The organism is Vibrio sp. SCSIO 43155, assembly GCF_023716605.1.
Lineage (GTDB): Bacteria > Pseudomonadota > Gammaproteobacteria > Enterobacterales > Vibrionaceae > Vibrio > Vibrio harveyi.
Map to the genome: position 1 here is coordinate 1,900,461 of NZ_CP071852.1, position 57,671 is coordinate 1,958,131.

General features: G+C 44.2%; 50 protein-coding genes, 1 pseudogene and 1 riboswitch (2 of these 52 cut by a window edge). Of the genes and pseudogenes, 19 read left to right on the forward strand and 32 right to left on the reverse strand.

Annotated features, from left to right (window positions below):
* Window positions 1-680 carry the 5' portion of a protein-methionine-sulfoxide reductase catalytic subunit MsrP gene (msrP, locus tag J4N44_RS08515; RefSeq protein ID WP_252044201.1) on the reverse strand. 325 nt of this gene lie to the left of the window's left edge, so only the first 680 of its 1,005 coding nucleotides appear in the window; its start codon is at window positions 678-680; its stop codon lies beyond the left edge, outside the window.
* A gap of 272 nt (window positions 681-952) precedes the next feature.
* Here msrP and J4N44_RS08520 point away from each other — a divergent pair, with 272 nt between their 5' ends.
* From J4N44_RS08520 to J4N44_RS08530, 3 genes are all read left to right on the forward strand, one after another.
* Window positions 953-2,326, forward strand: coding sequence for an MATE family efflux transporter (locus J4N44_RS08520; protein ID WP_252045091.1), 1,374 nt, complete (start codon window positions 953-955; stop codon window positions 2,324-2,326).
* A 77-nt stretch (window positions 2,327-2,403) separates the two neighbouring features.
* Entirely contained in the window at window positions 2,404-2,970 is a 567-nt protein-coding gene (locus tag J4N44_RS08525; protein WP_047516794.1) for a Crp/Fnr family transcriptional regulator, read from the forward strand.
* A 98-nt stretch (window positions 2,971-3,068) separates the two neighbouring features.
* On the forward strand, window positions 3,069-3,590 hold the full coding sequence (locus J4N44_RS08530; protein WP_017818086.1) for a YgjV family protein: 522 nt from the start codon (window positions 3,069-3,071) through the stop codon (window positions 3,588-3,590).
* 80 nt (window positions 3,591-3,670) lie between these two features.
* Here the strand turns inward: J4N44_RS08530 and J4N44_RS08535 are convergent, their stop codons facing one another.
* A complete protein-coding gene (locus tag J4N44_RS08535; protein WP_252044203.1) occupies window positions 3,671-4,222 on the reverse strand; it encodes a carboxymuconolactone decarboxylase family protein in 552 nt (183 codons plus the stop codon).
* A 40-nt stretch (window positions 4,223-4,262) separates the two neighbouring features.
* Window positions 4,263-4,505 carry a hypothetical protein gene (locus J4N44_RS08540; RefSeq protein ID WP_017818084.1) on the reverse strand — a complete coding sequence of 81 codons (243 nt, stop codon included), beginning with the start codon at window positions 4,503-4,505 and terminating at the stop codon, window positions 4,263-4,265.
* A 148-nt stretch (window positions 4,506-4,653) separates the two neighbouring features.
* Between J4N44_RS08540 and J4N44_RS08545 the strand changes: the two genes are divergently transcribed.
* Window positions 4,654-5,574 (forward strand): LysR family transcriptional regulator, encoded by a 921-nt coding sequence (locus J4N44_RS08545; protein ID WP_049535959.1) that lies wholly within the window; start codon window positions 4,654-4,656, stop codon window positions 5,572-5,574.
* A gap of 89 nt (window positions 5,575-5,663) precedes the next feature.
* Here the strand turns inward: J4N44_RS08545 and J4N44_RS08550 are convergent, their stop codons facing one another.
* Together J4N44_RS08550 and J4N44_RS08555 are read right to left on the reverse strand one after the other, a co-directional pair.
* Entirely contained in the window at window positions 5,664-6,179 is a 516-nt protein-coding gene (locus tag J4N44_RS08550; protein WP_017818082.1) for a membrane protein, read from the reverse strand.
* A 127-nt stretch (window positions 6,180-6,306) separates the two neighbouring features.
* On the reverse strand, window positions 6,307-7,665 hold the full coding sequence (locus tag J4N44_RS08555) for an aminotransferase-like domain-containing protein (protein ID WP_252044205.1): 1,359 nt from the start codon (window positions 7,663-7,665) through the stop codon (window positions 6,307-6,309).
* 161 nt (window positions 7,666-7,826) lie between these two features.
* Between J4N44_RS08555 and J4N44_RS08560 the strand changes: the two genes are divergently transcribed.
* Entirely contained in the window at window positions 7,827-8,435 is a 609-nt protein-coding gene (locus J4N44_RS08560) for a LysE family translocator (protein WP_009697473.1), read from the forward strand.
* 133 nt (window positions 8,436-8,568) lie between these two features.
* Here the strand turns inward: J4N44_RS08560 and J4N44_RS08565 are convergent, their stop codons facing one another.
* Window positions 8,569-9,735 (reverse strand): hypothetical protein, encoded by a 1,167-nt coding sequence (locus tag J4N44_RS08565; protein ID WP_009697472.1) that lies wholly within the window; start codon window positions 9,733-9,735, stop codon window positions 8,569-8,571.
* A 264-nt stretch (window positions 9,736-9,999) separates the two neighbouring features.
* A pseudogene (locus J4N44_RS28190) lies at window positions 10,000-10,897 on the reverse strand (SDR family oxidoreductase).
* A gap of 193 nt (window positions 10,898-11,090) precedes the next feature.
* Between J4N44_RS28190 and J4N44_RS08580 the strand changes: the two are divergent.
* Window positions 11,091-11,975: a LysR family transcriptional regulator gene (locus J4N44_RS08580; RefSeq protein WP_252044211.1), complete on the forward strand. Its 885-nt coding sequence runs from the start codon at window positions 11,091-11,093 to the stop codon at window positions 11,973-11,975.
* 103 nt (window positions 11,976-12,078) lie between these two features.
* Here the strand turns inward: J4N44_RS08580 and J4N44_RS08585 are convergent, their stop codons facing one another.
* Window positions 12,079-13,671: a S8 family peptidase gene (locus tag J4N44_RS08585; RefSeq protein ID WP_252044213.1), complete on the reverse strand. Its 1,593-nt coding sequence runs from the start codon at window positions 13,669-13,671 to the stop codon at window positions 12,079-12,081.
* Between the two features lie 633 nt (window positions 13,672-14,304).
* On the opposite strand from J4N44_RS08585, the gene J4N44_RS08590 reads away from it, so the two are divergent.
* Window positions 14,305-15,291, forward strand: a complete 987-nt coding sequence (locus J4N44_RS08590; RefSeq protein WP_017818076.1) for a cytochrome-c peroxidase — start codon at window positions 14,305-14,307, stop codon at window positions 15,289-15,291.
* Between the two features lie 653 nt (window positions 15,292-15,944).
* Here the strand turns inward: J4N44_RS08590 and J4N44_RS08595 are convergent.
* From J4N44_RS08595 to J4N44_RS08625, 7 genes are all read right to left on the reverse strand, one after another.
* Complete coding sequence (locus J4N44_RS08595; RefSeq protein WP_252044216.1) at window positions 15,945-17,369, reverse strand: aspartate kinase; 1,425 nt, start codon at window positions 17,367-17,369, stop codon at window positions 15,945-15,947.
* A gap of 80 nt (window positions 17,370-17,449) precedes the next feature.
* Window positions 17,450-17,836 (reverse strand): ectoine synthase, encoded by a 387-nt coding sequence (locus J4N44_RS08600; RefSeq protein ID WP_050937773.1) that lies wholly within the window; start codon window positions 17,834-17,836, stop codon window positions 17,450-17,452.
* Window positions 17,837-17,850: 14 nt separating this feature from the next.
* Window positions 17,851-19,116 carry a diaminobutyrate--2-oxoglutarate transaminase gene (gene ectB / locus J4N44_RS08605; protein WP_252044218.1) on the reverse strand — a complete coding sequence of 422 codons (1,266 nt, stop codon included), beginning with the start codon at window positions 19,114-19,116 and terminating at the stop codon, window positions 17,851-17,853.
* 33 nt (window positions 19,117-19,149) lie between these two features.
* The gene (gene ectA / locus J4N44_RS08610; protein WP_047516831.1) at window positions 19,150-19,683 is read right to left on the reverse strand and encodes a diaminobutyrate acetyltransferase; all 534 of its coding nucleotides are present in this window, start codon (window positions 19,681-19,683) and stop codon (window positions 19,150-19,152) included.
* A 344-nt stretch (window positions 19,684-20,027) separates the two neighbouring features.
* Window positions 20,028-21,692 carry a BCCT family transporter gene (locus J4N44_RS08615; protein ID WP_005446060.1) on the reverse strand — a complete coding sequence of 555 codons (1,665 nt, stop codon included), beginning with the start codon at window positions 21,690-21,692 and terminating at the stop codon, window positions 20,028-20,030.
* Window positions 21,693-21,917: 225 nt separating this feature from the next.
* On the reverse strand, window positions 21,918-22,667 hold the full coding sequence (locus J4N44_RS08620; RefSeq protein ID WP_009697463.1) for a 3'-5' exonuclease: 750 nt from the start codon (window positions 22,665-22,667) through the stop codon (window positions 21,918-21,920).
* Window positions 22,664-24,544: a DUF294 nucleotidyltransferase-like domain-containing protein gene (locus tag J4N44_RS08625; RefSeq protein WP_252044220.1), complete on the reverse strand. Its 1,881-nt coding sequence runs from the start codon at window positions 24,542-24,544 to the stop codon at window positions 22,664-22,666. The genes J4N44_RS08620 and J4N44_RS08625 overlap by 4 nt, the downstream gene beginning before the upstream one ends.
* Window positions 24,545-24,916: 372 nt before the next feature.
* On the opposite strand from J4N44_RS08625, the gene J4N44_RS08630 reads away from it, so the two are divergent.
* The gene (locus J4N44_RS08630) at window positions 24,917-26,320 is read left to right on the forward strand and encodes an MATE family efflux transporter (RefSeq protein WP_252044222.1); all 1,404 of its coding nucleotides are present in this window, start codon (window positions 24,917-24,919) and stop codon (window positions 26,318-26,320) included.
* A 41-nt stretch (window positions 26,321-26,361) separates the two neighbouring features.
* On the opposite strand, the gene J4N44_RS08635 is transcribed toward J4N44_RS08630, so the two are convergent.
* Together J4N44_RS08635 and J4N44_RS08640 are read right to left on the reverse strand one after the other, a co-directional pair.
* Window positions 26,362-28,266, reverse strand: coding sequence for a DUF3857 domain-containing protein (locus J4N44_RS08635; RefSeq protein WP_252044224.1), 1,905 nt, complete (start codon window positions 28,264-28,266; stop codon window positions 26,362-26,364).
* A complete protein-coding gene (locus J4N44_RS08640; RefSeq protein ID WP_230689835.1) occupies window positions 28,263-29,357 on the reverse strand; it encodes a hypothetical protein in 1,095 nt (364 codons plus the stop codon). The genes J4N44_RS08635 and J4N44_RS08640 overlap by 4 nt, the downstream gene beginning before the upstream one ends.
* Window positions 29,358-29,774: 417 nt before the next feature.
* Between J4N44_RS08640 and J4N44_RS08645 the strand changes: the two genes are divergently transcribed.
* On the forward strand, window positions 29,775-31,712 hold the full coding sequence (locus J4N44_RS08645; protein ID WP_005446071.1) for an LTA synthase family protein: 1,938 nt from the start codon (window positions 29,775-29,777) through the stop codon (window positions 31,710-31,712).
* Window positions 31,713-31,811: 99 nt separating this feature from the next.
* On the opposite strand, the gene J4N44_RS08650 is transcribed toward J4N44_RS08645, so the two are convergent.
* Window positions 31,812-33,479, reverse strand: coding sequence for an SgrR family transcriptional regulator (locus tag J4N44_RS08650; protein WP_079325505.1), 1,668 nt, complete (start codon window positions 33,477-33,479; stop codon window positions 31,812-31,814).
* A gap of 63 nt (window positions 33,480-33,542) precedes the next feature.
* Here J4N44_RS08650 and J4N44_RS08655 point away from each other — a divergent pair, with 63 nt between their 5' ends.
* Window positions 33,543-33,683 carry a hypothetical protein gene (locus J4N44_RS08655; RefSeq protein WP_155243578.1) on the forward strand — a complete coding sequence of 47 codons (141 nt, stop codon included), beginning with the start codon at window positions 33,543-33,545 and terminating at the stop codon, window positions 33,681-33,683.
* Window positions 33,684-33,734: 51 nt separating this feature from the next.
* On the opposite strand, the gene J4N44_RS08660 is transcribed toward J4N44_RS08655, so the two are convergent.
* Window positions 33,735-34,919 carry an MFS transporter gene (locus J4N44_RS08660; RefSeq protein WP_252044227.1) on the reverse strand — a complete coding sequence of 395 codons (1,185 nt, stop codon included), beginning with the start codon at window positions 34,917-34,919 and terminating at the stop codon, window positions 33,735-33,737.
* A gap of 101 nt (window positions 34,920-35,020) precedes the next feature.
* On the opposite strand from J4N44_RS08660, the gene J4N44_RS08665 reads away from it, so the two are divergent.
* Window positions 35,021-35,797, forward strand: a complete 777-nt coding sequence (locus tag J4N44_RS08665; RefSeq protein ID WP_252044229.1) for an AraC family transcriptional regulator — start codon at window positions 35,021-35,023, stop codon at window positions 35,795-35,797.
* Between the two features lie 246 nt (window positions 35,798-36,043).
* Complete coding sequence (locus J4N44_RS08670; RefSeq protein ID WP_005446079.1) at window positions 36,044-36,427, forward strand: hypothetical protein; 384 nt, start codon at window positions 36,044-36,046, stop codon at window positions 36,425-36,427.
* Window positions 36,428-36,540: 113 nt separating this feature from the next.
* On the opposite strand, the gene J4N44_RS08675 is transcribed toward J4N44_RS08670, so the two are convergent.
* On the reverse strand, window positions 36,541-37,275 hold the full coding sequence (locus J4N44_RS08675) for a hypothetical protein (protein ID WP_009702107.1): 735 nt from the start codon (window positions 37,273-37,275) through the stop codon (window positions 36,541-36,543).
* A gap of 31 nt (window positions 37,276-37,306) precedes the next feature.
* On the reverse strand, window positions 37,307-37,465 hold the full coding sequence (locus J4N44_RS08680) for a hypothetical protein (protein ID WP_005446082.1): 159 nt from the start codon (window positions 37,463-37,465) through the stop codon (window positions 37,307-37,309).
* A 529-nt stretch (window positions 37,466-37,994) separates the two neighbouring features.
* Window positions 37,995-38,096: riboswitch (glycine riboswitch) on the forward strand.
* 121 nt (window positions 38,097-38,217) lie between these two features.
* Here J4N44_RS08680 and J4N44_RS08685 point away from each other — a divergent pair.
* A complete protein-coding gene (locus J4N44_RS08685; RefSeq protein ID WP_005446084.1) occupies window positions 38,218-39,594 on the forward strand; it encodes an alanine/glycine:cation symporter family protein in 1,377 nt (458 codons plus the stop codon).
* A 263-nt stretch (window positions 39,595-39,857) separates the two neighbouring features.
* Here J4N44_RS08685 and exaC read toward each other — a convergent pair whose 3' ends face one another.
* Window positions 39,858-41,378 (reverse strand): acetaldehyde dehydrogenase ExaC, encoded by a 1,521-nt coding sequence (exaC, locus tag J4N44_RS08690; RefSeq protein WP_005446086.1) that lies wholly within the window; start codon window positions 41,376-41,378, stop codon window positions 39,858-39,860.
* Window positions 41,379-41,625: 247 nt separating this feature from the next.
* Between exaC and J4N44_RS08695 the strand changes: the two genes are divergently transcribed.
* Entirely contained in the window at window positions 41,626-43,389 is a 1,764-nt protein-coding gene (locus J4N44_RS08695) for a sigma-54-dependent Fis family transcriptional regulator (RefSeq protein WP_047516855.1), read from the forward strand.
* A 63-nt stretch (window positions 43,390-43,452) separates the two neighbouring features.
* On the opposite strand, the gene J4N44_RS08700 is transcribed toward J4N44_RS08695, so the two are convergent.
* Window positions 43,453-43,590 carry a hypothetical protein gene (locus tag J4N44_RS08700; RefSeq protein ID WP_005446090.1) on the reverse strand — a complete coding sequence of 46 codons (138 nt, stop codon included), beginning with the start codon at window positions 43,588-43,590 and terminating at the stop codon, window positions 43,453-43,455.
* A gap of 342 nt (window positions 43,591-43,932) precedes the next feature.
* Between J4N44_RS08700 and J4N44_RS08705 the strand changes: the two genes are divergently transcribed.
* Complete coding sequence (locus tag J4N44_RS08705; RefSeq protein ID WP_199450052.1) at window positions 43,933-44,844, forward strand: LysR family transcriptional regulator; 912 nt, start codon at window positions 43,933-43,935, stop codon at window positions 44,842-44,844.
* Window positions 44,845-44,975: 131 nt separating this feature from the next.
* Here J4N44_RS08705 and J4N44_RS08710 read toward each other — a convergent pair whose 3' ends face one another.
* Entirely contained in the window at window positions 44,976-46,496 is a 1,521-nt protein-coding gene (locus J4N44_RS08710; protein WP_252044231.1) for a DUF1254 domain-containing protein, read from the reverse strand.
* A 272-nt stretch (window positions 46,497-46,768) separates the two neighbouring features.
* On the opposite strand from J4N44_RS08710, the gene J4N44_RS08715 reads away from it, so the two are divergent.
* A complete protein-coding gene (locus J4N44_RS08715) occupies window positions 46,769-46,975 on the forward strand; it encodes a hypothetical protein (protein ID WP_005446094.1) in 207 nt (68 codons plus the stop codon).
* Between the two features lie 276 nt (window positions 46,976-47,251).
* Here the strand turns inward: J4N44_RS08715 and J4N44_RS08720 are convergent, their stop codons facing one another.
* From J4N44_RS08720 to citC, 8 genes are all read right to left on the reverse strand, one after another.
* Complete coding sequence (locus tag J4N44_RS08720) at window positions 47,252-48,745, reverse strand: lytic polysaccharide monooxygenase (protein WP_009702734.1); 1,494 nt, start codon at window positions 48,743-48,745, stop codon at window positions 47,252-47,254.
* A 497-nt stretch (window positions 48,746-49,242) separates the two neighbouring features.
* Complete coding sequence (locus tag J4N44_RS08725) at window positions 49,243-50,070, reverse strand: DUF5718 family protein (RefSeq protein WP_050938164.1); 828 nt, start codon at window positions 50,068-50,070, stop codon at window positions 49,243-49,245.
* Window positions 50,071-50,088: 18 nt separating this feature from the next.
* Window positions 50,089-51,048 carry a triphosphoribosyl-dephospho-CoA synthase CitG gene (gene citG, locus J4N44_RS08730; RefSeq protein ID WP_239923518.1) on the reverse strand — a complete coding sequence of 320 codons (960 nt, stop codon included), beginning with the start codon at window positions 51,046-51,048 and terminating at the stop codon, window positions 50,089-50,091.
* Window positions 51,029-51,565, reverse strand: a complete 537-nt coding sequence (gene citX / locus J4N44_RS08735; protein ID WP_009702086.1) for a citrate lyase holo-[acyl-carrier protein] synthase — start codon at window positions 51,563-51,565, stop codon at window positions 51,029-51,031. Before citX ends, citG begins: the two co-directional genes overlap by 20 nt.
* Window positions 51,562-53,070, reverse strand: a complete 1,509-nt coding sequence (gene citF, locus J4N44_RS08740; protein ID WP_503064195.1) for a citrate lyase subunit alpha — start codon at window positions 53,068-53,070, stop codon at window positions 51,562-51,564. Before citF ends, citX begins: the two co-directional genes overlap by 4 nt.
* A gap of 18 nt (window positions 53,071-53,088) precedes the next feature.
* A complete protein-coding gene (citE, locus tag J4N44_RS08745; RefSeq protein WP_005445440.1) occupies window positions 53,089-53,964 on the reverse strand; it encodes a citrate (pro-3S)-lyase subunit beta in 876 nt (291 codons plus the stop codon).
* A complete protein-coding gene (citD, locus tag J4N44_RS08750; protein WP_017818060.1) occupies window positions 53,961-54,257 on the reverse strand; it encodes a citrate lyase acyl carrier protein in 297 nt (98 codons plus the stop codon). Before citD ends, citE begins: the two co-directional genes overlap by 4 nt.
* Before the next feature lie 41 nt (window positions 54,258-54,298).
* Complete coding sequence (gene citC, locus J4N44_RS08755; protein WP_503064196.1) at window positions 54,299-55,351, reverse strand: [citrate (pro-3S)-lyase] ligase; 1,053 nt, start codon at window positions 55,349-55,351, stop codon at window positions 54,299-54,301.
* Window positions 55,352-55,621: 270 nt separating this feature from the next.
* Here citC and citS point away from each other — a divergent pair, with 270 nt between their 5' ends.
* The 3 genes from citS to oadA all read left to right on the forward strand — a co-directional run.
* Entirely contained in the window at window positions 55,622-56,965 is a 1,344-nt protein-coding gene (citS, locus tag J4N44_RS08760) for a citrate/sodium symporter CitS (RefSeq protein ID WP_017190260.1), read from the forward strand.
* A 68-nt stretch (window positions 56,966-57,033) separates the two neighbouring features.
* Window positions 57,034-57,285, forward strand: coding sequence for an OadG family protein (locus J4N44_RS08765; RefSeq protein ID WP_005445447.1), 252 nt, complete (start codon window positions 57,034-57,036; stop codon window positions 57,283-57,285).
* A gap of 11 nt (window positions 57,286-57,296) precedes the next feature.
* Window positions 57,297-57,671, forward strand: the start of a protein-coding gene (oadA, locus tag J4N44_RS08770) for a sodium-extruding oxaloacetate decarboxylase subunit alpha (protein ID WP_252044235.1). Its footprint extends 1,437 nt past the window's final position; the window shows 375 of its 1,812 coding nt (coding positions 1-375); its start codon is at window positions 57,297-57,299; its stop codon lies off the right edge, out of view.

The window sequence follows — 57,671 nt, forward strand, 5'->3', positions numbered from 1 at the left end:
TTCCCGTACAAACCCACAGAAATCAGTGCGAGCGGGTTCATTGCTTCATCAAGACGAAGCCCTTCGACGTAAGGATATTCAATACTGCTAAACGAGCCTTGAGCTGGGAACTGTTTCGGGTCGTAGAGGGTTTCAAAAGCAACGTATTTCGCGCTACTTTTTGGATCCGCCATTTTGATGATGTCTGCTAGAGGAAAACCAATCCATGGAATGTTCATTGACCATGCTTCGACACAACGTAAGCGATAGATTCGCTCTTCTAGTGTGAACTTGTTAAAGATGTCATCGTAGTCGAGCTTAATCGGGTTATTCACCAAGCCGTCGATCTCAACCGTCCACGGGTCAGACACAAATTCAGAAGAGTTTTTCGCTGGGTCAGATTTATCGGTACCAAACTCATAGAAGTTATTGTATTTCAAAACCTTGCTCTCAGGAGTAAGAGAAAGATCCGCTTGATACTGCTGTGGCTTAGTCACACTAAGGTCAATTCGATTATCTGAGACTGGCTTTTCCTTTGACGAGAAGATGTCCAAAATACCAGCTTGTGCATTCGCAGCGAGTGGCATACCGGCAACCGCAATGCCTAACTTTTTCAATATTTCACGACGCTCTTTATAGACGGACTCTGGCGTCGCTTCGTTTTCAGATAAAGCCCAGCGATGATTCTTCTTAATCCACATAATCTTCCCCGAATGTGTTCATACTTTAGTAAATAGCGAACTGGTAATACGTTGATTAAGACAGACCGTAGCAATGGCAGTTCTATTTCATAAAAAACGAAAAACCGATATGCATTTAAGTTTGCAATTACTATTCAGCCGCACGGTGGAACACGCAACGACTTCATTATTAACCAAATCTAAAAACTGATTTAGGGATTACCCCTCTTATCATTAACAATCACAACTCTATACTGGCATTGTTCCCATACTTTCCAATCATGAGCCTTATGATGCTAGCGATTTCCTCGACTTTAAAATCCGTTCTCGAAAAAACACTGCCGTTAACGGTCGGTCTCTTTGCGATCATGTCAGTACAACTTATTGACGCAGTGTTTATCGGCAAGCTTGGTGTAAACGAGCTTACGGTGCAAGGTATTACCATGCCTTTCCAAGCTGCATTTATCGGCATTCAAGTCGGCATCGGTGTCGCGGCAACATCGATCATTTCTCATGCTTTTGGTGCAAATGACACACGACGAGCTACCAATACGGCTTCACTTGCATTGCTTGTTGGAAGCGCTTTTATCGCACTTATTGGAGTTACGTTGTGGTTGATGGAACAAAGTGTGTTTTCCGCATTTATCTCTGTGGAAGACGGCGGCACCCAGTATCAGCAACTCGAAGTGTTATTTGGTCAGTTCTGGGGCTTGTGGTTGTTGAGCGCACTATCGAGTGCTGTGCTGTATTTGATGACCTGTGTTTATCGTGCGAATGGTGACACTAAAGTCACTGGCTCCGTTTTTGTCATCGCAAGCCTTATCAACCTCGTACTTGATCCAATCTTTATGTTCGTTCTTAACATGGGGATCGCAGGTGCAGCGCTAGCATCTATGCTTGGTTTTGCTATCAGCGCGGGTTACATGATGCAAAGAGCCAAAGGTCGCCATTGGTTCGCTCCTTTCTCTTGTGCTTTAGCCAGCAAAGAGGATTTCAATCTACTGATCAAAACCACGATTCCAACCATGATGAACCAAATCTTACCGTCAGTCAGCGCGTTCGTGACTGTGATGTTCATCGCTCATCTTGGAACCAATGAAATTGCGTTTTGGAGTTTGCTCAACCGAGTCGAGAGCTTCTTGCTAATCTTCACATTGGCGCTCACCATGTCGTTACCACCGATGATTGGTCGTGAGCTCGGTGCCGAACGTTTCGATTCAATCCAAGCGCTTGTTCAATCAGCTTCTCGCTTTGTGATCTTGTTCCACTTGGTCATCGCAACTTTGTTGGTGGTAAGTTTACCAATCGTTGTTCCTCTACTATCGGCGGACAACACAATGCAAGATTGGTTGAAGCTAGCCCTTTGGGTGATTCCGTTTAGCTACGGTCCTTTAGGCTTATGTATGGTTGTCACTTCAATCTTTAACGCATTGGGTAAACCCAAAACCGCCCTTTTCGTTTGCTTCGTTAGATTGCTGGTTCTGTACATCCCAGCGATTGCGATTGGTTCGTTACAGGGTGACATTTTTACTATCGTCATTGCGGCAACAATAGCGAATGTACTCGCTGGATTGTTTTCATGGTTACAGTTAACGAGCTATGTAAAGCAAAACTTATCCGCTACTCATGCCCCCATGATGAAAGTGAAAACAGCAGAACACCGATAATCAATAGTATCTTGGATATTTCGAGTGATTAAATGTGTTAGTCTTGGTGAAATAAAGCAAATATGGAACCTGTTTTTATGCTGGGTAAATTCACTAAGGTGATTGACCATTTCTCTGATATGGGTGTTCCACCTCAAACGGTTAAACCCTTGTCAACTCAGTTTAAATTGCTCTCACTAAACCCATCAGATATTTTGCTCGCACAGGGATCTCAGCAGGACTATGGCTATTTTATCCTGTCCGGAATACTTAGAGCTTGTCATTACGGTGAGAACGGTCTTGAACGATGCAAAGAGTTTTATTTTCAAGATGAGCTATGCTTCCTCTATTCAAGTTGGTTGCAGGGAATGCCTGCCCAATATCAAATTGAAGCTATTACAACAGCAGAAGTAATAAGGATCCCTTTGAATTTACTGGCATTGCCTTCGTTCTCACAAGCCAAAGTCACACTGTTACAGCAACAATTAATATTCAAGGAGCAGAAAGAAGCCCTTCTATTACTCCACACACCCGAGCAAAGGTATCGGCACTTGCTGCAGTATTGGCCACATTGGTTAGCTAAACTTAATAACATTCAGATAGCCAGCTATATCGGTATTAGCCCTGTCAGCCTATCGAGATTGAAAGCCAGAATTAAAAGCTAAATATAAAAAGTAGGAATTAACTAAAGTTAATTCCTACCTTAGGATACATACGCATAATCTCACCTCCATATTTATTCTAAATTTTGTAGGAGGGAAGCATGTCGGCATTTCTTTGGTCCCAAATATTGATAGCAATCGCCATCGTATTCGATCTGATATCATTTCAATTTAAAAAAAGGCAAAAAATTGTCTGTTGCTTATGTGCATCTGGCATCTTGATTAGCACCCACTTTGTTCTACTAGAGCAATGGACCGCCGCAAGCTTAATGCTACTCGCTAGTATCCGCTATTTCACTAGTATCTTTACTACATCGAAAAGGTGGATGTTTCTGTATTTAACCTCTGCGTTAATGATCACTGTGATGACCTTTGTTGACTTAATCAATTTGCTTAGTTTTGGCGGAACGCTATTTCAGACCACAGCTGCATTTTGTAAAAGTGATCAACGTTTACGGCAATTAATGATTGTCGGAACTTTGCTCTGGCTAATACACAACTACCTTGCAGGCTCTCCTACCGCTGTACTAATGGAGCTGTTGTTTATTAGCAGCAATCTTATCGGCTATTATCGTTATTATGGGATACGCCAAGGTCTGTTGACTCAGAACAAATCTGTATAAACATATGCCGATATTTACGACAAACAACATGAAAAAAGAGCGAACTTAGTCGTTCGCTCTATGGCATCTAGCTCATTGGATTACTCTTTAGACCAAGCAAACTTTTCAAATACTTTATCTACTGGGGTGTGAGCAACATGGTTTACGTAGTTACTAATCACTTTTTGCGATAGACCAAGGATCACTTCCAGAACCTGTTGCTGACCGTAACCTGCTGCAAAAAACGCTGCTAGTTCTGTTTCTGATACATTGCCACGCTCACGAACGACAGCAAGAGTAAAGTCTTTTAATGCTTGAAGCTTTTCAGTTGGCATTGCTTCATCATTACGCAATGCTTCAGTCAGTGTTGGGTCTACTTTCATTGAGTGCGCGATCCCGGTATGTGCAGGAACACAGTAGTGACATTCGTGCTCAACGTTGATGGTTTGCCATACCACTGTTAGCTCTTCAGCGTCGAATGATGTATTAGTGAATTGCTGATGCAGTTGCGTGTACGCCGTTAGGATTTGAGGAGACTCAGCCATTACCGCGTAAAGACCCGGAATCATACCCATTTGCTTTTGTGCACCTTCAAGGATTGCTTTGCTTTTTTCTGGTGCAGACTCAACAGTGTGTAGTTTAAATTCATTCATTTTTCTCTTTCCCATTCTCTAACTTATTAACTTTACTGACTTATTTCACTTCTGGCTCTAGCAGGACTTTGGTTACAAACAAACGAACCGCTGGCGCTACAAGGGCTAAAACTAACAGTGCAGATGGCACCATTTGTGAAACTGCGTTTAACCATGCATCGAAGAACATACCGTTTGTAGGTAACGCCTTAGCAACCATGATAGCTGGCATGCTAAGAAGCATAGTTGGTAGAACCATAGAAACCATTAATGGGTACTGGAACTTGCGCGGAAACTTTTTCATATTTGACTCTCTTGTACCTTACTTCGATTGGCTAATTGATGGGGATATATTAGCCCCGACCATCGCAATCAAAAATAGACAACATTGAACTTGAATCTTTCATATTTGAATGATTAACTCAAAGTGTCATTCCCAAGAGCGTTCAATTATGAAAGCAAAAGACATCTCCAACCTCTATCTGTTTTGCCAATCTGTCGAGTGTGGCGGCTTTGCTGCGGCGAGCCTCAAAACACACGTTTCAGCCCCAACGCTGTCAAGGGCGGTGGCAAGCCTCGAAGATAAACTGGGTGAAAAACTGGTACACCGTAATGCAAAACAGTTCCAACTCACGACTGCAGGCGACGAATACTACCAACGCTTCGCTGCCCTATTTATGCAGTTAAATGATGAATGGACGCAGCTTTCGAATAGCCAGCCAGTATTGACGGGTGAAATCCGAGTCTCTTGCCCTGAGCCATTTGCTGATAATTTCCTGCAAAAGATGGCGATTGAGTTTATGCAGCTTCACTCAGAGGTATCCGTAACCATTCAATTTAGTGCAGGCACTGAGCGTTTCTTTGATGAGCAGATTGACCTTGCGATTGTAACGACCCCACCTCATGCCAGTCATTTAATACAGCGTCGGTTATTTGAATCACCATTAATGCTCGCAGCATCACCCAGTTATATCGCAAAACATGGTCAGCCAGAACGAGCAGAAGAGTTGATTAACCATCAGCTACTCTCAGGTAATAACTTGCCGTATTGGGAGCTAAAAGAAGATGGCAAAGCGATCCGTATTCCTTATCAGCCTCGTTACTCAATCAGCAGTCTGCGGTTAAATATTGATGCGACAATAGCAGGAGCTGGGATCTGCATGATGCCAAGAGCTGCCTTTGAAAAGCATGCAGAAAGAAAAGAGTTAGTAGAAGTATTGCCAGAACTAGAATACCCAACGGGTAAAGCATTCTTGGTGTGGGCAGACAGAAAGCTGATAGCGACCAGAGTGGTTGCCTTTAGAGACATGATTTTTGAAAGGTTTGGGCAATCGGCAGAATTTCTGGCTTCGATTCACTCAGAGCGAAATTAGTAGTTGTTGTATATATGAAATGCCTATTTATAAATGAAATGCGCCAGACTAGACGAACTAATCTGGCGTTTATTTTGTAACTTTTACGATTACTTTTTACGAAAATATAGGAATGCATTTAACCAAGCTAACCCAAGAATAATCAGCGTCATTACAGGTGGCTTAGACTGAAGTGGTAGCACTTCGGCTGGCACATTTGGCAATAGGTGAACATACACCGCGACAATCATAATTGCGGTAGTTAACAGCGCTGATAACTGCATGGCTTTATCTTTAATTGGTGCTGCGAGTACCTTATTGCCAATCATCACCACAAGTAGCAGTAAACCTGCAAAAATCTCACCTAATTGACCCATCCATCGAGACAAAGTAGGAAAAGGCAGTTCACTTAACGCAATCTGTTTTGCGAACATAGTCGTAAACGGGTCAAAGAATTTTACGGTTCCCGCCATCACCATAAAGGCACCGAGAAGACCAGTTAGGATCTTTTGAACTTTTGTTCCTGCGCTGTCGGCTTTGTCATAATTACGAACCAAAAAAACACTCGTAACGAGTAGCATCGCGCCGATAAGAGATAATTCAAGAACTAATTGTGATGTGCTCATAGCAAACCTTCATTATGTGTTAGCAAGTTGATGGCGCTATTCTACGAAACACAATAAACCTCAAAAATAGACAGGTTTGATTTTTATCCGTTCAAAAATGCAAGATTAAATATTACCTCTAGGGCGTTTAAGTGAGCCGTACGATTTGCCCTCTGACGGTATCTAAAGCGGACTGCAATTGTGGGCGGCTTAGTGGACCTGCGAGTGATATCCTCACCGCTGCTGGCACTTCATACCGACCCACGGCAAACATTTCTGCTTCTCTCACTCTGACTCCATGTTTCAACAACGATTGGTTAAAGTGATACCCTGTTAATGGCTCAGGCAAAGGTAACCATACATTGTAGCCAGGGACGCCAATCTGGATTTCGGGAAATACAGCCTTCCAGATCCGATGACGCGCACTGAGTTCCATCGCGATCTCTTCGTCCACCGCCTGCATCGCTTCGCTGGTTAACCAACGACAAACCAGATCGATTATCAAAGGGCTAACATACATACAGCTGGCTCGTAGCGCTCGTTGCAGTAACTCTTTGAAAGACAATGGAAGAATGATAAAGCCCAGTCGCAATCCACCCGCGAAGTACTTAGAAAAACTGCCCACGTATAAGGTAATATCCGGAGCAATAGCGACTAAAGGACTCTTTCGATGGGATGGCGGGCAGTATAGAACGTCGTCCTCAATAATCAACACATTGTAACGACGGCATATTTCTATGATTTTTAGTCTTCGGCTATCTGTTAATTGAGCTCCGGTCGGGTTTTGTATTCCCGGCGTGAGATAAAGCAGTTTTGGGCGATGCCTCTTACAGTGCAATGCCAGATCTTCTGGATCTAATCCATGTTCATCGACTTTTACTGGCACTAGCTTTCGTTCGGATTGCTGACATGCATAGATGAACTCTGGATAACACAGCCCTTCGGCAAGAATAGTATCTTTGGGACGGCTTAATGCTTGAATAATCAGCGAGATCCCGTGTTGCCCTCCATGAATCCACATTAGACGCCGTGCGTCAATATCGATATTAAACTTGCTCATCAGCCATTGTCGAAGAGTCTCGTTATGACCCTGAATGCCATCAGCGGAGTAGTAATCCAGCACGGCTGCCTGCGCGATCTCCTCATGAGATAACTCTTTCAACGCATTCGCCAGAAATTTCGGCTGCGATAATAACAAAGGTCGGCAGCGCGCTAAATCAATGCCTTGTTCTTCCAATACCGGATGATAAAAATGGTTCAGTTCAGTTTCTCTGTTCCGAACATAAGTTCCACTTCCTACTTTTGGCTCTGTTAAGCCCCTCTGCTCAAGCTCCTGATACGCCCTTGTCACCGTTCCAACCGTCACACCCAAGCGATAAGACAAAATACGCTGAGGGGGTAATTTCGTATCTGGTTCGAGTTCACCACTCTCTATCACCTCAGCAATCGCATCAGCCAGTGCCATAAACTTAGGTCCGGAACGACCCGATATATCAGGGACTAACATTGTCTCTCTCCGAAGGGGTACAATTAATTCTTGTATTCAGGATAAATAAGGCCTGACGAAAATGAAATCAAAGAATTGTCACCATGACGCATTAAATGTAGGTCTCTCTCACTTTGCCCCTTTACTCTTGGCTCAGCTGCACTTATTTGAGAGGAAAGGAAATGACAACATTATGGGACCTAATGCCAGCGATGAGTTTATTTGCGTTTGTTACCGCCATCACGCCCGGTCCAAATAACTTATTGCTCGCCAACTCAGGGGCACAATTTGGTGTCCGGAAATCATGGCGACACCTAATTGGTATCCGTATTGGTGTTATCGGGTTAATTCTGCTTTGCGCGTGTGGTGCTGGCGTTGCTCTCCAGACTCATCCAAGTTGGTATCTCACCATAAAATACATCGGTCTGGCTTACATGTTCTGGTTGATAATAAAGCTGTTGTGTACCAACTCTTTCGCGGGTAAAGCCACCAAAAGCAAACCAATCAACGTAACTCAGGCTACGTTGTTTCAACTAGGTAATATGAAGGCTTGGATGGCATCACTTGCTTTGGTCACAAGTTATAGCCTCCCCTCTAGCTATTGGTTATCTGTCGCATTGATTACTTTCGTGTTTACGACATTCGGACTGTTTGCCAATATGACTTGGGTCTGGGTTGGTCAAAAAATCCGTGTTTATCTCAATACCACATTAAAGCAGCGTATGTTCAATATCAGCCTAGCAGCGATAACATTCATATCATTGTTACCAGTGTTGGAGCACTCAATCTGAGTACTAACGGTTAAGTAATACTGGCTGGTGAATCAAAAAAGATAAAACGCCCACACTGCTGAACAAGTGTGGGCGTTTTTGATTTTAGCGCCGTACCGAGTAACTGGATGAGCTCAATACTCTTCTGCGCGCTCTACAAAACTGGGACGTGGTGCGCTTCCACTTTTGTTTTATGAATATGGCTCATCTTATGGGTATTAACGAAATCTGTTCCATCCGCAAATTTCTTTTTCACGCTATTTGTCAGTATTGTAATGGTGTTACCAAAAACGGCGTCAGTGTGGCGGGCATATTCACACATCGTTGTCTTAACGCCACGTTCAGCAAATTCCTTCTCCATCTTACGAGAATAAGTAACGAATTCAGCCGGCGTGATTTGCTCGTCTAATTTCGCATTATCTACAACCTTGCTTATCACCTCATTTGGCGTTAGTGATTTATCGAGATTGTCTAAGATCTCCACTGCTTTTTTAGGATGCACAGTTGGCGCTCTTTCACAGGTGTACAATCCATAGAGGAACTCGACAACCATTTCGATCGCTTCTTTGTCGTGTCCACCCATCAGATAGCTTCCGTTACCTACTGCACCGCCAGAAAATTTGCTCTCGCCATTAAGGTGCTTAGCTAAATTGCCGTCTGGCTTTATGCTGACACCGATATCGAAGAAGTAATCTCCGGCATTTAGGGCGAGTAAGGAGACCATGTTCTTTGCAAAGGCAGGACTACCGTAGTTGATGCTTGCCTCATACAGCTCTGTCATCTTCTTCGCAATGGCAGGTGTTGTCATGTTTTTCTTCGTCAGTAATTCATCAACTGAAACGAATTTAACATTCTCAGGAAGCTCTACACGTGAGTCGTAACAAGTTCTACCTTTCGTACGTCTATCGACATAAATAACGTGTTTCACCTTTGGAGTGACTTTAGCATTACTAATTACATTCAGCAGACCATGTTCTTTTTCAACACTTGGAATAACATTGTCTTCGCCACTTTCTGCTTTTGTATTGACCCAGCAATAAGCAACTGTCTTGGTCGGTAGTTTGGAAAAACTCGGTTTTGCACACAACAATGAACTGAGACCACTCTTTTTCTTTTTTTCTTTTAATGGCGTTAGTGCGACGTCGGTGTTTTCGTTGTTGCGCTCAGCAAGGACTCTCTCTCGGTTAGCAGCCCAGCGTTTATTGTCTGCTTGCGTAACTTTTAGTTCTTCCCTGCGAGCTATACGTTGTTGTTCAGCGCGCTCTTGGACGGATTGTTGTGCTTGTTCGGTGTGGTCACTTGGAGGAGATTGATATCGCATTAAGTTTGCCCTAATTACCAAATGTAAGAATTTGTTACAATATGATAAATTTGACACTTAGAATAAAGAGTGGTGATGAAGTAACCGTTCAATAAGGTATTATTACTAAACAAAAGCTCATTATGAAGGGGAAAATTCATTTATTTTCTCTTCGACCTGTTCGCTATTAATACGTTAAAACCAATAAATAATTTATAGTTAAGGTCTCGTCAACGACATTTAAAAAGGGACTCAAAATGAGTCCCTTTTTAGTTTCAAATCATCTTAAGCATTCGCTAGTTTTTGTAGCTCTGCTTTGTTTGCTTCTAACCAGGCTTCAAAGCTTTGTGGCTGCTTACCAGTTAGCTTTTCAAATGCCTCGCTTGTGCCGTCTGAATAGTTTCCACGGTTGTGTTTGTCCATTGTTACACATAACTCTACGATTGGTGCAGGCAATTCAAACGACTCTAACTGTGCTTGGTAATCCTCATCAGACAAGTTCACCATGGTGGTCGATGTACCCAACACTTTATCTATCACCTTCGCCATTTCCGCATGTGTCATAGATTGTGCACCGTTCATTGGAAGTATAACTTTACCTTGCGCTGGTTTTACTAATGCAGATGCCGCTGCAAAAGCCAAATCTTTACGTGATAACTGAGCCGAGCGACCTTCTGCTGCCGACGTCAACCAATGACCCGATTGTAGAATGCTTGCGAAGTACTCTGCCAAGTTTTCAAAAATACCAATTGTTGCGCATGATGGTGGCATGAGGGATGCGACTTTGTTTAATCGCATTTTCAGTAGCTTCATGCTCATGAGCAAACATCACTGGCGAACTCTCTGCAGAAGGCATCGACGTATAAGCGATATGGCTCACCCCTACTTTTTCCGCTGCCGCTACAGCATTCAAGTGTGCTTGAGTACGAGGACCAGAAGCGTCGATGCTAATAAGCAGCATGCTGTCTGCGCCGAGAAATGCTTTCTCTAGTGACTCTGGGCTAGAAAAGTCTGCTTCGCGAACATCCACACCTTGGCTTGCTAACGCTTGCAGTTTGTCTGCATGGCGAGTAGTTACAATCAATTGGCTTGGTTGAACATTTAGCTCTTCAAGCAGTGCTTTTACTACTTGTGAACCTAGTTTACCTGATGCACCTGTTACTAGAATTTTGCGATCTGACATGACGGTTTCTCCATTCAATTCTTAAATAATTTCTTTTTAATAACGCGGAGATGACCAAGCTGCTGTGGCTCCCCGCTGTCGATGGAGACACTATATCGTTTGATGATTGATAGATAATTACCCTTTGATTAAACTGATTGTTAATTATTACTAAACAATAGTGAATAATAAGAACTTCCGGACAATAAGCTATATGATTTCACTCGATGACATGATGGTCTTTGCTAAAGTGGCAGAGAAACAATCCTTTACTCAAGCAGCGGATGAGCTTGATATCGGTAAAGCGCGTGTATCGCAGATCGTCTCTAAACTTGAGCAAGCGCTAAATACACGTTTACTGCATCGCACTACTCGCTCTCTTTCATTGACCGACGCAGGGTTGCGTTACTATGAGAAATGCAAACTGATTGGCGATATTGCATCTGAAGCGAATGCAGAAACGCAAGATGCTAACCAGATTCCAAGCGGTACGATTCGGATATCCACACCTAGCTCAGCGATGGTGGATATACTGAGTGAGTTCATGCACCTCTACCCGGAAATCAAACTCGATATTATTGAGAGTGACAGTTACAGCAACCTGATTGAATCTCGTTGTGATATTGCACTGCGTGCCTCTTCCGCCCTTGAAGATTCGAGCTTATATGCAATCAAGCTTGGTTATTTCCGAGATATGCTTTGCGCTACCCCAACCTATCTAAGCAAAGTTAAGGCGGTATCCACACCTGAAGATCTCTTAACACTGGATTGGATTAGTCACCATATCGTTCACGGTGATAAGCAGCTTACGATGACCAATAGCAAAGGTCAGGTGACACGTTTGATTCACAGCCCAAAGGTACAAGTGAGAACCGCTGCGACAGTCAAAGCGTTCGTTCTGAATCATCTTGGTTTTGCCATCATGCCGAGCTTTATGATGAAGGAAGAGTTAGCGCGAGGAGATCTCGTACGTATCCTACCTGATGTGCACGATTTAGAAATTCCGATTTATGCGGTGTACCAAGAGAAAGCGCTAATGCCGCTAAGAATCCGCACACTGATCGAGTTCTTAAAACAAAAGAGCGATGCGTTTGAATAACGTCAATCACGACTCATCAAAACAGCGCCATAAAACAAAGCCCACCGACAAGTGGGCTTTGTATTTTACTGCTATCGATACTTTCTACTATGCGTAACAGTAGCTAGTAGCTTGCTTGGATGCTTACACCGTTGTAGCTTGAATAGCCTTGAATCATTACGTGGTAACGTCCGCTTTGAGTGGCATTAACTGTACATGTCTCGCTATTGCCGTATCTGAAAGGTCGACAATCCCAAGCATTAAGCGTTGGCTGAGAGCCAAAGCGTAGATACAAATCTGCATCACCGCTGCCGCCATACATTTGTACCGTTAGACGTTGCCCTGCTTCTACATCTACGTAGTAATAAGCTACCTGCCCTGTTGAACCGCTCAAGCCACTCACTGGCACACCTGAGGTCAATTTACCTTCTGGATCTGGCGTTGGATCAGGACCACCACAATCTTGACCACAATCGGCATCCGTTAAACTGTAAAGCAATTTATTCACACTGCCTCTTGTGTCCGTGACTTTGCCACTGGTTGCGCGCTCAACGATCAGCGCTTCCACTTGGCTTGGTGAAAGTGCACTGTTTTCTTGGAGATAAAGCGCAGCAACACCAGCAACATGTGGGGTTGCCATTGAAGTGCCACTTATCGTCTTATAACCGCCATCATACCAAGCAGACTTGATTTGTGATCCTGGAGCAAAAACATCGACACAGCTACCCCAGTTTGAAAAACTAGAACGTGCGTCAGAGCTCGTCGTCGAGCCGACAGTAACACCAGAAGAAACACGCGCAGGTGAGTAGTTACAGGCATCAGCATTGGAGTTACCAGCTGCGAGCATAAAGCTAACGCCGGACTGAACTGCGCTTTGCACTGCGCTATCAAGAGCAACAGATTGCCCACCACCTAAACTCATGTTGGCAACCGAAGGACCAGAAGCATTGGCAGCTACCCAATCAACACCCGCAATAACGCCGGACGTTGAACCTGAGCCAGAACAGCTAAGCACTCTGACACCAACAATGCTCACGTTCTTTGCCACGCCATACAAAGATCCGCCGATCGTGCCCGCTACGTGTGTGCCGTGTCCATTACAGTCACTGGCATCCGCATCATTGTCGACAAAGTCATATCCCGAAATGGAGCGTCCGGCAAATTCAACGTGCGAGTTGTTCACACCCGTATCGATAACGTAAGCCGTTACGCCCGTTCCATCAAAGTTGGCGCTGTAATTGTTATTGAGAGGCAGACTACGTTGATCAATTCGGTCTAGCCCCCAAATTGCATTACTTTGGTTTACTTCTGCCGAGACTATTGGGTCTAGTGTAAGAATTCTGTCTTGCTCGATGTATTCAACACGTGGATCAGCACGTAACGCTTTCAGCTGTTCAGGAGCTAACGTCGCAACGAAACCGCTGATCGAATTGTCGAATACTGATTCCACTTGTATTGAGTACAAACCAGACATTCGGTCCACAGATTGTTGTGTGAACTGCTGTAAATCAAGTGAATTATTCATCATCATTTGAGGTTGATGAAATACAACGATATAACGATCAGCGATGGCGACGTCTTCAGGCGCAAGCATCAGTGACGCAGGTGTCTGCGCTAAATCCGCATCATTTGGGAGTTCTGTCGATTGCGAAAAAGCGAGAGAAGAATGGAAACAGAGTGCCGAGGTGATACAACAACTTAGTAGTTTCTTTAACATAGAATGTTCCTTGAAATCATAGTCTTGTTGATTTTTACCTAGTACCAAACTGTCAACACGAAAAGACAGACAATCAGCGTAGTACGCTCAATACGTGCTGCAGTGACGTTACACCATCAAATTAGACAATAAGCAACAACATGCACAATTGATAATAATTCGCATACTCAAAAACATGATCAATGACCAAGCTTTATTGAAATTGAAATGTAAAAGCCCATCTAGATTTAGAGCAAAATCCCTAAAATGGAATAACTCTAAACATCGGAGTTGTTAGTTGTTAAATATCCTCTATCCAACCTAAGCTAGCGAGATAAAACCTTCAATCGTGGACTTTGCTAGGGACTCCCTCCTATGGTTCTCACTTAATTGCATAATTGACCTAAATCAACGAACCATTCGTTTATATTCTTTACATATTTGTAAATAAAAAGTAACCACCACCGCTGAAAGCAAGCAAAATCAAATCGTGCAAACTTTGTTCGCTTTTAACATCGTTTTTTGCCATAAAAACCATCGATTTTTTGCATTTTATAGAAAAAAACGATTGCTATACCGTGACTTCCAGAGCGTACCAATAAGAAGTACGCCGCCCTAGTGAGAGTGAAAAAATCACTTAAAAAGGAAGTTATTATGAAAACTCTTATAGCAGTGAGCGTCTTGTCAGTCCTATCTTTCGGTGCTTATGCTGAGCGCCAATCCGCAGAACCCATTAAGGTGATTGAACCGGTTGCTGGTCTTGATGCGAAAAAGGTAGAACTGGGTAAAACGTTGTGGTTTGAACCTCGATTATCCGCCTCCAACACCATTTCTTGTAACTCTTGCCATAACATCGCAAAAGGTGGCGTCGATAACCTACCAAGTTCCATTGGTCATAAATGGGCGATTGGTCCTATCAACTCACCAACGGTGTTTAACTCAGACTTAAACTTCGTTCAGTTTTGGAACGGACGCGCCAAAGATTTGCAGGAACAAGCAGCAGGTCCAATTGAGAACCCACTCGAAATGGCATTCACTCACCAATTGGCTATCGATACGCTAAAATCGATTCCTCAATATCGTGAGTGGTTTAAAGAAGCTTACGGCAGTGAGACAATCACCATCGATAATGTAACCGATGCGATTGCGACGTTTGAGCAAACGTTACGTACACCAAATGCGCCGTTCGATCTTTGGTTGAAAGGCGACGACAACGCACTAACAACAGCGCAGGTTGAGGGTTATAACTTATTCAAGGCAAAAGGTTGTACAGCGTGTCATAGTGGTCCATTGGCTGGCGGGCAAATGTACCAAAAAATGGGCTTAGTGAAGCCATTTGCAACAGACAACCCAGACATAGGGCGCAAAGCGATCACGGGGAATGATTTCGATAAGTTTGTGTTTAAAGTACCGACACTGCGTAACATCGAACTCACCTACCCGTACTTCCACGACGGCTCTGTTTGGGATCTAGAAGAAGCAGTAGCAATGATGGCTGACCTTCAGCTTGGTCAGAAGCTGACGAAAGAGGAATCGGTTAAAATCACTGAATTCTTACGTTCGTTAACCGGTGATCAACCAGAGGTGACTCTTCCTCACCTACCTCCTTCAACTAACGAGACGGCACGCCCGAATATCTAACTCGGTCGTAAATGAATAACAAAGGAGCCATGATCGGCTCCTTTGCTTGGTTATCAAACCATTCCAACAAACCGTCTCATCTAGCAAACATAAGGCTTTTTCAGCTTGACCTTCATACTGCCCCCTAACCGTTGCATACTTCATCGCATGCGCTCACCCTACTTTTATTAAGAAATTCAATGTAATTGAATCTTTTTGTACGAACTTCCAATAATATGTTGATTCGTTGGATTAAGTTCGAGGTCTAAGGATAGAGCAAGATGGGATTCAAAACCGTTCAAACACAATCACATTATGTCGATGGCATACTCGTCACTGCCGAATATCACCGCCTGTCGACAAGATTTACCTTGCGAATTGGCGAAGAGATCCTCTATTCAAAACGGCTTTATGCTATTGCGTTTAGAAATGCCCCAATGACCATTAACAACCAGTGTTATCGTGTTAGGGTCATTTGGTGCTTAATTTGGCGAGCAAGGTTAACTAAAGAAGACACAGTGGTGATAGAAGAACTGATTGATAAACGACGCTCAAAGTCATTATTTACACTTGTATTCTCTACTATCATGCGAAGTTTAAAGTATGTATTCAGTTGAGCAGTTTCAAATAGAGCTCCCCCGTATTTAAAACTGCAACATAATCAGGCAAGTCGATTAAGCAACATTCACCGATTTTTTCGCTCCGCGGTCTTGTTCAAAAAACTCGCCATGTAATGCGCAAATCGCTTGTTGGTATTCATCATCACTGACGACAAACTGCACATTCACGTTTCTCATTGATGAATGGAGTGCTATCGGTGTGACTCCTCGATTCATCAGGGCTAACACGCCTTTCGCCAGTGTTTTGTTAGTATCAATTTGAGAGCCAATCGCAGAAATCAGCGCAACCATTTTGCCGGTAATAGAAGCTCGTGGATGGCGTTTTTCCGCCTTATAGAGCACTTTATTTAAGCTATCGACACTGCCACCTAGGTAATACGTTATTGAATTCGCATTCATCTCTTTACCGATAAGATTGACGCGGGCATCAGCAATGATTTCCATCAGTTCGTAACTGACATTATCCACTTTTCCAACCATGGTTTGGTCGAACAGGTGAAGCGCAAATACTTTCTGCTTACCCGCAATAATTTCAATGCGGTCACTTTCCGGACGGTAATCCGCAGAGATTAGAGTGCCCTTGTGCTCAGGTTCAAAGGTATTTTTGATCTGCAATTCAATACCACTTTCGCGAAGACCTGCGGCGGCATTAGGGTGAATAGCTTCCATACCAAGGTTTGCCAATTGATCAGCCACATCATAATTCGTAAATCCAATCGGATTGACACTGTCGACACCGACCACTTTTGGATCGGCAGAACTTAAATGGTATTCCTTATGAATAATGGCTAAATCGGCTTTGACTGTTGTTGCAATTCGGCTGAAAGTCATCTCGCTGTAACCACGGTCATACGTATGCATCAACCCTTCTTTGCAGTACGCGTAACCTGTCACGATTGGAAGTTCTTGAGTAACATCAATCCCTTCAAAGGCTTCATGTATTGTGTCATCCATGCTTAGAGGTTGCTGATTATCCCAACCAGACAGATCAACAAAAGTCGAATTAATCCCCATATTCTTGAGCTTTAATGCCGTATTGTAGGCACTGTGTGCTTCGCCAATTGAAGAGAGAAACTCACGGATTTGAGGTAAGTAATGACGCAGAGAGAACTGCCCGTACTGACAAGTTTCTAGGATGTTAGTCACGCAAGTTTTTGCTTCTGAAATGCGAGACCTAATGAACTTATCAGCTCTCATGCGATTCATCGGGTCAGCAAAAATGTGCTCGTTGGTCAGGAGCATACGGCTTTCAACATACGCTAACGCGTCTTGCCACGCTTCATCTCGTTTGGCTATCAATTGGTAGACACCCGGTTTACTGGTCTTTTTGCATTCCAATAGTGCATCGGTCATTCCGCCATAAGCAGAGACAACAAAAATACGGTTATATGGATTTTGTGGACGAAGGAGAATATTGTCGAGCACAGCATCAAATGCTGTCATCGATGTACCGCCGATCTTTTCTACGGTAAGTGTCATGATGGACCTTAATGGTTGGTAATTTGAAAGAATGGATAAGAAAAAGAGGCGAAACCTCGCCCCTTTAAAACCTTAATGGGTTAATCAACGAGAGGATAAACGCCGTTTTCATCGTGAACTTCTGCGCCTGTGATAGGCGGGTTGAACACACAAGCCATGGTCATTTCTTTGTTTTTATAAGCTCGTAGATAGTGCTCGTCATGCTTGTCTAGAATATATAGCGTACCCGGTTTAATTGGGTACATTTCACCGCCGACTACTTCGATCTCACCTTCTCCACTCATACAAAATACAGATTCCAAATGGTTTTGATAATGAATGTGCGTTTCCGTACCCTCATAGATAGTCGTGATGTGAAATGAAAAGCCCATGTTGTCATCTTTCAAGAGCATGCGGACACTTTCCCAGTTATCCGATACCACGCGCCTTTCGCTATTGCGACACTCGTCGAGTGTTCTAACGATCATGATCTGTTCCTTATTTATGATGCTTGTTTGAAGTGTTTGTTTGCGATGGCTTCTACCGAGCCCTCGAAGATATTAAGCCCTTGGGTAAGTTCGGCTTCAGAAATGGTCAATGGGCAGAAAAACTTCACCACTTCATCATTTGGACCAGCGGTTTCAATGACCATACCATTGTCAAAACAGGTTTTTGCAATGTTGCCCGCGATGCCACCACTCTTACATTCAATACCAATCATCATGCCGCGACCTTTACGCTGCACGAACAGCTCAGGATAACGCTGTACGCAACGTTGGATCACGCTCTCAACTTTGTTGGAACAAGATTTGATATGAGCTTCAAAGTTACTCGTCGACCAATAGGTTTCTAGCGCTTTGGTTGCCGTTATGAAAGCATGATTGTTACCGCGAAACGTTCCGTTGTGCTCGCCTGGTTTCCATTTATCTAATTCAGGTTTGAGCAAAACAATCGCCATTGGCAGACCATAACCGCCAATAGATTTTGAAAGCGTCACCATGTCCGGCTTGATAGCTGATGGCTCAAAGCTAAAGAAAGTACCTGTGCGACCGCACCCAGCTTGGATGTCATCAACAATCAGTAAAATATCGTGAGCTTTGCACAGCTTACTAAGTCGTTGCAGCCACTCGTTGGAGGCAACATTCAAACCGCCCTCACCTTGCACGGTTTCCAGTAGAACGCCCGCTGGCTTGTCCATGCCTGCCGAATTGTCAGTCAGCATGGTTTCAAATAATTTCAGACCATCAATACCCGCATAGCCTTCGAATGGAATTCGCGTGACGTTGTTTAAACTTGATCCCGCTCCTTGACGGTGGTGTTGATTACCCGTCGCTGCAAGCGCACCTGCCGTACAGCCATGAAAACCATTAGTAAAGGCCACAATGCTGCTACGACTCGTTACTTTTTTGGCGAGTTTAATGGCAGCTTCAACAGCGTTAGTTCCCGTTGGACCTGTAAATTGAACTTTGTAGTCCAGCGCTCTTGGTTGAAGAATGTATTGGTTTAACGCTTCAAGAAAGGCGGCTTTTGCTTCTGAATGCATGTCCAAGCCGTGTGTAATGCCATCCATTTCAATGTATTCAAGCAACGCTTGCTTAAGTACTGGATTGTTATGACCGTAATTGAGAGATCCCGCTCCAGCAAGAAAGTCGAGGTAACGTTCACCTTGCTCCGTTTCTAACCAGCAACCTTTCGCACTACGAAAAACAACCGGAAAACTGTTTGAGTATGAACGTACGTTGGATTCCTGCTTTTTAAAAATATCCATGATAAGACCGTTATTTGATTCCTATTAGTGGGTTTATTTGAGGGGGATACGATACAAATATTCAGTATCGTGCTTGCCTTTAAAGTGTTTATCTTCATCCAAGAAGGTGGTCACTTCACCACCATTGCCATTTTGTGCATCAAGCTTTTTGAATAATGCCCAAGATGCATCATTTGCCTTGGTGATCGTGGTTTCAATAGCATTAACATTTTCGAGACCTTCTCGGTCAAGAATGTTTTTGAGCATTTTGAAAGCCAATCCATTGCCTCTAAATCGCGGTGCGACGGCGACTTGCCAAATGAACAATACATTGAGCTCATCCGGTTTCTGATAACCAGAGATGAAACCAGCGATCTCACCTTTGTGCTCGACGAGAACACAGGTTTTGCTGAAATGGCTAGATTGGAGGAAGTTACAATATGAAGAGTTCATATCGAGCGGCGGACAATCTGCGATTAAACCATAAATATCGTCGCCATCAGACACGACAGGTTCACGAAAAATCCATTTTTTGCTTGGGTCTTCTCCAATTTCTGGATACATCACCCAAGGTGCTGAGGTAATCATATGTAGATACATATCCTTCGTACACTAATTAAATTTCCTTTTTATTATGCACACTGATTGTGCATAAAAATCAAACTGACCAGCTCTAAATACCCGTTTATTTGATCTAGATCGCACGAAGGCAAAGTGCAGATGACTTTAAAAATAGTTTGAGCTCTAATGTATTTATAGAGTTAAGAATATTTTTAGACAGATGCGCTGCACATTATCGATATTGTGGCGTAAAATAAGCTTTGAACAGGAAGAAAGTCGTAGCCAATTTCTGGCTAGATATGAAGAATTCAGAAAAGAAAACGGCACGTTGAGACGTGCCGTTTTTTTAGTTGTTATGAAGGAAGCTCAAACTACGCTTTCGCTTTCTTCATTGATTTTGATGTTGGGCGAGGTTCATCCATTAAACCTTTCACTAGAGATACCGTTGCAACCAACAATACGATTGTGAATGGTAAACCAGTTGTTACCGCCATTGCTTGTGCAGCCGCTAGACCACCGCCAAGCATTAGCGCGATTGCAACTAAACCTTCGAATGTACACCAGAACACACGTTGAGGTGTTGGTGCGTCCACTTTACCACCCGCTGCAATCGTATCGATTACAAGAGAACCAGAGTCCGCTGATGTGATGAAGAACACCACAACCAGAATAATACCCACGATAGAGGTTATTTGAGACAGAGGCATCACATCTAGCATCGCGAACAGTTTAAGTGGAAGCTCTGCATCAAATACCGCTTGGTAACCATCGTTCACGTATTGGCTGATCGCCGTACCACCGAATGCCGTCATCCATAATACACACACGGTTGATGGGATCAGGATTACACACACGATAAACTCACGAACGGAACGACCACGAGAAACACGCGCGATAAACATACCTACGAATGGTGACCATGAAATCCACCATGCCCAGTAGAACGCCGTCCAGCCTTGAGAGTAATTCACGTCTTCACGACCGAATGGCATCGATAGTGCTGGAACATTCGCAAGATATGACATGATGTTCTCAAAGAAGCCCGTCATGATTGCGAGCGTTGGACCCACGATGATCACGAACAATAGCAATAGTGCTGCTAAACCCATGTTGATTTCAGACAGACGTTTTACACCACTATCTAAACCCGCAACTACCGAGATTAACGCTAACGCCGTAATGATCACGATAAGCACGACTTGCGTTGTCTCTGTCATCGGGATGCCGAACAAGAAGTTTAGACCTGTTGCTGCTTGTGATGCACCGTAGCCAAGAGAAGTCGCAAGACCAAACACAGTTGCAACAACGGCTAGGATATCAATAACGTGACCAACCCAACCCCAAACTCGCTCGCCGAAAAGTGGATAGAAAATAGAACGCATCGTTAGAGGCAAGCCCTTGTTGAACGAGAAGATCGCTAAACCAAGAGCCAACAGTGCGTAGATTGACCAAGGGTGAAGTGCCCAGTGGTAAATCGTCGCTGCCATGCCTAGTGCAGATGCCGCCGCGGTATCCCCCTCTGCTGCGCCTAATGGAGCCCAGTCAGTACGAATACCATTCTCAACGTTCACGCCGCCAAGTGCAGCACTGAAGTGAGACATAGGCTCAGATACGCCGAAGAATACCAGACCGATACCCATACCAGCCGCGAATAGCATCGCTAACCAGCCTGCGTAAGTGTAATCTGGTGTTGCTTCTGTACCACCGATACGAACGCGACCAAGTGGCGTTACGATCAGAATCAAACACACCACGACAAACACGTTGCCCGCAGATAGGAAGAACCAATCAAGGTTAGATACAAGCCAACCACGCAAACCAGCAAAAAACGGTTCTACTTGTTGTCGGAAAGTCAGTGTTAACACTACGAACAGGATGATCGACATGCCTGAAATAGCAAAAACACGGTTATGAATATCAAGTCCGAAAGGACCTACTTTTAACGCGACGTTGTCCTGACCAATCTGGTAATCAGTATCGATCGGGTTCACCTTACCGTCGGGGCGCTGTATACCGCCATTATTGTCGGTGCTCACGATTTATCTCCTTAAAAACGTGGCTAGATTAAATTCAAATTAAGCTTGTGTAGGAAGCTGAGTGATGACTTTCTTGTGTCACTTGCTGCAAAGCTTATGTGCGATCGTTGTGTCGCTTTTAGAAGGGTTGCTCTACTTTATAATTTTACCCTCAACCGCTATGATATCGCATTGCATTTTGTTATCAGGACGACTAATTATTTTTGTTGTCAATTCACCGAACCACTATTGCCAAACCACGGACAATGGCATGTCACCGTCAAAGTGATACTGCAGTTGTGCCTGCAACAACTCGGCGGTTGCAAGTGCATCCGTAAGGGCATGATGAGGCTGATAAACAGGTAAATGGTAACGCTCACGCGCATGTCCGAGTCGCACAGACCCAGGCTTTTTACCTTTGAGTTTATTTAACCAACCTTCACATTGTCGACGCTGAATTGCGTATTCGATATCCAAGGTGTCAACGACTGGAAATTGAATCCCCTCACCTATACTGTTTAACAAGGCATTATTGAAGAATTGTCGCTCAATGTTTTTGTAGTGCACGACCACAATCTTACCTGCCAACGCATCAAGAATGGCATCAAGAATTTGTTCAAGTTGAGGTGCATTCTTCACTTCAGAATCGGTAATGCCGTGAATCACCACCGACTCTTCATTCAGTTCTCGATTTGGATTCACAACCCAATGACGAGAGCCACTGCACTGTACGCGGCCTAGGGTAAATGGTACCAAGCCTATGGTGAGAATGGCGTCTTCCTCTGCGTTTAAGCCAGTAGTCTCAAAATCGACGGAGACAAACGGTACCTCTTTTAGTGGCGTATCACCATTCACAATAGGCGTAGAGTAATAACGTTTTAATCGAGTATCTTTCGCTTGTTCGGAAAGTTGCTCGAAGAAAACCGCCCAATCGGGGGTCTGGCTGGTATCAAGCAAATCTCGACTATCTTGCTTCTGTTTAGAAAACCACATCATTTGCCACTTCTCTGGTAACGGAACTTAATGTAGTTCTGTGCGTTGCTTAGGATTTGGAATGCAGCTTTTAAGTTGCGACGCTCAAACTCCGACATTTCTTCTGGCTCGATGTTGTTATCGGGCTCTTCCCCATTTTCAATATCCAGCGCTTGATGTCGGATTCGCACCATGTAGATCAACTCCATAGCGTCTTTTAAATCCATGCCGCGACCTTTCGGTAAGATGCCCGCATTGTTGATGTCATCCAAACGCTCAAACGAGTTTTGCGAATGAGAGCCAATCGCCAAAGCGTGCACCCGAATCAGATCCGCCATTGGTGCGGTACCACGACGCTTCAAGTTGATGGAATTTCGATGGCGTCCGTCTTTCTCCATCACAAAGTCTTTGAAGAAGCCTAATGGTGGCGTACGACGGATTGCGTTATAAGCCATACAAGCCAAGAAACGATTGTTCTTCTTAGCACGACGGACAATGAACCCGCTCAATTGCTCAGCCCATTTCACGCGTCCATGTACACCAAGTAAATCGAAGAAAATACTGCTATGCAGAAGGCGTTCTGGCGTTGGATTATCAATCCAGTTCGCAAAGCACTCTTCCCATTCTGAGCGCGTTTTACGCCATTGTGGGTTAGTTGCCATAATGTCGCCAGTACAGTAGGTGTAACCGCACTCGGCTAATCCATCACAAACGAATTTCGCGAACTGAGCAAAATACTCACCATGCAATGTTGGGTCGTAGCTGTTGTCTAGAATCAGCGCGTTGTCTTGGTCTGTGACGATAAGCTGTTCATCACGCGCCATGGAGCCCATCGCCAACAAACAATACGGGATGGGCGCAGGACCTATTTCTTGCTCTGCTAGCTCTGCCAATCTTTGCTTAAAACTGCTGCCAATAACCGACATCGCTCGTCCAACCATGTGCGCATTTGCGTCTTCGCTCACCATTCGGACAAAGCAGTCTTTCACTTGTTTAGATACCGCTTTGAGATCTTCTACCGAGTTTTGCTGGAAGATAGAACTCACAAGCAACAAGCTGTTTTGCGACTCATAACGGACGATATCCGTCATGCTGATTACGCCAATCGGCTTTTTATCTTTTAGGATTGGCAGATGATGGACGTTGTAACGCAGCATTGTCAGCATAGCTTCAAACACGTAAGCACTGTAATCGAGCGACACAACGTCGTAGCTCATCACTTCACTTACAGGAATATCGCTGTCTCGACCTTCAGCTAAAACGCGAACGCACAGATCTTTCTCGGTCAAGATACCAAGCAGTTGGTCATCGTCGTCTTCAGTAATGTCTTCTTGCGCGCGGACAATCAAAAGCGCAGTGACGCCCTCTTCTGCCATTAAGATCGCCGCTTCACGAACCGTTGCACTGGCTTCTAGCGTCACTGGCTCACGACTTAAGATCTTGCGCGCTTTCGCAGTCGTAAAGTCATTCCCATCTGAGTGGTTTGATACAGCGGTACGCAGCCTCGCGCTGTCTTCCAACTCCATGAAATCGGCGAAGTTCTCAAACTCGTCACATAGCTCCGTAAAGATGTTCTCTGGAATGCAGTAAACCAAGGTGTCTTCAATCGCTTTGGCTGGCATACGGACACGGTTGTTCATCAACAACCCCATTTGTCCAAACAAACCACCAGCATCAATACGGTTGTACAACTCCCCTTTACGGCGGAAGATTTCCACCACACCACTGCGGATCATGTATAAATCACGAATGTCATCGCCTTTCTTGAGAATGTCCGTCCCTGCGCGGTAATAGGCGACTTCGGCATTCATTGCGATGTTTCTTAGGTGCTCTTCCGGTAAATCATCAAAAGGTGGGTATTGGCTAATGAAATTGAGTACTTCTAATTGCTCGGCTTCCATTCTTTATTCCATGCATTGCCTAAACTAAGGCGATAAATATCACCAAGAAAATAATCAGACAATAAATAAATTGAGACGTCAGATAAAAAGCTGTGCAACCGTCGAAAAGCGGAATAATGACTGATGATTATTGAAACGAGTGTGTTTAAAATTGCTTGTTTTCATCTAAAAATCAGCAGTAAAAAATACAATGCATTCACGCGATAAATATTTACTTTAAAAGCTCTCGCAATCGTTTTCTTGTGATCTAAATTACATATTGAACGCAAGAACAAAAATCCGTATATTGCGCGTGCCTACGCGGCACACCCTACAATGCACAACGCTATCCTGCTTCCACTGGTGCATTGATATTGGTGTTTAATTACTTCCATGCAAAACAAACCTTCCTCTTTTTCTCGCTTTTTTAAAGAATCGGGCGCTTTGTTACACCTATCGATCCCTATCATTCTGATGCAACTTGCCACTCAGTCGATGGGCTTTATCGATACCACAATGGCAGGGCAAGTGAGTGCTGCCGACCTTGCTGCGATCGCACTTGGCACCAGTTTATGGCTACCCGTTTCGCTATTGCTTCGCGGCATCATCATGGCATTAACACCTGTTGTGGCTTACCACCGCGGCGCACAAAGTTTAAATAACGTGCGTATCGCGTTTATTCAGATGCTTTGGTTGTCTGCGTTTGTCAGTGCGATTCTGATTGTTTACTTACTACTTGGGGAAACCATTCTCGTTGGCTTAGGTGTTGCGCCTGAGATCATCCCTATCGCGAGTGATTACGTTGTCGCGTTGGCGTTTGGTGTTCCAGGCATTGCGCTTTTCTACACTTTGAATGGCTTCTGCGAAGGGATGAACAACACTCGTGCACCGATGTTGATTTCTGTGATTGGTTTATTGGTAAACATCCCTGTTAACTACATTCTGATTTACGGCAAATTCGGCATGCCGGCTCTGGGTGCGGTTGGTTGTGGCTGGGCTACTAGCTTGGTTTACTGGCTGATGTCGACCCTGCTGTTTAGCTACATCAAGAGCCATCACCACTATAAAAACATTCTTCACTTCGCAGAATTAAAACCAGTATGGCAAGAGATCAAACAACTGTTCAAACTCGGGATGCCGATTGGCTTAAACATTGCGGTTTGTGGCAGTATCTTCGCGGTGATTGCCCTGTTGATTGGTCGTATCGGTGCGGAGAACGTTGCAGCGGCGCAAATAGCACTGAATATTTCTAGCATGACGTACATGATCCCAATGAGTCTTTCATTTGGTATCACGATTCGCGTTGGTCATGCATTGGGTGAACAAAAGCTTGAAACGGCCTCTCACCGCAGTTTGGTAGGCATTATTACTGCCGCGCTACTGTCGTTGATTTCAGTCGGCTTCTTCTTGCTGTTCCCAGAGTGGATCATTCGTTTGTACACCACAGATCCTGTGGTTTCAGCAACAGCGGCTACGCTGCTGATGTTTACTGCGATGTACCAATTCAGCGATGCACTGCAGACCTCTGCAAACGGCGCTCTGCGTGGCTACAAAGATACTAAGATCCCAATGATTCTGGCAATTCTTGCTTACTGGGGCTTGGCTCTTCCATTGGGTATGTTGCTGGGTATCACCGATGAAATCGTTCCTGCCATGGGCGAAGAAGGCTTCTGGATTGGTATCGTGACAGGATTAACTACCGCGGCAATTGCAATGCTGATTCGCTTGGCGCTAGTGATTAAGAAGTACAATCAAACTACGAATGAACTTGATGCTAAAGAACTTGTATTGAACTGATGACCAAAGGAGCTCACTTGAGCTCCTTTGTTCATTTTTAGTTAGGGCTGCTTTAACACTTTGCCATAGAACTTAATTAGAGACTGCTCTGCAAATGTATTAAGCATCTTATTGAAGCGCTCTCTCTCAGACACTTCGACCATTGTAGACCTCACTTCAAGTATTGTTCTTACGGACAATTCAGTCGGCGAAATCAGTTCTGCGCTGCGTGTTAGCGAGCCCAAAGAATGGGTCAATTCAAGAGTCGGAGGAATATCCGTAATTTCCCATAAATTGTTGGTATCGTAATACACATCAGACACAACTCTCACTCCATGGAAAAGTGCAGGATACTTCTCATTGTACATTTTCAGGTCAACCAATTCCTTCTTGATCCATGCATCATGCTCTTCATATTGAAGCTCTTCTTCCACGCCTAGAAACGGCTCGATGACCGACTCAGACCGGACAACGGTTCGAGTCGACATAGTGTCGAGATTTTTGACCTGAAATTCGGGGTTACCGATGCTTGTTACCACTTCGGAATATTCATCCGTTAATTTTTCGATACGTTCAGCTTCACCCAGTTCATACAAATTGGCGCGCACCAACCCAGCATATTCACCGACGTAAACCCTTTCTTGAACTTCTTTTTGTCCACCCAAATCATCAAATAAAATCACGGTGTCAGTATTCATTTTCCATCGGTAACGGCTTTGTTGCATTTGTCCAAGTTGAGCGTCTTGCGTCAATGGAAGAGACACTTTGCTTTGAATCCACTCAGGTGTGTACTGCCAATTGGTTTGTGTATCAGTTGGGTCTACACAATAACGCTCTTCACCATACTCAAAACAAACAACTACATGGTTAAATGCCGTCATTGTTGGCAGCAATACCCCTTCTGTTTTGATTTGCTTTGTTGCGACCAAAACTAACTCAGCGTCCAAGCCCAGTTTATTCAATAATCCGAGTAGCAAAACAGATTTATCTTTACAGTCGCCCAAGCGGTTTTCAATCGTCTCGGCAAGGTCATGCGGCGTCATCGCATGACCGAACTTTGAACGCGAAACGTAACGAATATCACGAGATACAAAGCTCAAAATGCGTTTGATTTTCTCATCAGTGTCGATTGCGCCATGAGTCAATGTTTGAAACAGCGGCTCTAAGCCCGATTGATCTCTAAACGCTGTGTTCATGGTGGTCGACGCGCGATCCGCGACATCTTGCCATGTTCTCATAGACCCCAAAGCAATGCGACTAATAGCATCACGCCACTTAACCTGATAATCACCATCAAAAGCAGCGATATTGTGCCCCAAACATGAGAGAGTTGAATTGGTCTGTTTACAATTCACATCTTCGCTGTCATTTGCCCAATAAACTGGCGAAGACTCATCCCACACGACGTCGAGTCGGAAACTATCCATTGGGTAGCTACGTTGTGTATGTAGCTCTTCAGCCCAATCATGTTCCATCATTGAACGTTGAGTAATGATTTCGTACTTCAAGACAGCAATACCACCTTCTTCCAAGCCTGGGATTGCTAAAGCGATCTCTTTTTGACTGGAAAAGGTGTTATAAACGCCTGTACCTAGCACCTGAATTTGAGATGGGTCAATCTGCTTTATCACTCCGTTTGGTGAAACTGATGCAGCCGCTTTGATTATCACTTTTTCATAATTAGGGTCAAAGTACAGCCCCATCGTCCCATGCGATTCAACGTCGACAAACCTTGGAAAGTAGTTGACTAATGTTTGCTCTTTTCTAACAACGTCGGCTCGAACATTAAACTTAGTTTCACGTAAAAGCTGAGCCATTGCAGAATGTGATTTATCTTTGGGGATGAGAGCTAACGCGTCCCGTAGACCGTCTTGTGATAACTTCCAGTCGATTTGGGGATACTCGTTAGCATGCACACCTAACGATCCAGCAATAGCGACTAGGCTAAATAACTGAGTTAAATTCATTGTAATGTGAACTCCTTTGCCATCGCTGCAAACTCTGGTTTTCTCTGAGAGTAAGTTTTAGCGGGTTGATCTAGGATTCCCATTAGCTCATAGCTATTATCACCAGAGTGAAGCAAAGTCACGTAACCCGAAGCTAACATTGAGCCACTTTCCTTGGTGCAGACTAACTCTACCTTGAGCGCAAAATCGTTACCGACAAAGCTGCGTGACTCTACACAACGAGACGCACCAATCTCCTCATCAATCCATTGACGACGCTCATGCATGTGCTCGTTAATATCCTGGAGCTCTCGGTTATTAAACACGATTAGGTAAGAACCAAACTCTTCACTCGCAAACTCTGCTAACGCTGAGCCATCACTGTACGTACCAATCTCTAAACGATGCCAATTAGCACCATGGAAAGTGAGCTGAAAATCCTGTCCCTGTTCAATGTAAGTAGATTGATCTGGGTACGCTTCTAAACTGTCTTTCATTACGGAATTGTTGTACATCACGCCATACATCAACAGCACACCCGGTGTCATAATGATTACGACTAACCATTCCAGAGGATGATAACCACCTTTTTTGCCTGTAAACTCAATATCGCTTCGCTGACGTTTGAAATTGTTTACTCGATAAGAAAAAGCAGTAAATGAAGTAGCAGTAAGTAAATATGCAACGAAATCTAGCCATAAGGGTGTTGCCCACTGCGAAGTTAGGGAGAAGTAAATCGTTGATAACAAGAACCCTAATGCACCTAAATAATAAACGGTACGAACATTGAGGTTCTTATTATCCTCTTCGAGCTCACAAAGCGTGCGATCCAAGCTGCGAAATGCGAAGTATTGGAAAATCGCCAGCCAAGGAACAAAAAACCATAAAAACGGTTTGAAGTTTCTAGCGGATAGTTGGTCTATTTCTTTAATACGGCGATAGAGCCAAAAGTTTGTGTAAAAGCCAAGAGTACTGAAAGCTAAAAACCAATCAAAAATTGGTTTTCTTGGATACGCCACTTTCATTTTTTGAATAGGCGCGTCATCAGAAGACGATTTATCTAACACTTCTTCGCAAGGCATACTGCTGGTTTCTTGCATTTTTAAATCCATATTTTAATTCAAAGCCAAAACGTACGTTGATCCGACTGCGTCACATTGCATTTCAGTCATAAGCTCGAAAGATATTTCTAACTCACTCGTTATATTTATATTTTATAAATCGGCGATATTAACAAAGATGCAGTAAAACACGAATGAAAGAGGCTTAACGCATCTCCTTTTGTGATTAACGTTAAATAATAACTAACGCAAATTATTCTCTTCTCTGCTGGTTTTTACTTCCAAATGTTGAGTTTCAAAAAATCACTACTCGTATAGTTGAGTATCGCATTACGCCTCCTTACAAAGCCGTACCAATCATTACAATTAAATTTATAGATAAGCCTTATATTTCACGTTTGTTTCACGTTTTCTTTGATACAAGACGCATCATAAAAACCAAACACATCAGTAAATTAGGGAATATTTATGAAAAAGCCCACCTTTGGGCCTTTACAGCCTGTTGCTGTATTTGCGCTATTTTCGCTTGTCTTTTTGTCCACTTCGCGGATTTTATTAGCCTTTTGGCTCTCTGACCGGATCGAATCTTTTAACGACCTTATTTACATTCTTGGTCAGGGTTTACGCGTCGATTTTGCAACGATTTGTTGGTTGTTTATCCTGCCAGGCTTACTATCTGCGCTGTTACCGGTGACCGGTAAGATTGGTGAGTGCTGGAAATGGTTACTCCGTTGTTGGATGGTCGCTGGTCTATGGATCTTGGTATACATGGAGCTTGCTACCGCTCCATTTATACAAGAATACGATCTTCGTCCGAACCGTTTGTTCGTGGAATACCTCATTTATCCGAAAGAAGTATTCAGCATGCTTTGGACTGGCTACAAGTTAGAACTGTTCATCGGCACGCTTGGTACGGTTATTACGCTTTTCTTAGGTTGGAAATGGAGTAAGAAACTGACGGATAACGCTCAGCAAGTAAACTGGAAATGGCGTCCTGTTCTTGCAATTTTAGTGGTACTGATTGGTGTCGCTGGCGCTCGTTCATCTTTGGGTCACCGCCCTCTTAACCCTGCAATGGTGGCATTTTCGAATGATCCTCTAATGAACGATCTAGCACTCAACTCTTCCTATTCACTGTTGTTTGCTGTCAACAACATGAAGTCAGAAAAGAGCGCAGAGCAGTTTTACGGAAAAATGGATGATCAGAAGATGCTCGACATCGTTCGCGCCTCTTCTGCTAAGTCTGATTTTGATCCATCTTTACTTCCAACCATGAACAGCAACCAAGCAACATATCAAGGAAAGCCAAAGAACTTGGTTATCTTGCTTCAAGAAAGTTTGGGCGCTCAATTCGTTGGTTCTCTGGGTGGTCTTCCTCTTACGCCTAACTTCGACAAGTTGATGAATGAAGGCTGGCAGTTCACTCAGATGTACGCAACGGGTACGCGTTCTGTTCGTGGTATCGAAGCGGTGACAACAGGTTTCCCACCGTCACCATCGCGCGCAGTTGTAAAACTAAGCAAAAGCCAAACAGGTTTCTTTACTATTGCTGACTTACTGAAAAACCGCGGTTACCACACTGAGTTTATTTATGGTGGTGAAGCAAACTTCGATAACATGAAAACCTTCTTCTTCGGTAACGGCTTCGACCAGATTGTGGAAGAAAAAGACTATGAGAACCCAGAGTTTGTTGGCTCTTGGGGTGTAAGTGATGAAGATCTTTACACTAAAGCGGACCAAGAGTTTGAGCGCTTATCGAAAACTGACAAGCCTTTCTTTAGCTTAGTATTCAGTTCGAGTAACCACAGCCCATACGAATACCCAGAAGGTAAGATTGAACCTTACGATGCTGAGCATATGACGCGCAACAATGCCGTTAAATACTCAGACTATGCGATTGGTACGTTCTTTGATAAAGCGAAAAAATCTTCTTACTGGGACGATACTATCTTCATCGTCATTGCTGACCATGATGCTCGAGTATTCGGTGCGAACTTGGTGCCAGTGAAGCACTTCCACATTCCTGCTTTAATCATTGGTAAAGACATCAAACCGCGCAAAGATGACCGCATTGCAAACAACATCGACATGCCACCAACACTGCTGTCTTTGATTGGTATCGATGCAAAAACACCGATGATCGGTCGCGACCTGACTAAGCCTTTGGCTCGTGAAGATGAACGTGCAATGATGCAATATGACAAGAACTTTGGTTACCTAACCCGAGATAACCTTGTTGTATTCTCTCCGGGTGAGAAAGTATCAACAATGCAATACGATTTTGATAAACAAACCATGGAGCCGATGGACGTTGATCCAGCCGTTATTGAACGCGCGAAAGCCAATGCACTATTTGCTTCTAAGGCGTACCAAAACAACTGGTATGCATCCAAAGCGGTTCAGTAGTCATACCAAACATTCATTGAGCTATAAATGAATAAAAGGAGCGCCCAATGCGCTCCTTTTTGTTTTCTCACATTGTTGTATTCTTAGTGTCTGCAGTCCCTATTCAAGCCACATGTTTTTCAAAGACATCACACCCATTCGGTCAGTTTCTGCTCCATGCAGTTCTTCAGATTGAGAGTAGACAATGTGCTCTCTCCAAAGCGGCGCATAATGGTAGTTCTGTATCAACCAATCCTCCGCTCGGAATAGCTTCTCTAGCAATCCATGACTGTCTTCACTTTCACGCATCAATCCATCAACGAACTGCACTAGACTGTTTTTCTCTTTCTCGCTCAAACATCGAGTAAACGCGTCACTGGCAAGCATCCACTCGTAATACTGATAAGCTCGGTCATCGCCAAATACGTAACAACCATAACCGACATCAGCGATCGCACGTTTCTCGTCGTCTGGACTTTGAATCGTCCACTCAACACCAAGCTCGGAAAGTATCTCAATGAGTGGAGCAAGCTCTGCTTTTAAGTTCTCACGAATTTCGATCACCACTGGACGCTTTGGCTTTGTCATTTGGCTTTCAAACAGGTGAAAACCTTTGTCTTGGTGCTCGTTCATCAGACTATTTGCTAACTCTACGCGCTGATCAGCATGCTTTCTAAAGTGATGAACAATCCAAGCACGCTCTTGCTTGCTCAATTGGTTTTTGTGGTAGAAAAAATGAAGGACAGAACAACCATTTTGCTTACTGTGATCATCTCCGACATTATCAAGATGAATCGCGCGCTGCATTTGCTGAATGTGCGCATGACCCACTTTACTACAGGGTGACAATGACCAAAATTCAGCCATATCAATCAACCCTCCAATGCCAAAATACCGAGGATTTCTTTTGAGTGTCCAATGGTGACTCTCCAATCGTTCCGCATAATAGGGACCTGTTCCAATAGGCTTATGTGGCTGTTCACAATCCATAATTGCCGTGTGTTTGTCACACAATAAATTGAGGAATACAGGGTCATTTTGACGTAGATAAAACGTCACCCATTGCCCTTCGACATTGATAGAATCAAGGTGGCGAAACAGGACCGAAAACGGATGAGCCTCGTTTAATCTTCGCTCAAAGTTCGCTTTAATATCAGTGCCGCTCAATCGCTTGCCATTGTGGAAAGTCACATCACTACGCAAGCGAATTCGAACGTGATCACCCTTATTTTCAAATGCGTGCGCAAGTTCGGGCAAGATGCTTTGAGAGTGAGGGTCAAAACGCAGCAATGTATTGTAAATGCTATCTATTAGCATCACCGAACGCACAGAGTGAGCTTGATGTGGTCGCCACTCTGGTAATTGATAAGGTGCGATATAAACCAGGGTATTTTGCTTGTTCAGTTCGGTTTGCGCATCACCCAACCACAGAGGCAAGTTTTCTTGAAACACCAATTCGCCATCAAACTGCTCTGCAAGTTGATGTGCTTGGTTGATTTTTCCCGCTTTAACCCACTCTTCTAATGCCTGCTTTAACGCCTCTTCAAACGTCACAAGTAGTGTGAGCGTGGACACGTTTCCCCGCCCCTTACCCGGAGCCCAAGTCACCCAACCATATGATTCCATTGCCACCATTAATTTACTGACATTTCGATCGCTACATTGCAGTTGTTCTGCTAGTGATGCGATGGTGACTGGCTTTCTCTCCTGAGTTTGATAGTGCCGACTCAATTGACGTAAGCGGCTCAAATGCGAGGTAGATTTAAAAGATGAACTATCCATATTCATGTGTTCGTTATTTGTTCCCAATTAGACTTTCATACTATCTCTAAAGTCATACAGGAGGTCAATATGAATACCATTTACTACTCTTACTATACATTAAGTGCCGAGCGCCATCGAAATACACCAAAACCAGAACCAGTAAGAACCAACCAATCTAGAGTGAGTTCATTCTTTCAAACTGTGTTTTCGGTCTTACTCTTTGTGTAAGCACGGAGCGTGATAAGGAGCGCCCGACGCGCTCCTTTTTGTTTCACTGTTTCACTGTTTCACTAGTGTGGTGCTAGCCGGTTTTCTTTTGCTTGACGAAGGCATTAACGTAGCACTCAACAGTGCGATCCCCATCCCACCGGCAAGGATGAAATACATCAATACAAACTCTTGTGTATGAGCATAGGTAGAAGCAATAAGCCAATACGCGATAGGTCCGGTACTAAAGCTTAATGTGTACTTAACGGCGTAGATCCTAGAGCGCCATTTCGCATCGGAATAACGGCCAATAAGCCAATCGTTCACCGGTATTTGCGCGTACGTACACAACATCAAACCAACAAACACCAGAACCAAAGACCATTCATGAGTAACCGTCGCCAATAGCAGGAATAACAGCTGCCCACCAGTAATGCAGGCGAGCAGCTTCTTGATATCAACACGATCTATCAACTCACCCACAACAAGCTGAATAAACGCAGCACAGACAAAAATAGAGGTGGTCAACGTGCTTGAAAGGCTCAATGATTGGCTAAACTGTGCGTCCATAATTTTTGGTAACGAGGTCGTAGTAGATTGAAAGACCAAACCACCGAAGAAGACAATCACCGCCACACAAGCGAACAGCACTTTGAGTTGTCGCAAAGGTATCGTTACGTCGTCACGTATATTTTTCACATGTTCGATACCGGTAACGTCTTTCGATGCAAACCAGTACATGACGCCAGTTAACAAACATACGATACCTGGAATATAAAATGCGGCTTGCCAAGAGAACCATTGGCATAACAAAGCGGTCCCCATTGCCGCGAATGCCAAACCTAAGTTGCCTGCCAGCCCATTTACCGCGATAGCCCTGCCTGTTTTGTTTGCAGAGCTGAAGATAAGTGCAATACCAACAGGATGATAAATCGCGGCAAACAAGGCAATGACACAAAGCCCCAATCCCATTTGCCATGGCGTTTGCGCGAGAGCGGTAAGTAACGCAGAGATGCCCATCCCAAAGTAGAAAACGATCATCATGCCTTTTCGGCTCCAACGATCCGCTAGCCAACCAGCCGGTAGCGACATCACGCCATAAACCAACATGGCTGCACTTCCCACTTGAAGTAGTGTGGCGTAACTCATGTTCCATTCTTTATGCAGCGTTAGTACGACAGAAGGAAAAATGAGCAAGAAATAATGATTAAGTGAGTGCCCCACATTAAGGACACCCGCGTGAATTGAGCGGTTCATCTCGACTCCAAACAAAATAACGGAAAGCTAATTAATGACAAGCTCAGTTTATCTGGCTAGCATTTGGCGTATAGATTCCATCGAGACAGGTTATTGCTCAAATGAGCCAAAACGTCAAAGCCATCAGTTTGGACGCCAGTATCAATCGCTTAGAGGCGGTGGTCATTCCCAAGCACTACCCCAACGGGCACATCATTGACTGGCATTGCCACCAACATAACCAATTGGTGTACGCCAGCAGTGGAGTGATGGCGGTCGAGACAGAATCAAAGGTATGGGTCGTTCCGCCTCAAAGGGCTGTGTGGATCCCAGCGTATGAGAAACACAAGGTGTACATGTATGGGGATGCGGCGATGAAAAACGTTTACTTGTTGCCAAGCATCGATATTGAGCTGCCAAATCAGAGTGATGTTCTCAATGTGTCACCAATGCTGCGTGAGATGATCATTCATCTTTCTGAGCAACCTGCCGATCAAGCAACCACGGAACCGTATTGGCGTATTGTTCAGGTTTTGTTGGATCAGTTGAAAGTTGCGCCACAAGCATCCATTCAAATCCCTCTTCCCAACAACGCCAAACTCGGACAAGTTTGTAACTCACTGTTGGAGACCCCTGCGGACAATCGTTCACTAAAGCAATGGGCAGAAGAAATTAACGTCAGCAGCCGTACTTTGAGCCGCTTGTTTCGTAATGAAGTTGGCATGTCTTTCATCGAGTATCGTCAACAAGCAAGATTATTCCACTCTCTGACTTTGTTGGCGCAATCTCACCCTGTCACTACCGTTGCATTTGAGTGCGGCTTTACGAGCGTAAGTGCTTTTAATCATCTGTTCAAACAAAGCTTTGGGGTGACACCGGGTCGCTTCTTCATCAATTGATATTGAGGACGAATAAAGCCCGTATTTGATGCAGAGTTCGAACGGTCGATACTCCGAGTACTTGACATCCTTATCATCTGAAGATTCTACCAGATACGCCATTTGCGTATTTACTCACTAGAAAGACGTAAATAACCAGAAATATCGGTTAAAAATGTGCATTTTAGGCATTCCCATTCACTCAGCAATAAATTAGACTCAAACCAATGCCCAAGAAGTTTGAATTATTGATAAAAAGGAATGCCCATGAGCTCAAGTATGATCCTTAATGAATCGCTGATTGTAAGTGGCCGAGATATCCCACTAAAAGAATTGTTGTATGCGAAACGTGTACTTGATAATTACATGGCAGTAGCAAAAGAAAGTAGTCCACTAGAACTGCTCACCGAAATGAAGTCTGCAGCAAAGCAAGTTGAATACTTCACCACTGACGATAACCCTTGCGAAGCACGTAATGTTATCAGTGGTATGATTGACCAAATCGACAGCGCAGAGTCTTTCGATGCCTTTAAATCACTTGCTGGTAAACCGTCTCAAGCGTTGAATGAACTGATTGAAGACCGAGCACAATTGATTAAACATGAACGTGAATTGCTATTAGCTTCAGGTTATGACGCTTCTCGCATCTAATCGACATCGAATTAGAGTTAATCCGTTCTGACGGATAGACACAAAAAAGGAGCTCATTGAGAGCTCCTTTTGTATTTCTTAATCACCAAGCTGGCGACTGAAAAGCGCTTGCTCTACAGTCCCATCTCTGCCGTGATGTCTTTGATCTGTTTTAGGTCCATCTTGTGAACTTCAATAAGTTGGTCAACTTGGCTTAAACGAGAATTTGCTTCATCGTGTCGGTCACACGCGTCTGATTTCACGTCCCAAGACTTGCCCTCTAGGAAAACGTCACACTCTTTTTTCAACGTTTCGATCTTAGGCAATAGCGATTCACGCTCCTTCTCTAGAGACTCCAACTCTTGCGAGATTTGCAGCTCCTTACGGAACACTTCACGTGAACGCTCAAAGATGGTCGCTTGCATATCTGCTTGGCGATTAAGCTTATCGTTTTCACTCTTAGTGGTACTTAGCGTCGCTTTCTGTTCTTTCACTTGTGACTCAAGTGAAATATTCACTTTTTCTACTTCAGTTAACTGCGCTTGAAGCGCTTTTAGTTCCGCTTTATGAGCTTCTTCTTTTTCTGCCAATAACGTCGCGACTTTTGCATCGATTTCTTTATCCAAGCTCGCTTCGCGTGTTTTCACTTGAGAAACCAAATCCGTCTTGTCTTGTGCTAGTGCTTGGTACTTTTCTTCCAACACTTGGTAAGTGGACTCCCACTTACTTGCTGTCATTGCCGACCCAGCCAAACCACCAAATGCCAAACCCAGTACTGCCGCAATGGCAATATAAATGTGGGTACGCTTATCGCGCTCCTCAATGACAACTACTTCGTCTTGATCTTCAATATTATTCTGAGAAGTCACCGTATCTTACTCCAAGGACTCTACCGGTTTGCTAGCGAGTGAGTTCCGCAATCATGATTGACGCGGTATAAATTAAAAATGCGCTGATCAGCGTAATGACCGTCGCTTTTTGGACTTTTTCATTGGTACGATAACGAAATAGCACAAACGCTAATCCAATCAATACCGCAATGGCTAACAATCTAGTCATACCGCCTCCTTGTCCAATAATGTGAACTTATCTGATTCCATAGACAGTTTCGCAAAGAAACATTGTAACCTATTTCTACGTCGCTTACGGTCAACTTAGCGTAGATTTTGAAGCGATTGCTCCCGTTTTGATCAATTTTCTATTCTAAACTGAATAACTTATCGACACAGCTCTACTCGCCCATCGTTCAATCGAATTAGATTTCGACTATCCATACAAGTAAACAATGAACAAAAGATTGACTCATTTGTTTAATTAATCGACAAATCTATGAAATTAAGACCACAAAGTCCGCATAATGTGTTGAAAATAAATCGTCATTTGGTGTTGAAATGGTAACAAAACATGATAGAGTTCACACGTTAATGGTGACCAGCATCATTAACTAACCTTTACTCATTTAATTGAGTAAATGTTCCGATGAAGACTGCAGGAGAGTGGTTATTAACTAAATTTTAACATTTAGTTAGGGTAACTCGCCGAAGAATTAACTATTTCAGGTGCTACCTTGGTAGCGGGGACTGTAGTTGGAGGAACCTCTGGAGAGAACCGTTAAATCGGTCGCCGAAGGAGCAAGTCCCGCACATGTGTGCGGGGTGAAACTCTCAGGCAAAAGGACAGAGGAGTGGAAAGTAACAACCTAACTATTTGGCGTTCCCGCCTTATTTTGTTTTGAATAGCATAGCTATTAGAGATCCTTGATCTCGTCCTTTCCCTCTTCTCCTTATTAGTTGTTTTATTAAGGGGAAATCATGAACGACCTACAATCTTTACTTCAAACCATTGATAACTTTGTCTGGGGTCCACCACTGCTGCTTTTGCTTGTGGGAACCGGTGTTTACTTCACTTTTAGCCTAGGCTTGATCCAATTTAAACACCTACCAACTGCGTTAGCGATGGTATTCAGTAAAGATAAGTCATCTGATAAACAGGGTGACGTTTCTAGCTTTGCAGCGCTATGTACTGCGCTGTCTGCAACTATTGGTACAGGTAACATTGTTGGTGTTGCAACAGCAATCAAACTTGGTGGTCCTGGTGCCTTATTCTGGATGTGGCTAGCTGCCCTATTTGGAATGGCAACCAAATACGCTGAGTGTCTTCTTGCTGTGAAATACCGCCGTGTTGACGACAAAGGCCAAATGATTGGTGGTCCTATGTACTACCTGCAATATGGTGTTGGCTCGAAAGCGCTAGCTATCATGTTCGCGGTATTTGCACTGGGCGTAGCCTGTTTTGGTATCGGTACCTTCCCTCAAGTGAATGCAATTCTTGATGCAAGTGAGATTTCTCTTGGTGTAAACCGCGAGCTGTCTGCCTTCATCCTGACGCTATTAGTGGCATTCGTAACCTTGGGCGGTATTAAGTCGATCGCTAGCGTTGCAGGTAAAGTCGTGCCAGCAATGGCGCTGTTTTATGTGCTAGCGTGTTTGAGTGTGATCATCATGAATGCAGACCAATTGCTAAATGCAGTTGAGCTTGTATTGGTGTCTGCATTTACTTCGACAGCGGCAACTGGTGGTTTCTTGGGTGCAAGTATTATGCTGGCAATCCAATCTGGTATCGCTCGTGGCGTATTCTCAAACGAATCTGGTTTGGGTAGTGCGCCTATGGCTGCGGCTGCTGCGAAAACGGATTCTTGTGTTAAACAAGGTCTGATTTCTATGACGGGTACCTTCTTCGATACCATCATCATCTGTACGATGACTGGTCTTGCTTTGATCCTTACGGGTGCATGGCAAAGTGACCTTGCAGGTGCAGCGATGACAACACACGCATTTGCGGTTGGTCTTAACGCAGAGACATTAGGTCCAATGCTGGTGTCTATCGGTCTTATGTTCTTCGCATTTACCACCATTCTTGGCTGGAACTACTACGGTGAGCGCTGTGTTGTATTCCTATTCGGTACAAAAGCAGTACTTCCGTACAAACTGATTTTTGTTGGTTTGGTGGCTTCAGGTGCTTTCCTTCACCTAGATATGATTTGGCTACTGGCTGATATCGTAAACGGTCTAATGGCAATCCCTAACCTAATTGGTTTAATTGCTCTGCGCCACGTGGTGTTGGAAGAGACAAAACTGTTCTTCAAACCGTCTTCTCAATCAGATGATTTTGATGCAGTAAAAGCCTAATCCAAGTTAGAAACGTGAAGTTCACTTTAATTAAGAGCCCCCTAAGTTGAATGACTTAGGGGGCTCTTCTTATATAGGTATACCCAAGTAACTTCAAGATGCAGGATTCAGAGCGTTGTCATTGATTCGAGAGTAAGGAAAACGACGCAGTGTAATAACTAGATCTTTAAATCGCCGCCGCGTCTACAAACCAAGTCATTCTAGCTGAACCTAGCATCTCGAGGTTACTTGGGTATATTACATTTTACTGCGATACATTCGCTTTAGAAAAAGCCTAGCGGATTGACGTCGTAGCTGATTAATAGGTTCTTCGTGTTCTGGTAGTGATCGAGCATCATCTTATGGGTTTCTCGACCAATGCCTGATTTTTTGTAGCCTCCGAACGCAGCATGTGCAGGATATGCGTGATAGCAGTTAATCCAAATGCGCCCTGCTTCGATATTACGCCCCATGCGGTAAGCAAGGTTTTGGTCGCGCGTCCACACACCAGCACCCAAACCATATTCCGTGTCATTGGCAATCGCTAGCGCCTCTGCTTCGTCTTTAAAAGTAGTCACAGCAATGACCGGACCAAAGATCTCTTCTTGGAATACGCGCATCTTATTGTGACCTTGTAACAAAGTCGGTTGAATATAGTAGCCTTGCTCCAAGTCGTTTTCCTGTTTCGCCACATCACCACCAAACACGACTTTGGCCCCTTCTTGGCGTCCGATTTCTAGGTAGCTCAGGATCTTATCGAATTGTTCTTGCGATGCCTGTGCCCCCACCTGAGTGTCAGTATCTAATGGGTTACCTTGTTTAATGGTCTTCGCGCGCTCCGCAACCTTGGCAATAAACTTGTCGTACACAGATTCATGTACCAAGACACGTGATGGACAGGTACACACCTCTCCTTGGTTAAAGAACGCAAGCAGCGTGCCTTCAATACACTTATCTAGGTATTCATCTTCATGATCAAACACATCTGGGAAGTAGATATTCGGAGACTTACCACCAAGCTCAACGGTTGATGGAATGAGATTCTCTGCTGCGCATTTTAAGATATGGTTACCTACTTCGGTTGAGCCCGTGAATGCCAGCTTTGCAATTCGGTTACTGGTTGCTAGTGCTTGCCCTGCTTCTGAGCCAAAACCGTTGACCACGTTCACCACGCCTGCTGGCAAGAGATCACCAATCTTTTCCATCAGAACGAGAATCGAAGTTGGCGTTTGTTCGGCAGGTTTGAGCACCACACAACAGCCAGCAGCCAACGCGGGAGCAAGCTTCCACGCCGCCATCAACATTGGAAAATTCCAAGGAATGATCTGTCCTACAACGCCAATTGGTTCAGGGAAATGGTAGCTTGCAGTGTGTTCATCAAGCTCAGCCGCACTGCCTTCTTGAGCACGGATACAGCCTGCGAAGTAACGGAAATGGTCGACCACTAAAGGAAGATCCGCCGCCAGTGTTTCGCGCACAGGTTTACCATTTTCCCATGTCTCTGCTACCGCAAGTTCTTCAAGGTTTTGTTCAATGCGGTCTGCTATTTTCAGTAGAATGTTGGCACGCTCAGTAACGCTGGTTTTGGCCCATTTTGCTCTTACATTGTGCGCTGCATCCAATGCAAGGTTGATGTCTGCCTCGCTAGAACGAGCAACCTTACAATACGCTTGACCATTGATTGGTGACGTATTATCGAAGTACTCCCCCCCCCTCGGTTTCACCCATTCGCCACCGATGTAGTTGTCGTAATGTGATTTAAAATTCACGACGGCATTTTCACTACCTGGCTGTGCATAGATCATAACTCTTCCTTTTGTTCTCGTTCAGTTTTTTGTTTTAAACAACCGAGTGTTCAACTCAGCGATGTTGTCACTTCATTACTCAAGTCACATGCCAACAACACACGTCTTGTTGTTAATTAAATGTAAAACTATGATTACCAAGCGATAACAAACTAAGTGAGTGACGTTTGAGCGGATGTATGGTGTGAACACCAGTGTTCAAGTGTTCCAAAATGGCACACCCTCACTGTGACAAAATGGTACAGTCATGGAACTTCAACACATTACCAACAACAACTGGCTTTCTACTTCATGGGACAGAAGTGAACAAGCGGGTTTAAAACAGCGACGTCGACCTGACGATATTCGCGTCACTTCTGCGTTTCTGCAGGACAGACGCCACCAGCTTAACTTCTTAATCGATGCCGTGAAGCGGTTTGCCCTGCCTTTGTTTAATCAGTTGTTTGCGCACAGCGACAGTCGGTTAATACTGACCGATGCGGATGGCGTGATCATCGGTAGCTGGGGGCAACCTAAATTCCGAGAAAAACTGACCGAAATTGCGCTCAGTTCTGGCGCGTGCTGGCAAGAAAAACTGAAAGGCACCAACGCCATTGGCACTGCTTTAGTAGAAGCCAAACCGGTGTCTGTTATTGGTGATCAGCACTTTATTCAACATCATCGCTTTATCAGTTGCTCAGCAAGTCCAATCTTTGATCATTTGGGTAACTTAATGGGCGTGTTGGACATTACCAGCGAAGAGAAAAAGCACGATTTCTCAACGCAAGTACTGGTCCAGAATATGGTTCAGCAAGTCGAAAACCAACTCCTCAATCAAATCCCTCAAGGACATATTCGAGTCGATTTAGCATGCGAAAAAGGGTTACTCAGCAGTGGGTGGCAAGGCATTATCATCGCCAATGAGGAAGGGCAAATCCTTGCGCATAACCAAGTTGCCTCGCAATTGCTTGATCAACCGAATGTGATTGGACAATCTCTGGATTCGATACTCGATAATTCGCTAAGCCGTCAATCACTGGTGTTTAAAACTCAACCTCTGTCAGAGAGTAAAACGTCTTCCCGCTCTCTTTCTGCATCCAACGATCTTCATTATGGCGACACCACGGTCGAGCATTGTTGGCAACAAGCAAATCGCGTTATCGACAAAGACATTAGCTTACTTATTCTTGGAGAAACCGGTGTAGGGAAAAACGAATTCGTCAAAGCGTTACACAAAAACAGCCAACGTAAGAGTGGTCCTTTGGTATCAGTTAACTGTGGGGCATTACCTAAAGACTTAGTTGAATCTGAACTGTTTGGTTATGTTGCAGGCGCATTTACTGGTGCAAACAGCAAAGGATACCAAGGTAAAATCCGCCAAGCGCACAACGGCATCTTGTTCTTAGATGAGATTGCAGATTTGCCTCTAGAAGCGCAAAGCCGCCTACTCCACGTACTACAAGACAAAACCGTACTTCCTGTTGGTTCAAACCAAACCATCCAAGTTGATACACAAATCATCGCCGCAACACACAAAGACTTAGAGTTGTTGATTGAACAAGGCGCATTTCGTCAGGATCTTTACTACCGCCTCAACGGACTTATCGTCGAACTACCTCGCTTTGAAGAGCGCAATGATAAGCAAGCACTGATTGAGAACATTCATCGACGCCACTCTGACTCGGAACAGACCATTTGTCCCCACCTTCTTTCATTGATGATGACTTACGTGTGGCCTGGCAATCTGCGAGAACTCGATAGCTTAATCAAAGTCTCTTCATTGATGGCGCAAGGAGAGCCGCAACTAGAACTTAGCCATGTGCCAAATCATCTTGCTAAGAAGCTTAGTCATACCAGTATGATTGAAGACGTTAGCGTGCCGAAAACCAAAGATATGCGTTCGACTGTCGAAGATAAGCTGGTAAAAACTTATCAAGCGAACCAAGGTAATATCAGCAAAACCTCACGCATGTTGGGATTAAGCCGCAATACCATTTATCGCAAGCTTAAAAGCCTTGGGATGCTAAAGTGATAGATGTTCAGAGATAAAAAAAGAGCACCGCTTCGGGTGCTCTTCTTATTTTGAAACCTAGCCTTACAGTCCGCCTTCTTGCTGCGCCTGTTTTACTAAAGCCTGACGTTGAGTTTCCGTTTCAGATATCACTTTCTGTTCCTTGTGCGTTTCCTGATCCATATCAGTCGGAATGAAAACAAAGTACTTGTTAAGAGTCATCGTAAGAACCTCAATTATTAGTGTTAAATCACCTTCTTGGTAAATGTAAACAACACCAGCAAAAACAACTTATGCCGGATCCTTGTTGTAGGTTTCAAAAAATAGAGGATGTTTGACCATCAAACATCCTCCATATGCAACCTAATTATAGGATGAGTTCAAGGGCTTACCTAGCACTGTTTTTCACCTTTTACGCAATCTTAGTTTCGCCTTCCGATTGAGCACATCATACTCTTACAAACTAACCCCATGTCACAAAAGGAAAAATTGTTTTAAATTTTATTGGAACAGAGGATGAGAGACACCGATACTTAAAGCTCAATAACCTCAGGTACTGAGCTCGTGAAAAATACTATTGATTTGAATTTGTATCGCTTTCTTTATCTACTCAGCCAGCAAAAATCGCAGGCGAAAGTGTGTCATACCCTCGACATTAGCAAAGCGACATTCACACGACAATTGGCTGAATGTCGTCAAAGATTTGATAACGAACTCTTCAATGCAGAAAAAGGCATTTATACCCCAACCCTGCTTTGCCAGCAGCTGTGTGAAGTCATCAGCGAACCATTAGAACGCCTAGAGCAAATCCCCCAGCTGGCGCAAAGCTTCAATGCAAATCAGCAAGCCAATGAGTACATATTCAGCATCATTAATCCGTTATCTGGCATGTTGACGACCCCCTTAGTCTCCGCCCTTACAACGGAAGATCAAAAGCCGAAGATTTCATTTATTGATTGGTCGATAGAAAGTATCGAAAACCCAAAACGAGGGGCCGTCGTCATTGGAATTGGCGGTTTTCCAAATGAGCTCAATGAGAGAATGGTTGAGCGCAAAGTTGCTTCTGTTCCCATCTTTGCGTACGTGAATGATCAACACCCACTTAGCCAATATAACGAGCTAGAGCTAAGTGACATTGAAAACCTCGAGACGGTGCGCGTGTCTATGGGCTCTCTTGATGTCAGTGCGTACTATGAACGAATGCGAAAACTCACTGGGGTAAATTTGGAACAGAAACTAACGGTCTCTTCTATGGCGGCAGCGCTTGATTGCGTAAAAGTCAGCCCGTATGTATTTGTCGGGATGCACATTAACGATGATGCCCTACCAGAGGACGTTCTCCGATTGCCGTTAAGGCTGAATGCTAAACCAATGATGTTTGATGTGGGCGTTCAATATCACCGAGCATTCTACCAGCACCCGATCATTGCTCAGGTAGAAGCCTTTATTAAACAAGCACTGCAAGAAACAAATTAGAACGACTATCACTTGTCGTCGCAAATAAACAATCCCTCAAACAAGACCAGACAAAGCCGCAACAGAGCCATAAGAACAAGCCAAAAACAAGTAACCGGCCTATCAATTGACCGGTTGCCTCTTCAATTATCTTACTTCATTTCCGTGATATCGCTAGGCTTCCACGAGCCGTCATACCAAGGTTCTAATGGACCGTAGACACGCAAGATAGTAAACCAGCCTTTGTTCGGCACAGTCTCAATCCAGTTTGCTTCTTTGCCTTTTGGTGCTTTCGGACCAAAATACAAATCAATCGAGCCATCTGCATTTGTCATCATGTCGTCGCGTTTGTCATTCTTACTCGGGAAAGGTTGACTGGTCTGTAATTCCGAACGCGTTTGTGTATCGTAAGCCACAACTGACCAGAAGTTCTTCGCAGGAACATTCGCAGGAATGGTCAGCTTGTAGTTTTTGCTGCCATCAAAGAACTCTCCCTGAGCAGATTTATCAACGATTGCGTACTTAGAACCTTTACCAACCATTTTGAGCGCCATTGCCGGCGTATTAACCGTCGCCATATAGAAGAAATAAGTGCGCGCATCTAGGTTGCGACCACCGTTGCCTTCTTCAATCAGCCATTGGTAATCATTACCAATGAACGCTGTCTTCCAATTACGATCATCCCAAATGTAAGCGTTCTGGGTACGAGGATTAAACATCAACGCTCGTGCGGTTGCATTACCTATTGCTGCACCATCTTCCAATATGCTCTGCATTCGTGCATCTGGGGCAAACGGCTTACCTTTTTGTATGCCGATGGTCGCTATCAGTCCACGCATTTCTGGGTCGATAAACTCAATCGGTTCTTTGTCGATCACCGTTTTGATTTCATCGTAAAAGTGCTCATCATTTGCATGAATGGTATTAAACGATTTACCACTACCAGAGATGAATTCCATCTTCGGCGGCTCGCCTTTCTTAGATAATGGATAAATCTTTAAACCACTATGGTATGAATTCACCGCCGCGTCTGTTTTACCGTCTTTCAAAAAACCACGAGCAATAAACCAGTTCACGTAACTTGTTGATTGAGAAACGTGATACCCCTCTGGCACTGGACCTTCATAGTTCGGAGGCAAAATAAGGTATTTGCCACCCTCACCTTTATCTGGTCCTACAACACCCATGTCCGTCACAAAACGAAAGAATGCATCATTGACGGTCGTTGGTCCCATACCCGGTGGGATTTCAACCACTGTTGGACCATCACGCTCGAGATCGAGAAATGCGGACGCGTATACCGTATCTGTATTTCCGGTTAAGAACAGCGGATTCGAATCCATCAGATCATCAAACAGCATCACCTGATTGGATGTGGTTAACCCCATTTTCTCATGCCCGACTCTTAACGCTTCCAGGGATGCCATAGGAATCGCGTTCATAAACACTTCTGTTGCTCGCATGGTATCGAGGTTGTTGTATAGCGTATCCATCGTCTGCTGGCTTGGTACGCCATCCTTGAAATTCAAAGTACCAATGCTGGTTTCAACCTTATCAGGTGTCATGATACTGGTAGGAATATCTGTATTGTACGCATTCGTGCTTGCCAGAACAGATGATGAAACCAGTAGGCTAGTGATAACAACGACACGTTTAAGTTGAGTCTTGAACATAAGAGTTTCCTGCTTTGTCAGTGGGGATGCATTAACTGTAGCCAAAGATGGGAATCAATTTTGACGTTCAGCAGAATCAAAAATGTTGGCATAGACAATGAGCAATGAAACTCATATAAAATCACAAGTAAAAAACTGTCTACCAGGTCAATATTTAATCTTTTTTGAGAAATATTTAGCCTGTTTTTTGGGTAAATTCCCCCCAGAAGAGAGACAATACGAATGCGGAGTGAAAGCACTCTGGTTCTACCCACTAAGCTTTGGGAGGCGTTATGAAAAGTAACAAACTTGGTCATGTAATGTCATTCAGCAGAATGTTTTCCTTCATTGCCTTTCTGACTGCCACATTCGCTTGGGTATTAAGTATGTATGCCCTCTTCACGGTTTCCGTCGTGGCACTCTTCGTCAGCGGACTGCTCTACTTGAATGACAAGTTCGGTCATCACCCAAAAGGCAGTACAAAAGAAAAGAGCGCTTAGGCGCTCTTTGAGTTTCAAGCTCTTACATAGCACTAATATCACTCTGTCCGTTCGTTTCAGCCTATTGTCTTTATTTATTCCCAAGTGACTTCAAGATCCAGAATTCAGGGCGAGGTTACTTGGGATAGGGACGATTTTCTGCCCATATTTGTATTTGGTGATATCACCTCACTTACCCCGTCAGTTTATGAACGACGTAAAAAAGCCACTGTCTTTAACTCAAAACAGTGGCTTTCATGCTTGCCTTAGCCAATTCCATTTGGCTACAACCAATGATTAGTTGGCTGGACGCCAAACGCCCCACTTATCTTTTTGGTAAGCCGCTTGTGGGTTATCACCACCTTTAATCCACCATTGTGCTTTCCAATTTTGGTCAGCATACGCGACAACTTCACCACCTAGGTAAGTTTTTGCTGAATCCCATGCGTCATCGCTTGGGTCTGGTGTTGGATCAGGATCTGGCGTTGGCTCAGGGTCTACACCACCATCGTCGACAATCACTTCAAACGTAAATGTCTCTGCACGTTCGCTGTTTACTGCGTTCGCAACAAACGACAAGGTCTCATTCTGCGTAATCGCACGAGTATCAACGACAATCGACGCAGTGCCGTTATTTTGAATACTCACAGAAGAGCCTTGAGTTTGAGTTAAGTTCGCAGCTTCGCTGGTAGAAATCACCACTTTGTCCCCAGCGCTAACTACTTTGTCGCTCTTCACTAACTCGTAGATGTCACCTGCCAATGGTTCAACATTACCGTCATCACCATCAATCACTGAAATCACACCCGACGCTCGACCATCTTTCGAGTTAAAGAAGTTGCGTGATGGATCGTTTTGGAAGTACATGTAATGAGACATTTCTTCATGCCAATCACCAATGAACACCGCTCCATCTTTGAACTCTTCGTGCCAACCATTGATCTCTGACGCCAATAGACGTTGCCAGTCGTTGATGTTCGATGAATTCACTTCAATATCGAAGCTACGTGCGACATCTCCGTATTTATTGATGATGTCATACTTAACCGTATCACCAAGGTCTGGACCAACAAAATTAACTGGGATGTATAGCTCACCTTTCACGAGATCTGGTTGAGGTGTTGGCTCTGGTGGAGGCGTTTCGCCGCCCACAATAGTGATGTCAGAACAGTTGTAGAAGCCTTCACCCGCCGCATCGTTACGCTGCCAGCGCACAAAAAGAATCGCGTCGCCTGAACGATCAGAAGGGATGGTCACATTCATGCGGTATTTACCACCTTCAACTGGGACATTACCTTCGGTTTGAATCAAATCAAGATCGCTCCACGCCAACGCTTTGCTTAGGTCTGCATTTGGTTTGGTTAGGTAAAACTCCCAAAAAGACGGGTTATGTGGTGCCGTCGCATTAAATACAAATTCGAATGTACCCGTATTTAGCTCTGTGCGAGTCCACGCGGTGTGTGGTGCGCCCATGCCCTTTTTCTGAGGGTCATTTGCGTAACACAACGTACCATCTGGAATCGCCGCTTTCACTGCTGCCATATTGTTGTAATCGGTAATGTTCTTCGCGTACTCGTTGCGCTGAACAAACGGATAGGTACCAGAAATTTCTTTTGCTTGAGCACAAGCTGCATTTGGTGGGTTACCTGACCAAATTCCGCCTTGCTCGTAACACGTGTTTTGACGTGCACTAGGAAACTCTGACCAGCCATGAGCATTGGCTGCTGTTGGCAAGCCAGATAGCATTGCCATACCTACTGCTGCTTTAAGAATGTTTTTATTTGCTTTCACTTTTTCACTCTCTACCATTTTATTATGCAAGTCAGCCACAACGGATACTTTATAACCACTGTCACCTATTGCGTGTTTATAGTTTTAATCTGGAAACAGTTAAAAAGAATATACGCAAATTTTATCAATGAAAGTTTTGAGGTTATTGATAGGAATTAACATCACAATTTTAAATACCCTGACATTAACTAACCGAATTATCACCAAAGAAATATAACCCTATTTTTCATCAACTTATAAGACTATAAAATTTCAAAACATATTTATAATTAGAGTAATTACGTTATTAAACAAACTTATAATAAACATTAAATGCACTTAACGAATCTGTGATTCACTGTCCACTTTTAAAACTTGAACAAAATACATTAAATATCAATAAGACAAACACTAATATAAACACTAGATATATATCACTCCTTTTATTTCACCCAGCGAATAAGACATTAAAAAGCCCGCTAATTTGCGGGCTTTTTTTGTTCTCTATTGGCTTAAACTTAAAGCACTTTTTGACTCACATAAGAAAAGCCTGTCGCTTCATACTGCGCCTTCTGTACCATGCCGAGCACATCTTTTGGTTGGTATAGGTGACTGTCATACACAACAACCACACTTTCATCACCTCTTTCCAAGAAATTCTGCTCACCATATTCGGTGTAGCGCGTTGCACCCACTGCGACCACTAGCTGGCTTGGGAGATTTGCTTGTTTGAGTAATGCGTGAATGTTTTCCATCGGACCGCGCTCCACTTGATGATTCATCTGATCACGTATCCAATCCAGCAGATCCGCATAGAAATAGGAGTATTCGTTTACCGCGCAATCTTCCCCGTAGGCGAATACCTGCTCTCCTCGCTTATGAAAGCTCGCGATTCTAAATCTGCCGATATCGCTATCAGGAGTGAGTCGTTCTAGTTCAATAAGTTGCGATGCCAAGCCTTTTGACGCTGCACCCCAATTTTTCTTCTCACTGATTTTATTCGCATCAGGGCGTCGAATCGAACAATCATTAAATGCGCCAAAATGCGTCGGCGTGAGCTGTAAGACCTGACCACCTTCATAAGAAACATCACAGATCAGAGCGAGCTCTGGTTCAATTTGTAAGTTCAAAATATCATTTGGCAACTTGGTCGTATCGGCACTTATTGGATATGTCGACAAATACGGATGTTCGATAAAAGGCACATAAATGGGGAACAATGCTTGGGGCTTGTTAGCGTTCACATCTCCGTAGAGAGCAAAGTCATCAGCCTCACCAGCTTGTTGCAGGTGACCTGCGAAGTTTCCCGCGATACCTAAGATCATCGCGTCTTCAAAATTGTGCATACGTTTACTTGTTCCTAATTATTCGTCGTGATTCGCGATGATATGTCTCGTCAAATCATCAATTTCTGCCAGCAACCAAGTCAGCGCGAGCAAGTCTGCACTGCCGCCCGGACTAAGGTTTTTTTCAATAAGCTGGCGGTCAAAATCCAGTAGCTGCTCTTCGAGGTTTGGATTATGCCAACCACCACTCTCAATAAGCTTCGATGCTATGTTCTGCACATAACGCAAACCATGCATCCCACCACGAGATACCACGTTGGTATCTTGATTGTGCACCATTAGCGTGAGCAACACTTGCCATAATGCTTGTTCTGCGGACGCGCCTTCATACAGCGCTTGTTGGTATGCAGGCAAACTGTAAGTCATGATCGTTTGATAGCCAGACGCCGCCTCACCTCTTGCTCCAGTTAAACCAAATTCTCGATACAGCCGCTCACCATGAGTTTCCTTTTTAGAGTCGGTATTTTTCAGCTCTTGAAATACCATTAACGCACAGCTGCGCTTGATAACTTGGCTAATGTGCAAAGAATCGACCGCAATGCCTTTGCCTTTTAACCAGCCGATCGCGCCACATACCAGTCCAAGTCCAAAGATCATCCCTTTGTGCGTATTCACACCACCAGTCGCGGCAAACATTGCGCGTTCAGCTTGAATTCCAACCGGACGCAACACATCCAGTAATGTCTCTGCCGAGTGCGTTGAATGCGCAAGACCAGCGTTAAGAAAGCCATTGAGAAAAGGACGAATTGCACTCGCGCTGGCTTCAAACAGCGGCACATTCATATCTGAGTGAGCACCGTTGCTAATAAGGTCAACAAGCCCCGGTTTTGGGGACAAGTGCACTTCCACCAGCATCGCGTGATACGCTAACTCAGAAACCAAAGAGAACAGATTCACCTTTACAGCAGAGCGATGCGTAACGCTTGGAACACGCTCGATATTTTGGTCGAGCAACAGTTTAAGAGCAACATTCGTCATAACACACCATCGACTCTATGTGAGAAACCAAGGTTTGAAGATCATGTTTACGCGAGCGCGCGCAAATCACGGCATCTTGTTCGCAAATAAGGCATTTTCTTCGCGTCATCCCTTGCCCTTTTCTTGAGATGATCTTTCCATCGACATCAATCACATCTAAATCCATTAACCGACCGAGACGATGGTTATTCTCTATCTCAATCATGGCTCGTTTGAGCGCCATGGCATTCGGTGCTTGGACCGCAAAAATTGCCTCTGGACCTGTGACTTGTCGCAGCAATTGTCGTCCTGCCATTGACCAGCCTTTTTCGAGACAAGTGGCTTGAATCGCTTGTACACCCTGTTCGAAGATTCGCTCCGTGCACTCCGTCATTTTCTGCGGACCTGGCATATTGACGGTAAACGACAGCAAAGGAAGGGAGTGGCGTTTTAACCACTCACCTTGTCGTTTCACACGAGCTTCTTTGTTGCTCAAGACATCATCGAGACCAACTTTCAGCCCATAGCGAATGCTCATTCAGATTTAACCTTTCTGATGACATCAATCACAGAACCATCGCGATAACGTACATAACCCACCACTTGATCGTCATATTCAATTGGTTCCGCTTTGCCCGTTAATGATTGCGCTCTCGCAACCAAGGCTTCCATATCAAGCACAGGCAGTCCTGCGTTCAACAAACGTTCTTTTACTTCTGGTCGTCGAGGATTCACAGCAATACCATGGTCAGTCACCAACACATCTATCGATTGACCCGGCGTTACCACGTTTAACACTTGCTCTACGACAGTTGGAATACGACCACGCACGAGCGGAGCAACAATTACGGCAAGGTTTGCGCCTGCCGCTGCGTCGCAGTGACCACCAGACGCGCCACGAATCACACCATCAGAACCGGTGATAACATTGACGTTGAAGTTCACATCAATTTCAAGCGCGCTGAGAATGACCACGTCTAGACGATCAACCACTGCGCCTTTGGAAGATGGGTTAGCGTATTCATTCGCTGAGATTTCAATATGGTTTGGGTTTCGAGCAAGTGAGTCCGCAGCACCAGAGTCAAAACACTGCACGTCGATTAGATTTCGGATCAGCCCTTTCTCGTGCATAGAGACCATGGTTGAGGTAATGCCGCCCAGCCCAAACTCAGCAGTAATACCTCGTTTTTCCATGCTATTTTCTAGAAAACGCGTGACGGCAAGCGACGCACCACCAGACCCAGTTTGTAAGCTAAAGTCTTGCTTAAAGTAACCAGAATTAATAATCACATCGGCAGCACGTTTTGCAATAAGCAGTTCACGTGGGTTACTGGTAAGACGCGTTTCACCGCCACCAATTTTGCTCGCATCACCAACTTCTTCGACTTCGACTACGGCATCCACCAAATCTTGTGTGATTGATGCAGGGTGATTTGGATAACCGACGATAGATTCAGTAAGCATGACGACTTTACGCGCGTGTTGAGCATCGATTTTGGCGTAACCCAAAGAGCCGCAGCGAGATTTGCCGTTCATGCCATTTGCATTGCCAAACTCATCGCAACAAGGCACACCGATGAACGCCACATCGATGTTTAGCTCGCCTGATTTAATCAAGTGCACGCGTCCTCCATGGGAGTGAATATGCACAGGCTCTTTAAGCAAACCATGAGAAATGGCTTCACCAAGCTCACCGCGAATACCTGATGTGTAAATCTTACTCACTACGCCGTTTTTTATGTGCTCAACAACCGGCGAATGAATACCCGTTAAAGAGCTTGAAGCCAGTGTCAGATCTTTATATCCCATCTGGGCGATAGTATCTAACACCAAGTTAACCACCTTATCGCCACCTCGGAACGCGTGGTGGAAAGAGATCGTCATACCGTCTCTAAGCCCAGAGTCTAAAATGGCAGAACACAGATCTGACTTTAGCTTTCTCGACTTTTTAGAGTTTGAGTCGTTGAGATGAGGCGTTAACGCATTTGCCTCTGAAAACAGTGACAACGTCTCTGGCAACAATGCTGGTTTGATAGATTCCATTTGTTTCATGTTCGTTCCCTACTCTTTAATTCCAGATTGCGCTTTTTGTAACGTCCAACGAGCTCGCTCGATAATTGGTCCATCGACCATTTTTCCGTTAAGTGAAACCACACCAAGCCCTTGCTCTTGCGCTTCTTCTGCTGCCTCGATAACTTGAATCGCGTAATCCACCTCTTTTTGAGTCGGTGCAAATACGTTGTGAAGTAGCTCGATTTGCCTTGGGTTAATCAGCGATTTTCCGTCGAAACCTAACGACTTAATGTGTTCCGCTTCATTGAGGAATCCTTGCTCGTTATTAGCGTCGGAATAAACGGTATCGAACGCCATAATGCCCGCAGCACGCGCAGCTTGCAGAATAGAACAACGGGCGAACAGCAACTCTGTCCCTTCTGGGCTACGTTGCGTTTTTAAGTCCCTGACATAATCTTCAGCACCCAGTGCAATCCCAATTAAACGCGAAGACGATTGAGCAATTTCGATGGCGTTATTCACACCTTGAGCACTTTCGATTGCCGCCATCATTTTTGTGCTGCCAACTTCTCTGCCACATACACGTTCGATGTCTTCAATGCAGCGCTCCATTTCTTGCACGTCTTCTGCACTGTCTGTTTTTGGTAGACGAACCACATTGACGCCCGCACGCACAACGGCATGCAGATCTTTCAAACCAAACTCAGACTCTAGTGGGTTCACACGGACTACTGTTTCAATCTCTTGATACAAAGGATGTTGCAGCGCGTTAAACACCAACATACGGGCGGTGTCTTTTTCTCTCAGCGCCACAGAGTCTTCCAAATCAAACATGATTGCATCAGGCTGATAAATGAAGGTATTACTTAACATGGCGGCGTTTGCCCCTGGAACAAACAACATGCTACGGCGTAACTTACTCATGATAATTTGCTCCATTGAATGTCATTGCTGTCTGCCGCACGCATGACTGCAGCCTGAACGCGAGCTTTAATCACACAATCTAGTGCGCCTTTGTCTTCCACTTCTAACGTTGCGGAAGTCACGCCCATCGAATTGAGCACATCATGAATCAACGCTTCAATGGCTTTGCCAAACTGCTTTTTCACTGTGCTATCAAGAGAAATGTCGATGTCACCTTCTGGATTGGGTGAGATACGAACTTGCAAGTCACTGGATTCCAGCGTCCCTGCAAAAGCGGGTTTTATTATTTTCATTGAAAGACCTTTAACACCTTGGTTAAAAATTAATTGGGCTGTTAAGCAGCCACTGTTTCTTGGGTAAGACACGGTAAAGCGTCCGTGTGCCTTTGTAGGTAGTCGATAGAGGTTGAGGGTAAAAAGTGAACCAGTTGATCCAATTGCCCTTTCTGCAAGAGTTTTCGCACCGTTGACGCTGAAATCGTGGTGCCTGACGCACACTTACGCTCTATTTCAATAACGCTGATTGGTGCGCCGTTGAGCTCCTTGGTGGTTAATCTGTGTTTCATTTGTTGGTTGTAATAATGAGTCACAACACAGTCTGGCTCCGTCCCAACAAATCGGTGTGTAATGCCTAATGCTGGCGCAATATGCTGACGATATAAATTTAGATCAATAGCGGTATGACAATAATCAATCAATCGCTTCTCTTTAATAAAGTAAGTAGGAAACGTTGCTTTAGAAATTATATATTTTGAACCATGATGAATCGTAAGATTAGGAATATGTTTAGTGCCACTTTCAATCATGTTCAAACGATCGTGATAAGCAAAACCTTTACCTTCATCGCTGACGACAAATAAATGTAGCCAATCACATTGTGACGCCGCCGTTTCAATTAAGTATTGATGCCCTAAAGTAAACGGGTTTGCATTCATCACAATGCTGCCTATTTTATCACCGTCTTTCTTTTTCTTTCTTAATGAACGTACAAAGTTTCTTAAATTGGTCTGACTATTTTCCATCAAAACTAATTTATCGTCCGCAAAAGAAATGGGGAAAAAACCAGATTCACGAAACCTTTGCATATTCTGAGGCTTGGTAAACAAGAATAGATCAAAGCGCCCCATTTCATACGCCATCGTGGTCAACTCAGTCATTAACCGCAGAGAAAATCCAGTACCTTGTAAGGCAGGATCAATCGCAATAGATTTTAGTGTTGAGCCAGCAAGACCGCCGCAAGCAATGATTTGACCTTGAGACTTCGCCACCACAAATCGCTCTACATCAGCGTCAACATCCAAATCATAACAAGTTAGAAACTCGGTAATAGCACCAAACTTCTCGTATTGATTTCGGTTCACTCGACTAAATGCGTAGGTGTCAAACATGATCATCATCCTCTTTCGTGTTGCCGCCATCATGCGTCACTTGAATTTGAAAAATGATGATCCGTATCGACTATTTTCTTCTACTAAACGTCATTTATGAATTTAATGAATTTAATTACTTAACTATCTGTAAATTAAGTAATTGGATAATTAAAAACTTTAAATTCATAAGTGTGTATATATTCCACAAAGTAAAATGATCACACTCACAGTTAGGTTTTTCATTCAAATTTAAATTACGCCATGTTAAATCAACACGGAATAATAATGATGAACGAAAAGACCCTTTCAATAACTGAAACAAGAAGCCCGGGATTAGACTTATTATCTCAAGTCCGAATCTTTGGCTTACCATTACCGCTATATGCATTTATGTTCGCGGTCATGTTAATTGCACATATGACAGACACCATCCCTGATAATATTGTCGGCGGTTTTGGTTTTATGTTTGTTGTTGGTGCGCTATTTGGCGAACTGGGTAAACGCCTGCCTATTTTTAACAAATACATTGGCGGTGCGCCTGTGATGATCTTCCTTGTCGCAGCTTGGTTTGTTCATGCAGGTTTATTAACCCAAAACGAAATTGACACTGTCACTGCAGTCATGAAGAAGACCGATTTCCTCGACTTGTTCATTGCCGTTCTGATCACTGGCTCGATTTTGGCGGTTAACCGTAAGCTACTGCTTAAATCATTAGTTGGTTACATTCCGACCATTCTTGCAGCCGTTGCAGGTGCTTCAATTCTCGGCATTCTTGGCGGAATGATGTTTGGCATTTCTATCGACAAAATCATGATGCTTTACGTACTGCCTATCATGGGTGGTGGTAACGGTGCAGGTGCGATTCCACTTTCTGAAATCTATGAGTCAGTCACGGGTGGTTCTAAAGAACAGTACTACTCGGTTGCAATTGCAATTTTAACCATCGCTAACATCGTAGCGATTGTCGCAGCAGCCGTTCTAAACAGCATTGGTGAAAAAGTACCGTCTTTGACTGGTAATGGCGAGCTATTGCGTAAGTCTAATTTCGATGTTGAAGAGAGCGAAGCACCAAAAATCACTCCACGTGAAATCGCGATTGGCTTGATGATGGCGGCATGTATTTACACCTTCTCATCCGCCCTTTCTAAAGAAATACTGCCAGGTTTTGGTGACGTAAAAATCCACACTTTCGCTTACATGGTCATCATCGTTGCGATTGTTAACGCCTGTGGTATCTGCTCTGAAGAAGTGAAAGAAGGCGCAAAACGTTTGTCTTCATTCTTCTCAAAACAGTTGCTTTGGGTGCTCATGGTGGGCGTTGGTATCGCTTATACCGACCTTGGCGAAATCATGAATGCACTAACCTTCACGAACTTAATCATCGCAACATTGATCGTTGCTGGCGCAATCATTGGTGCCTCTGTCGGTGGTTGGTTAATGGGCTTTTACCCAATCGAGTCTTCAATCACTGCAGGTCTATGTATGGCAAACCGTGGTGGCTCTGGTGACCTTGAAGTTCTTGCTGCTTCAAACCGCATGAGCTTGCTGTCTTACGCGCAAATCTCATCTCGTCTTGGTGGCGGTATCGTACTGGTCATCGCAAGTGTCGTGTTTGGCATGTTGGGCGGTTAACCCCCTTCTTATGTTGTCAAAGAGCAAAGCTTTCCTTTGCTCTTTGTTTTGTCCAATGGGAGATATTAATGGAAGTTAATTTATTCGCCGAAGGCTTAAACCTCATGACACTAGGTATGGGTTTTGTCTTCACTTTTCTTGTTTTCTTGGTCTTTGCTGTCAAAGCCATGTCTCGCTTTTTGGGGCGCTTTCATGTCGAACCAACTCCCCCTCCGCAAAAGAAAGTGTGTGCTGCCAAACCATCAAACGATGATAACCAACTCGTCGCTGTGATTGCTGCCGCTATTCATCATCAAAAAATCAAACAAAGCTCGCTATAAGAGGAATTCGAATGTCTGAGTCTACTAAACGCATTGGCATCACTGACGTTGTATTACGTGATGCCCACCAGTCGTTATTTGCCACCCGTTTACGCATCGACGATATGCTGCCAATCGCCCAACAGTTAGATAACATCGGCTATTGGTCACTTGAGTGTTGGGGTGGCGCTACGTTTGATAGCTGTATTCGTTTTCTAGGGGAAGATCCTTGGGAAAGACTGCGAGAGCTCAAAAAAACGATGCCAAAAACGCCGTTGCAAATGTTGCTTCGAGGTCAAAATCTATTGGGTTATCGCCATTACGCTGACGACGTCGTTGATAAGTTCATTGAGCGCTCCGTGGTAAACGGCATGGATGTATTCCGTGTATTTGATGCGATGAACGAC

What these genes read in the sequence shown, in the direction of transcription:
- J4N44_RS08520 (WP_252045091.1), top strand. Translation starts at nt 953, where the DNA reads ATGCTAGCGATTTCCTCGACTTTAAAATCCGTTCTCGAAAAAACACTG.
- J4N44_RS08525 (WP_047516794.1), top strand. Translation starts at nt 2,404, where the DNA reads ATGCTGGGTAAATTCACTAAGGTGATTGACCATTTCTCTGATATGGGT.
- J4N44_RS08530 (WP_017818086.1), top strand. Translation starts at nt 3,069, where the DNA reads ATGTCGGCATTTCTTTGGTCCCAAATATTGATAGCAATCGCCATCGTA.
- J4N44_RS08535 (WP_252044203.1), bottom strand. Translation starts at nt 4,222, where the DNA reads ATGAATGAATTTAAACTACACACTGTTGAGTCTGCACCAGAAAAAAGC.
- J4N44_RS08540 (WP_017818084.1), bottom strand. Translation starts at nt 4,505, where the DNA reads ATGAAAAAGTTTCCGCGCAAGTTCCAGTACCCATTAATGGTTTCTATG.
- J4N44_RS08545 (WP_049535959.1), top strand. Translation starts at nt 4,654, where the DNA reads ATGAAAGCAAAAGACATCTCCAACCTCTATCTGTTTTGCCAATCTGTC.
- J4N44_RS08550 (WP_017818082.1), bottom strand. Translation starts at nt 6,179, where the DNA reads ATGAGCACATCACAATTAGTTCTTGAATTATCTCTTATCGGCGCGATG.
- J4N44_RS08555 (WP_252044205.1), bottom strand. Translation starts at nt 7,665, where the DNA reads ATGTTAGTCCCTGATATATCGGGTCGTTCCGGACCTAAGTTTATGGCA.
- J4N44_RS08560 (WP_009697473.1), top strand. Translation starts at nt 7,827, where the DNA reads ATGACAACATTATGGGACCTAATGCCAGCGATGAGTTTATTTGCGTTT.
- J4N44_RS08565 (WP_009697472.1), bottom strand. Translation starts at nt 9,735, where the DNA reads ATGCGATATCAATCTCCTCCAAGTGACCACACCGAACAAGCACAACAA.
- J4N44_RS08580 (WP_252044211.1), top strand. Translation starts at nt 11,091, where the DNA reads ATGATTTCACTCGATGACATGATGGTCTTTGCTAAAGTGGCAGAGAAA.
- J4N44_RS08585 (WP_252044213.1), bottom strand. Translation starts at nt 13,671, where the DNA reads ATGTTAAAGAAACTACTAAGTTGTTGTATCACCTCGGCACTCTGTTTC.
- J4N44_RS08590 (WP_017818076.1), top strand. Translation starts at nt 14,305, where the DNA reads ATGAAAACTCTTATAGCAGTGAGCGTCTTGTCAGTCCTATCTTTCGGT.
- J4N44_RS08595 (WP_252044216.1), bottom strand. Translation starts at nt 17,369, where the DNA reads ATGACACTTACCGTAGAAAAGATCGGCGGTACATCGATGACAGCATTT.
- J4N44_RS08600 (WP_050937773.1), bottom strand. Translation starts at nt 17,836, where the DNA reads ATGATCGTTAGAACACTCGACGAGTGTCGCAATAGCGAAAGGCGCGTG.
- ectB (WP_252044218.1), bottom strand. Translation starts at nt 19,116, where the DNA reads ATGGATATTTTTAAAAAGCAGGAATCCAACGTACGTTCATACTCAAAC.
- ectA (WP_047516831.1), bottom strand. Translation starts at nt 19,683, where the DNA reads ATGATTACCTCAGCACCTTGGGTGATGTATCCAGAAATTGGAGAAGAC.
- J4N44_RS08620 (WP_009697463.1), bottom strand. Translation starts at nt 22,667, where the DNA reads ATGATGTGGTTTTCTAAACAGAAGCAAGATAGTCGAGATTTGCTTGAT.
- J4N44_RS08625 (WP_252044220.1), bottom strand. Translation starts at nt 24,544, where the DNA reads ATGGAAGCCGAGCAATTAGAAGTACTCAATTTCATTAGCCAATACCCA.
- J4N44_RS08630 (WP_252044222.1), top strand. Translation starts at nt 24,917, where the DNA reads ATGCAAAACAAACCTTCCTCTTTTTCTCGCTTTTTTAAAGAATCGGGC.
- J4N44_RS08635 (WP_252044224.1), bottom strand. Translation starts at nt 28,266, where the DNA reads ATGAATTTAACTCAGTTATTTAGCCTAGTCGCTATTGCTGGATCGTTA.
- J4N44_RS08640 (WP_230689835.1), bottom strand. Translation starts at nt 29,357, where the DNA reads ATGGATTTAAAAATGCAAGAAACCAGCAGTATGCCTTGCGAAGAAGTG.
- J4N44_RS08645 (WP_005446071.1), top strand. Translation starts at nt 29,775, where the DNA reads ATGAAAAAGCCCACCTTTGGGCCTTTACAGCCTGTTGCTGTATTTGCG.
- J4N44_RS08650 (WP_079325505.1), bottom strand. Translation starts at nt 33,479, where the DNA reads ATGAATATGGATAGTTCATCTTTTAAATCTACCTCGCATTTGAGCCGC.
- J4N44_RS08655 (WP_155243578.1), top strand. Translation starts at nt 33,543, where the DNA reads ATGAATACCATTTACTACTCTTACTATACATTAAGTGCCGAGCGCCAT.
- J4N44_RS08660 (WP_252044227.1), bottom strand. Translation starts at nt 34,919, where the DNA reads ATGAACCGCTCAATTCACGCGGGTGTCCTTAATGTGGGGCACTCACTT.
- J4N44_RS08665 (WP_252044229.1), top strand. Translation starts at nt 35,021, where the DNA reads ATGAGCCAAAACGTCAAAGCCATCAGTTTGGACGCCAGTATCAATCGC.
- J4N44_RS08670 (WP_005446079.1), top strand. Translation starts at nt 36,044, where the DNA reads ATGAGCTCAAGTATGATCCTTAATGAATCGCTGATTGTAAGTGGCCGA.
- J4N44_RS08680 (WP_005446082.1), bottom strand. Translation starts at nt 37,465, where the DNA reads ATGACTAGATTGTTAGCCATTGCGGTATTGATTGGATTAGCGTTTGTG.
- J4N44_RS08685 (WP_005446084.1), top strand. Translation starts at nt 38,218, where the DNA reads ATGAACGACCTACAATCTTTACTTCAAACCATTGATAACTTTGTCTGG.
- exaC (WP_005446086.1), bottom strand. Translation starts at nt 41,378, where the DNA reads ATGATCTATGCACAGCCAGGTAGTGAAAATGCCGTCGTGAATTTTAAA.
- J4N44_RS08695 (WP_047516855.1), top strand. Translation starts at nt 41,626, where the DNA reads ATGGAACTTCAACACATTACCAACAACAACTGGCTTTCTACTTCATGG.
- J4N44_RS08700 (WP_005446090.1), bottom strand. Translation starts at nt 43,590, where the DNA reads ATGACTCTTAACAAGTACTTTGTTTTCATTCCGACTGATATGGATCAG.
- J4N44_RS08710 (WP_252044231.1), bottom strand. Translation starts at nt 46,496, where the DNA reads ATGTTCAAGACTCAACTTAAACGTGTCGTTGTTATCACTAGCCTACTG.
- J4N44_RS08715 (WP_005446094.1), top strand. Translation starts at nt 46,769, where the DNA reads ATGAAAAGTAACAAACTTGGTCATGTAATGTCATTCAGCAGAATGTTT.
- J4N44_RS08725 (WP_050938164.1), bottom strand. Translation starts at nt 50,070, where the DNA reads ATGCACAATTTTGAAGACGCGATGATCTTAGGTATCGCGGGAAACTTC.
- citG (WP_239923518.1), bottom strand. Translation starts at nt 51,048, where the DNA reads ATGACGAATGTTGCTCTTAAACTGTTGCTCGACCAAAATATCGAGCGT.
- citX (WP_009702086.1), bottom strand. Translation starts at nt 51,565, where the DNA reads ATGAGCATTCGCTATGGGCTGAAAGTTGGTCTCGATGATGTCTTGAGC.
- citF (WP_503064195.1), bottom strand. Translation starts at nt 53,070, where the DNA reads ATGGAATCTATCAAACCAGCATTGTTGCCAGAGACGTTGTCACTGTTT.
- citE (WP_005445440.1), bottom strand. Translation starts at nt 53,964, where the DNA reads ATGAGTAAGTTACGCCGTAGCATGTTGTTTGTTCCAGGGGCAAACGCC.
- citD (WP_017818060.1), bottom strand. Translation starts at nt 54,257, where the DNA reads ATGAAAATAATAAAACCCGCTTTTGCAGGGACGCTGGAATCCAGTGAC.
- citC (WP_503064196.1), bottom strand. Translation starts at nt 55,351, where the DNA reads ATGTTTGACACCTACGCATTTAGTCGAGTGAACCGAAATCAATACGAG.
- citS (WP_017190260.1), top strand. Translation starts at nt 55,622, where the DNA reads ATGAACGAAAAGACCCTTTCAATAACTGAAACAAGAAGCCCGGGATTA.
- J4N44_RS08765 (WP_005445447.1), top strand. Translation starts at nt 57,034, where the DNA reads ATGGAAGTTAATTTATTCGCCGAAGGCTTAAACCTCATGACACTAGGT.